Genomic DNA, 57,671 nt, shown 5'->3' on the forward strand with positions numbered 1-57,671 from the left:
CGCATTACTGAATTCAAACGCATAATCTTTGTCAAGTCCTGAATTTTTGGTTTCACCATCCTTGACGTATTCATTCTTACCTCGGGTGGAGTATTCGCTGTATTCCATTAGTGTCCACAATTGCCCGGTATTTGCGGCGACTCCCAATAGTGCTGCAAATAGGAGAACTGGAACTTTTTTGGTCAGGAAACTGAGGTCTTTTTCAATCGCTGCAATGGCCAGATAGCTCTTGCCCATGATCCATACGATCAACGCCAGATAGTAGGTGATCTGTAGGTGGTTTACCCTGATTTCGAGGGCTAATCCAATGGCCGTCAATAAAAAGCCCCATTTCAGTTTTCCATCCATGACCAGCTTGAGCCCTGCAATGACCAGCGGCATCATCGCTATTGCGGCCACTTTCGCGGTATGACCCGCACTTAGACCGATGATGATGAAAGAGGTGGACCCAAAAAACAAAGCCCCCAATGCTGCCACCAGTGGTTTAACCCGGTAGGTCAACAACAGGATATACATGCTTAGAAAGCCTAGAAAGACCAGGCTGAAAGGACGTCCGAGCCCAGGACTCAAGAACTTGGTCAGAAAAATGGTCAGATCCCAATCATATCTTACAGAGATAAGGTAGGCTGGCATCCCGCCAAACAAAGAGTTCGTCCATAAGGCTTCTTCACCGGTTTTCTCACGATAATCTATCGCTTCTTCGGCTGTACCTCGCCACTGAGAAATATCGTGTTGACTCAATACCTCTCCATTAATGATGCCCGGATAAAACAGGATCAGGATCACGACATAGAAAAATGCAATGATCGCAACGTGAGTGAGGGCTTCTTTTCGCAGTTGTGGCGTATTTATATTCATGCTTGCGCTTTTTTGAACAAATCGTATGCAGATTTGCTGCTCGAAGATATTTATTGAACCCAATCTTCAAGTATTTTTCGAGATAATATTATTCACTCCCTTTAAAACTTATGTCTGGTAAGCAAAATATGAGGTTATGAGGATAGGAATGATTCTGGATGCGTCTTTTCCACCTGACCCTCGAGTAGAAAACGAGGCAGTAACCCTGATCCAGGCTGGGCATGAGGTTTTTCTATTTTGTTTCGATTTTACCGGTGATTGGCCTCAAAAAGAAGAGATCAATGGCATTCATGTCAGGAGAATTCAGCCTGGAAAATTGACCTATAAGTTATCGGCACTCGCCTATACCGTTCCTTTTTATCATTGGACACTCGCCAGCTCACTACGCGCCTTCATCGAAACCAACGCAGTGGAAGCCTTGCACATTCACGACATGCAGGTGGCTCAGGGCGTTTTTGAAGTCAATAAGCAATTCAAGCTTCCTGTAACCATTGACCTGCACGAGAACCGACCAGAGATCATGAGGTACTACAAGCATGTCAGTTCTGGCATGGGCAAATGGCTGATCAGTCCCAAGGCCTGGAAGCGAAATGAATACCGGTTCATTCAAGAAGCAGATAAAGTCGTGGTAGTCACGGATGAAGCGAGAGACTATTATGTTGAAGAAATACCGGTAGCCCCTGAGAAGTTCTATGTGGTTCCAAACACGATTCGCGAGGATTTTTACACGAAATTCCACCGTGATGAAACGATTATTTCGCAGTACAAGGATCATTTCACTTTGCTCTACGTCGGTGACACTGGATACCGCAGAGGATTGAAAACCGTCATCGAGGCGCTTGATCTTTTGGTTCCCTCCATCAAAAATCTCAAGGTAGTGATCGTTGGTGATAGTACTTATGATGATACCTGGAAGCAACTGGTGGCTGAATCAGGCCATGAAGCGCATGTAGACCTCAAAGGCTGGCAAAGTTTTGAACTGTTCCAGTCTTACATTCTTGCCGCCGACATTGGCATTTGTCCCATTCATCGCAACATACATCACGATACCACATTTGCCAATAAGCTGTTTCAATACATGGCATTTGGCAAACCGATAGTGGTCAGCGACTGCCCGTCTCAAGCCAACCTGGTTCGGAAATTCAACACGGGACTGGTGCACAAAGCACAGGACAGCAAAGGATTTGCAGCACAAGTCCTGAAGTTGTATCAGGATAAAGCGTTGTACGAACAGCTCTCAGAAAACGCATCGCAGGCCACCAAAAACGAATTGAACTGGAAAGTGCTCTCCAAACAGATTGTTAAAGCATACGAAGCAGATTAAATGACCACTTTATTTAGAAAACAGTCGCTTCAACCTGAATAAGAAAGAGTTCAGGTTAAATCTGATTGTGGCAAATTTCTGATCTCCGTGTGCATTGTGGATTTTAGAAAATTCTGCCACCGCGAGATCATAATCTCCTTCCGCCCCGATCAACTCCCAAAATGTTCGAAAATCAGTCTCAAATTGCTCAATATGGAAATCCATTTTTCTGGATTTATCACGGAGGAATAGCTCAATATTATCAGTAATAGTATCGACGTAATCCACTGCCATTTGTAGCTTTTCTTCAGCGGACAGCTCTGATACCCTATGGATCTTGATCCCTTCAGAAAACGCATCAATGATGCTACGTGGAAAGCCAAACCTTTTGGTAAAACTGGTGGCTGTTTTTTGTTTATCCCGATGTAAATGAACATAGATCGCTTCATCGCCAAAGCATTTGTCCAGGGTTCCCAGGAACCAACTCAGGCGATTGTCTATTTCTATGTGTTGATCCTCAAAAGCAAAACGGTCAGCGCCAAACGCTTTCATAAGCGTTTCATGCCCGCATCTGTAATTGGTCATATGCCGGCAAGCATTGTATAGAGATAAAGAGCCGTTCCTTCCAGTACACAAAACAAAAACCCTCATGCTGTTAATTTAACCCGACCTTCTTTAAAACTATCTTTACCACACCTTCTGCTTCAGCCGATGCCCCAAAAAACAATACTGCTCCACCAAAAACCAACGTAGTAGCCAAGGATCGGACCACAATGTTCCAAAAGGCGTTGAAAGGAATGGGTATCCAATAAAACAGGGCAAATGTGATTAATCCAATGATCAGTGCTTTAAGGTGGTTGATCGACCAGGGAGAAAGCCCCATAGTCTTCAAAATAATGATGTATCTGGAAACCACGCTCAGCAAAACTACCAGCAACATTGCCATAGCAGCCCCACTAATACCCATCGTTGGTATGAGCGTAACATTCAAAATGATCATGATCAGGCCACTCACCCACAAGATATGCAGGTTGTAATTTCGATATCCTGAAAAGACCAGCACTTCACCTGCAGTCCCTCCTACCATCAACAACACTTTCGCCGCTCCTATCCAGACAACCACTTCAAATCCTTGTCGAAAGATGTCCCCTTTTGGGATCAGCATAAACAGGTCTTCCAGATTGGTCATGATCCCGATGAAGATCAAAAAACTGAGCAGAGACAGGTTCAGGGATGAACGCACATACATGTCCTTCACTCCGGCCATGTCATTTTCACTAAAAAGCTTAGCGTAAATCGGTGAGGTGATCTGAGAAGTAGCGCGTTTGGGCATTTCAATGATCGTCGCCAGGTAAAGACAGGTCACAAAAATACCATTGGCTTCCAGGCCGAGATACGTAGAAGTCAATACCGATCCCAAATTGAGAATAAGGGAGGTGCCTATCCCCATGAACAACACGTATGCTCCAAAATCTCTGGTTTCCTTCAACCATTCCCTGGTCAGTAAACCGGGCTTAAAAACCAGCCTGAATGGGTATTTGATGTAACCCAATAGGGCCACAAAAAGGGTCGTAGAAAGGTAATTGATCGATATGCCTGCAATCAGCCACTCAAAATCGATGTATCCCATGCCGTAGCCGATGATCAGGAAAACGATCACCATACGCAGGTGTACTTCTTTGAAGTAATTTGGAATGGTAATATTATAGTGCGCCCGGTAAAACGCAGCAAAATACTCGTATAGGCTTTGTGAAAACAAGATAAAGAAAGAGACGTAGATGTAAGACAGATAAGCTTCGGACTTCTCTGCAAATGCAGCCTCCACATAAGGCAGAAAGGCCATGAGCAATCCTAACAAGATGAGGTTTCCTAATATGACCAGAGTCGTCTGAAAAATATAATAAGTACTCTTCAACTCCTGATCTTCCCCAAATTGTGGGTGATATTTAACCAGGGTACGAGGCATCCCTAAGGAAGCGATTGGAACCAGGAACATGCCATTGGTCTGGATCAATCGGATCAGACCGATCTGATCAATGCTCAGAAAAGTAGGGAACAAAACAAAGGTATTGATGTACCCAAGGGCTACTCCGAAATAGGTTAAAAACGAAACCCAAAAAGCCTGTCTGATGACAATCCCCATGCTACTAATTCAAAGCCGCGATCAAGCGATCAATATCAGCTTCATTGTTATAGAAATGTGGCGAAAGACGCAATTTACCTCTTTGTTTAGAGGTCTGAACTTTGGCAGCAGCTAATTCCTCGTATTTCCCATCAGGCACTTCTACACGAAAAATGGTAGAACGCGTCCCTTCGGCCAGGTCCACCGTATGTCCAGCATTCTGAAGGGCATTGATCAAAGAAGTCCGATACGTCGTATTTTTCTTATAGATGACCTCCATACCCACTTCGTTGATGAGTGAAAGCCCTTCGTACAACGACAGAACGTTGAAAAACATGGCATTTCCTACTTCCAGCGAAGCAGCACCTGTTTTCGCATGTCCTGTCCCAAAATCAATGCTGTTCCAACCCTGAAAAGCCTTGAAATGTGGCATTAGGTCTTCAGAAACGTAGCCCAAAGCCACGCCATATCCGGCAAGTAGCCATTTGAAAGCACTGGTCAGAAATACCATCGACAGGTCCGGGTCAACCTTGAAAGGAATGGCGCCGAATCCCTGCGTACCATCCAACACCAAAATAGCATCATGTCTTTTGCACAAGTCATAAATACGATCCAGGTCAATTTCAAACCCGTCCGCCGACTGGACCCAACTCATGCACAATATTTTGTTTCCCTGAGAAAGTATAGCCTCCAGTTCTTCATACAGGTTGGCCGCCTTGTAGTCACAGCTTTCTATTTCAAACCCATGTGAGCGCCAAGGCAACACGACTGAAGGAAAGTCCTTATCCAACAACACGACCTTACGACCCTTGGGTAAATACAAACTAGAAAGGTTGATCCCGGTTGACACATTGGGAATAAAGAATACCTGATCAGCAGTCGAACCCATCATGTCCGCAGACAATTGACGTGTAAGCTCATATTTTTCAGACCATTCGCTGAACTCCCAGGAACCGTGGAGGGAAAGGCTCTGCAAATACCTTTGCTGAAGCGTTGCTACGGTAGTGGGTACCGCACAAAATCTGGCTGTGTTGAAATAGGTGTAATCCTTCAAAATCGGGAACATCGCCCGGGATTCCTCAATGGTCATATAAAGCAGTTATTCTAAAAGAACCAAAGTTTGATCGCCAAAGCTACAACGGTAATGATTAGGAACATTCGGATCCATTTATCGTCTTTTCCAACAGACCAGCGACTGGCCACCCAACCTCCCGTAGCATTGCCTATGGCCAGGATCAGTCCATATTCCCAACGGATCTTACCTTCCAAATAAAAGACGATGATGGCAAAAACAGAATAGATCAAAATCACAAATACTTTAATACTGTTCGTTTTGGCCATGCCCAACCCATGGACATTGGTGAGTACCGCTATGACTAAAAAGCCTACTCCAGCCTGGATGAAACCGCCATAAATACCTACAAAAAAGAAAAGGAAAACAGATAAGGCTACTCTACCTTTAGAAAAGTCTTCTATGTCAAATTTCTTAGTTAAATAGGGCTTAAGAAGGGTCAATACCATCACCATCACCATGACAACCGCCAAAATCCTTCTAAACAGCTCACCACTAATATCGACGGCAATTTTTGCACCGAGTATTGCTCCTATTGCTGCAGAGATAGCTACCCAGAGTGAGTAAGGAAACAGAAAAACGCCTTTGCTGCGAAAACCCTGTACTGCAAATATGTTTTGAACAAAAAGTGCTATCCTATTTGAAGCATTGGCCTCAACGGGAGGCAATCCCATAAAGATCAATAATGGCATAGTAATCAAAGATCCACCACCAGCAAGGGTATTAATGACACCAGCAAAAAGACCGGCAGCGATCAGCATGAGAATTTCCTGCCATTCCATCAGCCCAAAGTAAGCTTGGTTTTCTTTACTTCCAAAGGGTCTTCACAAGCCCCTAGCAAGGCCATGTGACTCTGATTCAATACAGGATGGTTGACAAAAGCCGCCAATTCGACCAAAGGAAGCAGGGTGAATTTTCGGTTTTGGATCTCAGGATGTGGAATCGTCAACTTTCGGGTGTTTACAACCTGATCAAAATAATAGAGAATATCTACGTCGATGGTCCTTTCGCCCCATTTTTCAAATCGTGTTCTTCCTAACTCCTCCTCTACGTCCTGACACTTGAGTAATAGGACTTCAGGCGTAAAAGAGGTTCGTACTTCCAGTAACACATTGAGAAACCAAGGCTGATCTTCTTTACCCCAGGGTTGTGTCTCATAAATGGAAGAACTGGCAAGAACGTCAATTCCAGCTTCCAGTAAAAGCTGTTTGGCTCTTATCAAGTTTTTGTGTCGGTCACCCAGATTCGTTCCAAGTAGTAAAAAAATGCCAGTCATTATTTGTCCACGTTAGCTTGCGATATGAATGAATTATTGGTTGATATCATAGCCAGAACGAATGAATCGGTCAATATTGAGTTGGAGACGACCATCCGTTCGTAAAATTACATTTGAAAGCCAAGTGCCAATAGGATGTCCGCATTAGTTTTGCGAAAATTAACAACGAGAAGTATTCGTACTTCTGAGATTTAGTAGCATGCTTTCATTCTTTCGAAGTTTATTGGCCACCATCATCGGCTTATTCCTATTTACATTCATTGGTTTCTTTCTATTGATTTTCATCATTGGCGCAGCATCGGAAGATCCTGTCCCTGAAGTGAAGGACCAATCGGTGCTTGCTTTGAAACTTAGCGGCGTATTATTGGAACGTGCTTATGAAGATCCATTTGAAGACCTTTTGCCTGGCAATACAGTCAGTAGTCATGGATTATTAGAGATCATACAATCCATAGCAAGTGCTAAGGATGATCCAAAAATTGAAGGTATCTATTTGCAACCTTCTTTCTTATCCGGAGGATATGCCTCCATGCAGGAGATCAGAGATGCCTTGATTGACTTCAAGAGCTCCGGTAAGTTCATCATGGCCTATGGCGAGTTCATGACCGAAGGCGATTACTACATCGCATCTGTCGCAGATCAATTGTTTCTGAACTCTCAGGGCAGCATAGAATTCAATGGCCTGAGTGCGAATGTTACGTTCTATCAGGGCATGTTTGAGAAACTGGATATCGAACCTGAGATATTCCGGGTTGGAGAATATAAGAGTGCCATTGAACCTTATATCCGCAAAGACCTGAGCAAGGAAAACGAATACCAGCTTTCAGAACTTTTGAACAACATCAACGACTTCTACCTGAATGGTGTAGCCGAATCAACTGATCAAACATTCGAAAAAGTCAAAGAAGTCCAGGACCAGATGATGGTTCAGGTTCCTGAAGATGCGGAAGCATACGGATTGGTTTCAAAAATTGCCTACAAGGATGAATTACTCAACCTTATTGTTGACGAATTGGGGGTAGATGAGATCGATGACATCAACTTCATTTCCTACAAAACCTACCATAAGACAGTCAGTTCCGAATACTCCAGAAACAAAGTGGCGGTAATCATGACCGAAGGCAATATCGTGATGGCCGGAGACCCCAACACAAGCATTGTCGGTGATAAAATCGCCAGAGAGATCAGAAAAGCACGTGACAATGACGCCATCAAAGCGATTGTGCTGCGTGTAAATTCTCCTGGAGGAAGCATTACGGCATCGGACATCATCTGGCATGAAGTAATGGAAGCCAAAAAAGTAAAGCCCGTGATCGCTTCTATGGGAACCTATGCGGCATCCGGAGGATATTACATCTCCATGCCTTGCGATACCATCGTAGCACAGCCAAATACCATTACCGGATCTATTGGTATATTCAGCATGCTCTTCAATTTTGGAGATTTTCTGGAGAATAAGCTTGGTATCACCCACGATGTTGTATCCACAGGCGAATACTCCGATCTGATCACTGTGACCCGATCGATGACACCACAGGAAAGAGCGATCATTCAAAGAGGTGTAGATCGCGGGTATGAAACATTCATAAGCAAGGCTGCGGAAGGTCGAGGATTGACCAAAGAAAGAATTGACGAATTAGGTGGCGGTCGCGTGTGGACTGGTGAACAGGCACTGGCACATGATCTGGTAGACGTACTGGGTAGCTTTAACGATGCCATTGAAATTGCTGCATCAGCCGCGGGTATTTCCGATGATTACAGCGTCCGGTACTACCCGGAACAAAAACCTTACTTTGAAGAATTGATCGAAAAACTAGGCTCTGATGTTCGTCTGAAGATATTCCAACCTGATTATGGCATGTTGCAGCCGTACATGAAAGAGATCGAAACCTTACAAGAACTTCAAGGGATTCAGGCCAGGATGCCTATGAACCTGGAAATTCACTAAGACCTATGGCGATTAGATTGAACAAAAAGAGTCTAATCCGCTGGAAAGTATACGTGGACCGGGCCAGGATGTACATTGGCTATGCACAATTCCTGATGATCGGACTGGTCTTTCTGGACCGGTTCAAAGGAACACCTACCGGTGATCTCATCTTTGAGTACAGTCTTATTTCCATTCCCATCCTGTTTTTCCTGTTCATTATTTTTTCATTGATATTGGGATTCTTCGATTCTAAGTTAGGTTTGCGCGAAGAAGAGATCAGGAATCATGCTTCGTCCAATCCGGTGCTGAGAGAGATCCTGGAAGATATTCGGGAAATCAAGCAAAAACTAGTCGAATTGGAAACCCAAGAAAAACCCAAGAACTAACATGCAAATAAGACACGACTGGACCAAAGAAGAAATTCAAGCCATCTACGATCGTCCTTTGATGGACCTGATCTATGACGCTGCTACTGTTCATCGCGCGAACAATGACCCTAGCGAAGTACAAGTCTGCACGCTGTTGTCTGTAAAAACCGGTGGTTGTCCAGAAGATTGTGCCTATTGCCCGCAAGCGGCAAGGTACCATACTGATGTAAAGGTCCACAAGCTACTGGATGTAGATGTGGTGTTAGAAAAAGCCCAGAATGCCAAAGACAATGGATCTACCCGCTTCTGTATGGGTGCTGCCTGGAGAGAGGTGAGAGACAACCGGGATTTCGACAAGGTGATCGATATGGTGAAAGGCGTGAATGACATGGGCATGGAAGTATGCTGTACTTTAGGCATGCTCACTGAAGATCAGGCGCAAAAGCTGAAAGATGCTGGTTTGTATGCCTATAATCACAATCTGGACACCAGTGAGGAGCACTATGAAGAAATCATCACGACCCGAACCTATGATAATCGCCTGGACACGTTGACAAACGTAAGAAAAGCGAATATCTCTGTTTGTTCCGGTGGGATCATTGGCATGGGAGAAACAGTAATGGACCGTGTGGGCATGCTGCAAACGCTTGCTAATCTTCCTGAGCACCCGGAATCCGTACCGGTAAATGCGTTGGTACCCGTACCTGGTACACCACTGGAAGAGCAACCTAAAGTTTCCGTTTGGGACATGGTCAGAATGATCGCCACAGCTCGTATCATCATGCCTAAAGCGCAAGTGAGACTTTCTGCTGGGCGGGTTCGAATGAATGTGGAAGAGCAAGCATTATGCTTCCTGGCTGGTGCCAACTCAATCTTCGCAGGAGACGAACTGTTAACAACTCCTAATCCTGAAGTCAATCAGGACAAGGAAATGTTCCAGACCCTTAATCTCAAGCCTCGGGAATCCTTCAAAGGAGCTGCCGCTGAGAAGTTTGAGATGAGCGAAGCATGATCGAAGATCACTACCGAAAGCTGGAGCGCATGTACCTGCAGAGCAACATTCAGCAGGAAATGTATGAAACCACTGCCATTGAGATCAGTAATAAGCAAGCGGTGGTTTCGCTTAACATTCAGGAAAAGTATTTCCACGCTTTGGGTGCCATCCATGGGTCAGTCTATTTCAAATTATTAGATGATTCGGCCTTTTTCGCAGTGAACTCGGTAGTGACGGATCGATTTGTACTCACGACCAATTTCAATACCAATTTGATGCGTCCGGTTACCGGCGGTAAACTTACTGCCACTGGTAAATTGCAATTCCAGTCTCGCAACTTGTTCATCGCACATGCGTCTCTGGCAGATGAAAGAGGCAAAGAAGTGGCATTTGGTACCGGACATTTCATGAAGAGCCAAATTGAACTTACCAAAGAAATAGGTTATCACTAATGTCCAGGTGGTTTTATGTCAATGGTGAATTTGTACAGGAAGAACAGGCCGTTTTGCCCCTGACACAAACTGGTTTTCAACGTGCTTACGGTATTTTTGATCATTTCCGTGCGGACCAGGGACGGCCAAGGTTCATGCGAGATTACCTGGATCGTTTCGATCAATCTCAAAAATTCCTTAACCTTACTCATGAGATCAGTATCACAGAGATTGAAGCGGCAGTTACCGAATTGCAAGTCAGAAACCAGTTCGAGTTCAGCACCTATAAACTGGTATTGATGGGTGATGGCCCGGATACTTCCGACACCTTGTTTGAGCCATTCTTTTACATCATTAACAAACCCATTAACCCCGACCAACTTCCTACTGAAACCGGAATGATCACGCATGAGTATTTGCGCGAGCTTCCTAAGGTGAAATCATTGAATTACCTGAATTCCTATGCACTGCATCGCAAGAGGGTCGCAGCAAAAGCAGGAGAAGTCCTGTATCATCTGAATGGTCAGGTTTCTGAAGCCTCCAGAAGTAATGTCTATGTGATCAGAGATGGCCAACTCATCACTGCCGCAGATAATATCTTGCATGGCGTAACCAGGAAGCACGTTCTCAAAATTGCCGAAGACATCTTACCTGTAGAAGTTGGCACACTTCGCATTAACGACTTATTGGATGCCGATGAAATTTTCCTAACCAGTACGCTCAAAGAAGTGATGCCCGTCACATTCGTTGATGACCAAAAGTTTTCGAAAACTGGACATTTTACAAATAAGATCAAGACAGCTTTCAAGGAGTACACTATCGGGCAATTACAAGCCTAAAGCCGCTCTAGAATAGCCGCAAGATCTTTCGCCTGCTGATCACGGGAGTTATCTTTTAATAGCTGTTCGAAATGAGCTTCATTAATCACATAATCACCAGCATAAACCGATTGAATGAATTGGCCCATTTCCTTTGGGCTTTCACTCGAATGAACCTCCCCAATCTCATGGCCCAGAATGATCTCAGCTAGTTCTCCCTTATCCGGCGCTATACACAGAATGGGATGTTTCGCAGAAAGGTATTCAAAGAATTTCACAGGCAATACCCACTGCGCATTGTCACTTTTATTTTGGAGTAAAAGCAGCAAATCACATTTATTGTATTCCTGAAAAACCTCCTCATGCTTCAAATAACCCAGAAAAGTCGTCCTTTTTCCAAGGTATTCATCTTCCAACAACCGGGTTTTGACGGTCTCACTCACTATGCCTCCTATCCTGAGTCGTAATTTTTCCGCAAAACTTTCATCTTCGCTGCAAAACTTGCTCAACATGTCCCATAAGAAATCAGGGTCTCGCAATTCATTGAGTAAGCCGAAATATCCGATGGTGAAATGATCAAGATCAGGTGAAGTATTCGTTTCTGGATGACGCGCTGGCATACCATTCCTGATCACTTCGATGGTGACAGGTTGCTTTGTCTTAGATTGAAATTCTGCCGCATATCCCTTACCCACAGTTAACACGCGATCACAGCCTTCTAATACTTTTCTTTCCAGCCGTTTATGAACAGATAAGACCGGTGCCGACACATACAATTTGGGCAGAATATCCCATCCTGACCAGGCGTCTCGCAGGTCTGGCATCCACTTCAAAGCAGGGAAGATCTTTTTAAGCCTGAGACCAATCAAATGCATACTATGAGGTGGGCTGGTCGTGATGCAATGAGTAATGTTTTCTTCCCTGATCAGTTGTTTCAAAAATTTCACTGAAGGACGGACCCAAAACACACGCGGATCGGGCACAAACAAATTCCCTCTGATCCATACGAATAAGTGATCAAGCCAACTTTTACTGGACTTTTCCAACACCAGTCCCTGTTGTACTTTGTCTTTGTTCTTTTTCCCCGTCAATCGATGGAAGACGGAAAATGGCTCCCAAATCGGCTGCTTGATCACCCGAATGTCTGCTATCAGATCCAACAACGCATCATCCTTTATGTCGAATTGTGGATTGGATGGTGTGTATATAATCGGTTCCCAGCCTAATTGCTTAAGGTTAGAAGAAAAATGCATCCAGCGTTGCACCCCTACCCCGCCACTTGGAGGCCAATAGTAGGTAATGATCAGTACTTTTTTATGGTTGGTCTGCAAGTATATACTTCCTGTTAGTGCCCTGTAAAATTAAGTGTATTTTGAAGTGATTTATGCATGGTTCTGAAAAATGCCGGATTCGAATTATTGACAGCAAGACATTTCTGTAAAAACTCACAAAGTATTAGATTCGTATTTTCCTGAAGCATCTTCAATCAGAACATTTATTGAATTATTGGAGGCATAAAACACAACAACATGATTAATCTTCTGCGCGGTTTTAAATTTCAAAATATGCTATTCGTGGTAATGGCATTTGTGGTTTCATCATGTTTTATCCAGGAAACTGATGCACCTACCGGAACACTTACCATTTCTTTCAACAACGTTAGCCCTTCTTCCGGACGCGTTGCCAATGATGCAAATCCAGCTTTTATCCTCTTTTCAGCGAGTGATTCTGACGGTAATTTGATTTTTAACAACCAAAAGATAGAAATTTATAGCTTAGGTGATGGATACCTCTCTGAAAATATCCAAATGGAAATTGGATCCTATCAATTAGAAGAATTTTCGGTATTGGACGATGAGAACAATGTCATCTATTTGACGCCAAAAGAGGGATCAGAACTTGCAGCGTTTGTGAACGATCCACTCCCCATTAGTTTCGACATTACTTTCTCAAATGAAACAACAATATCACCTGAAGTACTCTCTTCCTCCTTCGGTGATGCCTTAGACTTTGGCTATGCTGTTTTTACTTTTAATATTCTTGACCCACTGACCAATAATCTGATCGCTTTCTTCGATTTTAAAGGAGATGCGAATGACAGAATTGGCACCATCAGCGGGACTGTAAATGGCGCTGCTCTGACTGATGACCGGTCTTTGGTTGCGAACGCCGCTTATTTTTTTGACGGACTCGACGACAACATTGATATGGGGGATGTCCTTGATGTAGGAAGCGATGACTTTTCGATTGTCGTGCATGCCAAGGTTGGTGAGTTCTTCGGATTAAAGTCAGGCACAAATACGCGAGGTGCTCAAATAATCAGTAAAGGAAATACCATTTTCGGTACTCCTGCCAGGGCGGGGTATTCATTATTTGCTCAGGAAGAAGACAATGGAGATAACGTGTTTCGATTTGTAATTGGATCCGAATCAGAGGGATACTTTACCTTGAAATCATCCGGCGTTCAGACCAACAGATGGTATACAATCGCCTGTGTTAAATCTGACAATGAAATGAAATTATATGTGGACAGTGAACTGGAAGCCTCTATGACAATTCCACAGGGCATGGATCTAGATAATAATATTCCTTTCGTAGTGGGATCAATAAATAAGCTAGGAAATGATGCGGCTGGCACGACCTTCTATTCAGGAGATATCGATGATATTCGTATTTACAACAAAGCATTATCGGCAAGATTGGTCGAGTTATTGAGATAATGCGGGCCTTCCATTGATGATACAGTAATTCGATTTTTTTGATTAAAAAACTCATCAAGCATCAAAGCATGGATCAATTCTTCGTATTCTGTCGATAAGGAGTTATTCACTATCCCTAAATACATGCAAAAAAATTGGCATATCGCCTATTGTCTAATTAAATCGTTTGCGTACTTTATTTAATGCATAAATGAACATCAATCCTGCCCATCTAATCAAATTTTATTTAATATTGGCGCCGGTTTGAGAAAGGTCCTTTTAGAAACCATTCATTTGGGGCATTTTCAAGCCGATTCACCCCGTCAATAAAAGGTCTATATGAAAAGCATTGGAGTATTTACTTCTGGAGGGGACGCGCCTGGGATGAATGCATGCATTCGATCTGTAGTTCGGACTTCCTTGTTTTTGGGAATAGATGTCTACGGTATCAAATACGGATACAATGGCATGATAGAAGGAGACATCTACAAGATGAAATCCTATTCGGTGAGCAACATCCTTCAAAGAGGCGGTACCATCCTGAAATCTGCACGAAGCAAAGAATTCATGACGCCAGAAGGTCGTAAAAAGGCTTACGATCAGTTGAAAAAAAGAGGAATCGAAGGATTGGTTGCCATTGGCGGAGATGGAACATTTACAGGAGCTAATATTTTCCACGAGGAATTTGGCATTCCGACTGTCGGAGCACCAGGAACGATCGATAATGACCTTTATGGATCAGACTTTACCATTGGTTTCGATACGGCAGTAAACACCGCATTGGACTCCATTGATAAAATTCGAGATACTGCAAATTCTCACGACCGGGTCTTCTTTGTGGAAGTGATGGGTCGCCATTCCGGATACATTGCTATCCAATGCGCCATTGGTGGTGGAGCTGAAATGGTAATGGTACCAGAAACTTCAACTACGATCAATGACGTGATCCAAACGTTGAAGGAAGGTCGAGATCGTCAAAAAACCTCTTCTATTGTCATCTGTGCAGAAGGTGGTCAGCAAGGCAGCGCGCTGGAAGTGGCTGCCAAAGTAGCTACTGAATTACCCGGACTTGACATTCGAGTATCAACATTAGGGCACATGCAGCGTGGTGGATCTCCAACTTCTATGGATCGTATCCTTGCTTCGAGGCTAGGTATGGCTGCTGTCGAAGGTCTGCTCAACGGAGAAACTAACGTCATGGCGGGGATCATCGACAAAAAAGTGCGTTACACCAGTTTTAAACTTGCGATATCCAAAGCCAAACCGATCAACGAAGACTTGATGCGTTTGGTGCAGGTATTAAGTATTTAAGGCAGTCAAAATATCATCCTTGATCATTTCAATCTGGTCGGGATGATACCACTTAATTTCAGGATCTCTTTTGAACCAGGTGAATTGCCTTTTTGCGAATCGACGGGTATTGCGTTTCAATAACCTGACCGCTTCTTCACGATCATATTCACCATCGAAATGTCGGAAAATTTCGGTGTATCCCACCGTTTGTAGTGCATTGTATTGCCGATAAGGTAACATTTCCCTGGCCTCATCAAATAGACCTGCTTCAATCATGAGGTCCATTCTGTGTTCGATGCGGGCATAAAGTACATCACGAGGCATTTCTATCCCCACTTTGATGTTCTTAAAATTTCGAGGGATTTTGGGTGCTTTCTGTGCTCTGAAAGACGTGAAAGTCTGTTGCGTTGCCCGGATCACTTCCAAAGCCCTTATAATACGTTGTGGGTTTTGCCGGTCCACCAATTCATAATATTCCGGATCAGCTTTTTCCAATTCGGATAACAAAGGTGTTAATCCGTGCCAATTAAGCTCATTTTTTAAGGCCTCCCTATAGGAGAGATCAATCTCAGGAAATTCATCTAATCCTTCCCAAACAGCTTTGCAATAAAGCCCGGAACCACCTACCATGATCACTACCTTATGCACTCGGTATAGCTCCTCAAGCTTCTCCAGTACCTCACGTTCAAACTGTCCTACATCGTATCGTTGATCGATCTGACAGTGATTCACAAAATGATGTGGAGCTTGCGCCAACTCTTCAGGTGTAGGTTTCGCCGTACCAATTTCCAATTCCTTAAAAAACTGACGTGAATCTGCCGAAATGATCTCCGTATCAAGCCATTTGGCTAGCTCAATGGCCATTGAAGTTTTTCCACTTGCGGTAGGTCCTACGATTGATAACAAATATTTTTCTGGCGCTGCACTCATATGGACTAAAACTAGGAATAATTAGGTAATTTTAAGATCATGGGTGAGATTATTGATGCTTCCTTAGCAAGTCTCCAGAGACAAGTGATCGGTTTGCAAAAGAAGCTGACCATCATTCAGAAGGAGCATTCACGCACCCTTGAGAAAACTAATCATCATTTCAAGGAGCTTTTCAACAGTTCCAGCGATCTCATCCAGATCTTTCAACCGCGCGGTGAGATCATTTTCGTGAACGACGCATGGAAAAACAAGTTGGGATATTCCGAGAATGAATTGAAGGACTTAAGATTCGTTGATGCGATACATCCGGACCACCGACGATCTACCTTAGAAAAGTTACTAAAGATCACAGCAGGGGTCAAAAGTGAAAAGCTGGATACCGTATTGATCTCAAAATACGGAAAAAATATTTTCGTAAAAGGGACAATGACCTGTGTCTTCGAGGATGAGATCCCCATCGAATACCATTGTATTTTCTTTGATATTACGGAACGTGTTCGAGCAGAAAAGGCCCAGAGTCTCTATTATAAAATCGCATCGCTAACCATTCAGCAAAGGAACATCGACGAATTCTATAACCGGGTGTACGAGGAACTAAAAAACTTCCTCAAAGTTCGGAACTTCGCCATCGCTCTGAAAAACCCGAACAAAAAAGGATTTCACTTTCCTTATGTGACCAACGAGTCCACCAACCCCGAGGCCACTGCGCAGCTGGACCACCTGCTCGCTAATTACACCTTCGATTATGGGAAGCCCCTGATCATGTATGCCGAGGGGATCGAAAAGGTCCTGGAACGAAAAGGCCTCAAAACCATTCAGCCTGTTCCAAGGATATGGCTTGGAGTTGTTATGCGGTATTCTAACAAAGCTGTTGGAGTAATGTCCGTCTACTCCTACCGTCATGAAACCGGCTACAATGACAAAGACCTGGAACTACTGGACTTCATTGGCGGTCAGGTAAGTCTGGCGCTGCAGCGGAGAAGTGACGAACGAAAAATCGAAGATCAGGCCGCTCGATTGAGTGCCATTTTCGAAAGCACCACGCACCAGATCTGGAGTGTGGACCGTAATTATAGTTTCACTTCCTTCAACGAGAATTTTTCAGAGTCTTTTCAAGGCAACTATGGGTTCCAACCTGAGTTGGGCATGAGCCTGACAGGTAAGCGGCTGCAGAAAGTAGAAAAGATTGATAAGAAATTATGGCTAGGGCAATACCGTAAAGCATTCGATGGAGAGATCATCAATTTCCAACAAATGCTCGTCAGCGGTAATGGAAAAGAGATTTGGAGAGACATCTTCCTTAATCCAATTTACATGCCTGATGGGAGTATCGATGAAGTATCCGTACTGGCCAATGATATTACAGAAAAAAAGGACAGTGAACGTTCGTTGATGGAAAGTGAGGAGAAGTTTCGGAATATCTTCGAATCGTTTCAGGATATCTATTTCCGATGTGATGTGCAAGGCATCATTTCTATGGTAAGTCCTTCGGTACAGGAAGTACTTGGCTTTACCTCGAAAGAATTGATCGGTAGAAACATAGGTGACTATTTCCTCTCAAAAATTGGTTTCACTGAGCTTATCAAAGAACTGTTCAGTAAAAAGCGGATCAGAAACATTGAAGGGAATGCGCTCACCAAATCGGGAGAGGAAATCAACTTCCTCTGCAACGTGAGAATTGTTTCAAAGATCAGTCGCAGAATAGAGATTGAAGGGGTTGCTCGAGACATTACCCGACTCAAAAACACCAACGTCGAACTTCGAAAAGCCAAGGAACTGGCGGAGCACTCCCTGCAAATAAAGGAGCGTTTCCTCGCTAATATGAGTCATGAGATCCGTACGCCAATGAATGGGATCATCGGCATGATCGATTTGTTAGGATCTACCTCGTTGGATGGAGAGCAATCTGAATATGTGCGTACAATCAAACACTCTTCGGACACCCTGCTTCATATTCTCAATGATATTCTTGACCTGTCTAAGATCGAAGCAGGTAAAATGGAGTTGCGAAAGAAGCCCGTACGGTTAGTAGAAACCTTCGAACGGGTTTACGAACTTTTCTCGCAGCAGGCGTACCTTAATAACACCCAGCTCTACTACCATCTGGACAACAAGATGCCCGAATGGGTCTTGGCGGACGAGACCCGGTTACTTCAGGTCATTTCGAACCTGACTTCAAATGCAATCAAATTCTCGCATACAAAAGGCAACATCAATATTTCTATCCGAATCCGTGAGGAAGAGAGAGATCAAATTACCTTCCAGGTCTCAGTGAAAGATTCGGGCATTGGGATTTCCGAAGAAGATCAGGAAAAGCTATTCCAAAGTTTCAGTCAGGTAGACAATTCCAGTTCGAAGATCTACGGCGGAACCGGTTTGGGACTGGTGATCTCCAAAGAACTCGTCAAATCGATGAATGGTGACATAGGTGTGGTTTCCACTCCAGGACTAGGGAGTACCTTTTGGTTTACCTTTCATGCTACTCGAATCACTGAGCCATCAGAGTTTGAGGAACCGCAAGAGGAACCCTTCATTGTCAAAGAGTTTACCAGTACCGAACCTCGGGTATTGCTAGTGGACGATAATGATATTAACCGAAGAGTCGCCAGCCAAATCCTGAAAAAGTCCGGTTGCCAGGTCGAGGAGGCCAAAGATGGCTTTTTAGCCATAGAAATGGTAGACAAGGAGGTTTTCGATTTGATCTTCATGGACATTCAGATGCCTAAAATGGATGGCGTTGAGGCCACAGCAAAGATCAAGACCCTGGGCAAGGAAACGCTTCCTCCTATCGTAGCCATGACCGCCTACTCCATGGAAGAAGATCGGGCAAAATTCCTGAGTCAGGGAATGGATGATTATCTGGCCAAGCCCATCAAAGCAAGCTCACTCATTGAAAAAGTGAAAAACTGGGTCAATTTTGAACCGAAGACCACAGTTGATAGTGAAGTCTTTTCGAAAGACGCAGAATTACTGGTCATCAATCAGAATACGCTCAACCACTTACACAAATACGGTGGGACAGAACTGATCCAAAGTGTATTGGAAGAATTTGATGAGGAGGCAGGTGAACAAGTGACCAATGCGCCCATATGGCTCGCTTCAAAAGATATTGAGTCTCTTCGCACCGCATTACACACGTTAAAAGGGAATGCAGGAACCCTCGGCATTGAAAAACTATCACGAATCGCGGAATACATTGAAAAAAAGATAAAAGAAAATAACTTTGATCATCTGGAAAAAGATTTGGACGACCTCAACCAATCGTTCCTTGAATTCCAGGATAGCTATAGAAACCTTTTAATAGATTAATACCTGGCAAATGGGCAAAAAAATACTTGTGGCGGAAGATAGTTCAGTGATCCAGAACCTAACCAAGCGGATACTGACTATTCAAAATTATGAAATCACTTCGGTAAAAAACGGAGCGCAGGTACTGGACAAACTCGGAGCAAGTCCGTATGATCTGGTACTTTTGGACATTCACATGCCCATTATGGATGGCATGACTTGTGCAAAAGAGATTCGTTCAAATGATCCAGGCGGCAATAAGGACATTCCGATCATTGCCATTACGGGGAATGCGAAGAATTATTCCATGGAGGACTTCAAGGAAGTAGGAATCAATGACTATTTACCCAAACCTCTGAACTATGATAACATGGTAGAGCTGGTAAAGTCTTATGTAGAGAAATAAATGACCGTTAAGTTTACCAATCATTTTCTCAATAAACTAGAAGATCTTTTTTCTGAAACGGATTACATCCTCCGGTACGAAAAAGGCAGGTTTCAGTCTGGCTATTGCATCATCAAAGACAAAAAAGTAGCAGTAGTCAATAAGTATTTCTCAACGGAAGGAAAGATCAACAGCCTGATTGAAATTTTAAAATCCATTGAAGTAGACATTTCCGGGCTAAGCGAGAAAAACAGGAAACTTTACAACGAAATCTCACAAACAGAACTTCAGCTTTGAGGATTACATTTCTTGGTACTGGCACTTCACAGGGTGTTCCTGTGATCACTTGCACGTGCGATGTGTGCACGTCATTGGACTTTCATGACAAGCGATTGCGAAGTTCAATCCATGTACAGGTTGGTGAAACGAGCATTGTGGTAGATACCGGACCTGATTTTCGGCAGCAAATGCTCCGGGAAAGGATCAGGAAGCTCAATGCAGTCATATTCACACATGAACATAAAGATCACACAGCTGGCCTGGATGATGTCAGAAGCTTCAATTTTGCCCAGAAAACGGACATGCCGATCTATGGCAGGAAAACTGTATTAGAGCAGATCAAGAAAGAATTCGCTTATGCTTTTGCAGAGATCAAATACCCAGGCGTACCGATCATTACTCCAATAGAAATTGAAAACAGGCCCTTTGAAGTAGCTGGAATTGACATCATTCCAATAGAGGTCATGCACCACAAACTCCCTGTTTTTGGTTATCGCTTTGGCGATTTCTCATACATCACAGATACGAATTATATAAGCCCCGAGGAGATTGATAAAGTCCGTGGCAGTAAAGTGCTCGTTCTAAATGCCCTGCAAAAAACCGAGCATATCAGTCACTACACTTTGCAAGAAGCGGTAGATGTTGCAAGAGAAATCGGAGCAGAAAAAACCTACTTCACACACATCAGTCACAAACTGGGGTTACACCAGGAGGTTAATGCAGAACTTCCCGAAGGCATGGAGTTGGCCTGGGATGGACTCAAAGTAGACCTGTAATTCTCGCGCCATTAATATCTCATGTTCCACAGTTATTACTTCATACGTAAGCTGTCAAAAGCTTTAGGACAGAAACTCACCGGCTGGGAGTTTGTTGCGTGCTTCAGCCAAAACAAAGATGAAATCGTTTTTGGACTAGCCCATGATCAGGAAGAATGCTACATCAAATGTAATTTTGATCCGCAAGTAAGCTTGATTGACTTTCCTTCCGATTTCAAACGAGCTCGAAAAAACAGCATTGACCTTTTCCCCGAGATTCTTGGAAAGAAAATAGAGACGGTTCACCAGGTTGATTGGGACAGAAGCTTCTATTTCCAATTATCTGATGGTGCTCAGCTACTTTTCAAACTCCATGGTCGTCGAAGTAATGTCCTGCTGTTCAAAGACAAAGAGGAATCGAAAGTGTTCCGACATGTTCTTGCCTCGGATCAACAGACGGACCTCAATTCTCTTGCTCGAACAATATCCATTGATCATCCACAGGCAGAGGACCTTCGTCAATTACGTATGCTGCTGGGAAAAACCATCTCTGCTTCTGCAACAGATGATGAGGTCTTGAAAATGAGTCTTAATCTGCTTGTAGCAAATAAAATCTATCTGCATAAAAACCAGCAGGGCAAACCTGAAGTGAGCCTGCTCGAGCCAACACAGTTTGATTTCGAAAGTGATGATCCAATTAAGATCTGTCAAGAGTTGCACCTCTCCTTCGTGCGGGACTATCTCTTCCTTCACAAGAAACAGAGCATCGTCAATCTGTTAAAAAAACGACAGTCCAAAACGGAAAAGGCCCTCGAAAGCTATCAATTGCACCTGAAGAAAATCAATACCCGACGTAGTTACGAAGAAGTGGCCAACATTGTCATGGCCAATCTACACCAATTCAAGCCGGGTCAGGAAAAAATTGTATTGGAGGATTTTTACACCAACCGGCCCATCGAAATCAAAATCAAACGAGGTGTCAAACCACAACACCATGCCGAGAACCTGTATCGAAAAGGGAAAAATGAAAAGATCGAGCGCCAGAAGACGGAAGAAAGCATTGCCGCGAAAGAAGAAGAGCTTTTTGCCTTGATGGCACAACTAGAAGATTTAGAACCAGTAGACAATTTCCGAACACTCAATCAATTTGTTAAAGAAAAGAAGCTGGATCCATCTAAGGGAGCTACATCGGAGACTATCCTTCCATATAAAGAGGTGATTTACATGGGCTTTCAAATATGGATCGGCAAGCATTCTAAAGCTAACGATGAACTGACCTTAAAATATGCCCGAAAGGATGACACCTGGCTCCACGCCAAAGATGTTTCGGGCTCACATGTCGTGATCAAAAACGCTGGTAACAAGACCATTCCTACACCTGTATTGGAAAAAGCCGCTGCCCTCGCCGCACATCATTCCAAACGCAAAAGTGATTCCTTATGCCCAGTGATTTATACGCCGAAGAAGTTTGTCAGAAAGCGCAAAGGTGATCCACCGGGGGCTGTGGTGGTGGAACGTGAGCAGGTGATCATGATAGCCCCTTCTCCTGAAATTTAGGCTATTTCAGCCCGTTTTTCTCCCATTCAATCAAAACCATTCCTCCACCTTTCTTTTTGAAATGATCTTTGGGTCCAACCATAGCTATTTTCATGAAGGTCAAATTACTCATTGCGTTTTTACTGTTTTCTTTTGTCAGCAAAGCTCAGGATGGTTTGGGTACTCCGGAAGCCACTCAATTCTACCAGACGGGCTCCAAATTACTGAAGGAAGAGAAATACGCGGAAGCCAAAATAGAATTCAACAAAGCCCTGGCGATCAATCGTCAAAATCCGGAATATCACTACGCTAGAGGCCTGACTCATTACCATATGGGGAAAAGACACTCAGCCATCAATGACCTGAATAGGGCCATCAATCTTGATAATACGCAATCCAACTACTTCTATTATCTGGGAATCATTTACCACGACCTGGAAGATTTTGCCAAGTCCAACGAATTCATGGCCTTGACATTAGAGAATAACGCTACCTCTTTTTTAAAGGTCTCAGAAGCCAACGTGCAGTTCCACATAGGTGTCAACCACATCAAACTGGAAGATTATTCACGAGCCCACGAAGTATTTGCAGACATTCTGCAGACAAACCCCAAACATACCAGTGCATTGATCAATCGAGGAATTGCTCTTGGGTTCATGGAGCGATACGAAGAAGCCTGTTCCGACTTTACGCAAGCTTCATCTCTCGGGAGTAGCAATGCCTCTGCCTACATGAAAAAGTATTGCAATGGCGATAAGAAGGTAGTCGCTAATCCATAAGGAAATAAAGTCGGGTGTGACCGATTATTCGGAAACACCCATTGGTTAGCTGATCGAGTGATATGGTAACCCGAATCGCCGGATCTCTGACCAGACATCAGAGATCAATCAACCTCCCATATCATTCTCAATGTTGCTCATAGTCCATGAGGCATCAAAAAAGTAGGATCTCAATTGCTGATCGTCCGTCCGGCGAAATATCAGGTTTACTTAACAGCTAAAGCTCTCGGCACAGGTAGTTCCCAGACTTTTTAATCTCTCCGCAACTAGGGTTAAATCCATGCATCAACAGGAAGTTTTGAAGTTCTGGTTCACCTGGAAGCACTTGAATCATGCATGTATTAAAGTTCATCGACCGTGCCTTATCAAGTGCATAGTTCAGCAACTTATTGGCATGATCTGGTGAAGTAAACTCAGGACATAAGTGAAACTTCTTCAGCTTACACACCTCATGATCTTCCATTGGTTTGAATCCTATGGTTCCAACAACTTCTTTGTCATTGATCATGACGCCAAAAAAGGCATTCTTTTCCTTATACGATCGGTAGATATCACTTAGCTCCTGATCCTGTTGCAACGCCTCAGAAGCCAGGTGGCCTTTGTATAAAAAAATGTGATTCAAAAACCTGGCAATGGAGGTGTTATCCTTCGCGGTAATTCCCCGTATGACCAATCCGGGTTTCAATGTAGACAGCTTACTTGCTAAATGATTGGCGACATTTTCGCAAGCGTCTAAAGCAGTGCGGAATCGCTGCATCCTCGCAGCAGAGACTCCTAGTGTGAATGATTTGTTCATAAGCGGTGTTCAGTTCTTTTTGCGGCTGCAAAACTATTTTTGACCTGAGCACTCTTACGGAAACAGCAGGTTAACCAGACGTAAACATCGCCAAATTATCAGGTAAACAAAAGGTGTACAAGAAGGCTTAACTATCTGATTATCTGAATATTAATTATAATGAAGTGTTTCTAACGTTTTAGAACGATTATCGAAACTGATGAGGAAATCAACCAGATTTTCTTCGGTTTTCAGGCCTAACTTTTTACGTAAACGACTTCTGGCGGTCTTCACACTGTCTGCACTAATCCCCAAAATCCGGGAAGATTCCTTCAGGTTCATGTTCAATCGTAGCAAAGCACAAAGCTTGAGGTCTGCATTTCCCAAATCCATGTGTTCCTCCTTCAATCGCATCAGAAAACCACTGTGAACTTCCTCAAACATCAGCCGGAAAGTTTCCCAATCCTGATCAATGCGCATACTCCCTCCGATGATGTTATTCAACTGATTAAGTCCACGATGCATCTTGTCATTGGAGATGTCTTTGAGTTCATTCACCTTGTCAGATAATTCTCCCAGCAATTCGTTCTTTTGAATGAAGTTCAACGCATAGGAAGCCAGCTCTTTACTCTTTTGATCCAATCGCTCTTGTAGTAATACGGATTGCTTTTTCGCTACCCGTTCGCGGTTCCTCAAAGTGAGAACAATAAAAATCGCCAAAGAGAGTAAAAGAACACTCGTTAGCACGATAGCGATGAAGAAAAGTCGCTGTTGCGCTTTCTCCGTTTCTAGTTCCGCCAGTTGCTTCGCTTTTTTCTCATCTTCAAATTTCAGCGTCAAGACCTCCACTTGCTCCTGTACTTTTTCTCCACGGATCTGATCATCCAGTTCATATTCCTGTTCCAGGTATTCGTAGGCCTTTTCAAACTCATTTTGGCGCAGGTAATGTTCTTTGAAGTAAGAAACTGCCACTTGCTGCATATAAGCTTGTTCCGTTTCCACAGCCATGTTCAAACCGGAATCCAGGTACTTTAGTCCTGCCACATCTCGCCCCGTCAGTAAATAAGCATTGCCCAGTCCTAAATAGATATTCGCCCGAAGCAGGTCTTCAGGCTTGACCATATTCAACGCTTTTAGATAATAATCGGCTGCGGTGGTTATGTCCTTCTTGAATTCATAGACATTGGCAATGTTCAGATTAAGCAGAGCAATACCTGCAGTATCCTGCCCCTGTATCCGAAATTTCATGACTTCTTCGAAATAGAAAAGGGACGAATCGTAGGCTTCCTGATAAAAGAAGATCACGCCAAGATTCAATTGTGCCTGCGAAAGTCGTTTTTGATCGTCCAGTTCGGTGAGGATATCGATGGCCTCTTGCACGTATTCCATGGCTTTATCCGTTTGCCCAAGCTCATCATAAGTATTGCCAATATTGACTAATACCCTGGCTGAACGGGCCTGGTCACCAATTTCCCGAAAAAGTCTAAGTGCCTCCAGATACTGCTCCATCGCCTCCTGATGTCGATCCCTTCCCCAATAAGATATACCCAGGTAACCAAGTGCCTGCGCTTCTCCTTGCTTATACTCAAGTTGTCGCGCCAATTCAATCGAATATTTGGCATAGTATTCCAAGGCCGCAAGGTCTGCCCTTGGGAATACTTTCAACGTATCATTCAACCAGTCGACCGTCTCAACCTTATCGCCCATTTGGTTCAATGAATCATCAATGGCGGGTATTTGAGCAGATAGCAAAATAGGAATAAAGAAAAGGCAGGCAAAAAGTGTCCTCATCACAACAGGTTTCAACCATCAATTTACGTGCTTTATTCAAAAAGGTGACAATTGGTACCCTATGCACCCCAATTGCTTCCTATAAGCCCGTTTCTTTATGAAATAGTTCGGATATTTGTAGCCAGTTATAGCCAAGTTAGAATACTTTTTTAGACATGAAGAGCCAGGAAAAGAGAGAGCAGGTCAATATTTTTTCATTGAAGGGCCTATGGAGACAAGTGATCGAAGATCTTAAGAATCAACCGTTTATTCATTGGTCGGGACTCGATTTCAGAAGTAAAAACAGGAAGTTCATCGAACGATCCTTTTGATCATTGTTAACGAACATGCGATAGTCAATCTTTGCATTTTGGTCAAACATTAACAGGTAGATTCCCGGATGCATGTTTTCCGGTAAATCGATCGTGAATGAACCCAAATCTTCGGATGGATCAAGAACAGATTGTAAAACTGTCCTGCCAAATAGGTCAACGATAGAGAAACTAACAGGAATTTGTTGGAAACTTTCAAATTGGACGGTCAGATGATCATTGGTCGGATTTGGAAATATTTCAAATTGTCGAAAAGAGAAGAAGTTGGTATTCACATCGATGATCGGACTAAAATCGAATTGACCATCAAAATCCACCTGCTTGATTCGATGGTAGTTGATTCCGCGGGTTGGAGTTGTATCCCGGAATAAGTAATCTGTGCGCTCATTACTTGTTCCCTGCCCCTCCAGTCTACCAATCACTTCGAAAGCTAATCCATCTACCGCTCGTTCTACTTCAAAATAGTCATTATTGATCTCGCTGGCGGTGGACCAACTTAACCGTACCAGTCCATTTTCAGGTTTTCCTAAAAATTGTAACCATTCCACCGGCAAGGTCGGGTCATTGGTAGAGCCATTGCCGCCCGTAAGTTCTGAGAAAGAAGTCAATCCATTGAAGGATAAAGTATTGGTACCTGCATCTGTGCCTAGTCCACTTTGAAAAAGCGAGAACTTCATGGCAATTAAGTTGGCTTCAGGCCTGTGATATCTGGAGAACTACAGCCGTTCCCCCTCCTGCTACTTCCGATCCTACCGTATAGAAGCTGGTAGGATCATATTGATTGTTGTATTCTGTGGTGATCCAATCAGCGCTCAAAGCCACAGAAGCAAACCTTGCTTCATCAATTCGACCAACAAAGAATCTCGTGGGACCGCAACAAGTCTGGTTGCAAATTCTGAGCGTGGAAGCAAAACCCGCAGCAAATGTGCTGTTATTGTCATAGCTCTGCAGGGTGCCACCATTCCCGACATAAAGCGTGGTTTCATTATTTGCATTTCCATTCATGGAAAGTGCCACGTAGGACCAACCATTTTCCTGCACGGCCAGCCCTGTCTGAACCTGCCAAAATGAATTGGCGGCCAATCTCACCTCATTGTCAACGCCTCTATTGTGCGCATTATCAAAATTGATCCCGCCATAATCATAAAAAAGACCTGCGTAATCCGGAGAACCAGTCTCTAGCCGTACCCAGGCACTCCAGGTAATCGTATTGTCTGCTTTCTCATAGGCACTGGCAGTGATTTGGTCTTGCTCTGTGTTCCCATCAAACTGCCAAGAACCGCCAATTTGCGCAGCCACACTATCGGCGGAATCCCAGGACCCAACCAGAGACCCCTGTCTCTGATTTAAGGTGGATTCCGTGGCGAGTCTTGTGGCTGGTTCGTGGGTCATGTGATATACATTTTCGTAATTAATGCCCCAGACACCCACCGATGAAGGACTTGTTTCCACCGAGCCATTACCATAATACATTCGAATGGGGGTTTTGAAGAAGGGTTTAAATTGGGAATTTTTACCCAAGCGATGAAAGTGCCTGAAGTTCCATCATAACTTTCAATTTCATGCTCAAGGATCGTGTAGCAATCATCCTGTGTAAACACAATATCATACCCTTCGGTATGCTGTACTCTCCCACCCTGGGAGGTGTGTCTCAGGTCATTGTCATTAGTCACTGAAAACAGCATCGGAAAATTGACCAGGTCCGTACTTCCTGAATCCTGGGCTGACTGAATTTCAATGGACTTGTGATAGGCAAAACCTGTAGGCTGTGCAAGAAGACTTAGGGTCATTCCTGAAAAACAAAGGAAAAAAATGAGTCTGAACGAATTCAACTTCATAACTTGAGTATTGGCGATGAATAGAATAGGAAGGTGCCTGAATCCAGGTCCTTCATTCAATGCTAAGACTCATGAGTGCTACGATTTTCCCTGAAAGAAAACGAAAAATCATTTTGACACACTTTTTCCGAAAAAGTGCTCTAATTGCCGGGAAAAGCAGGCAAATCACCTATCTTAAAGAGAGTGATAATACCCTGACCGTGCTTAAGTATACTGTAATATGTGTGATTTACTTCCTGTCTCTAAAGCTCCAATCTCAACCTGCAGAAGGTTGCGATTTGCCGAAAGTCAAAGCATTAATTTTTGATGGTAAATACCAGGAAGCAGAGCATTGTGCCCTGGCACTGCTTGATCAAGAAATCAATGATGATTTAAGAGCAAAAGTTTTAACAGCTTTGGGAGAAGCCATGATGAACCAAAGCCGTGATGGTCAGCAATTCCTGGAAGAAGCACTTCAACTGGAAATTTCGCAAGGCCTGGACAGTCTGATTATGGCTGAAACCTTACTCATATTGAGTAAAAATGCAGCAAATCTGGGCCGTTTTGATGATGGCCTTGCCTACAACGATCAATCCATTGCCATCCGAGAGAAGTTAGTGGGTCCGGATCATTGGACACTTGCCGATAATCACAACATGCTCGGCTATTGTCATCGATTCACTTCTAAGTATGACCGGGCGCTTGAAAACTATGAGGAAGCGGCAAGAATCTGGGAACTATTTGACGGTGAATTAAAGACTTCTATGGGACCAACTTACGATGGTCTTGGTATCCTAAGTTATGTCCTTAGTAGACCCACCACATCACTGGAATACCTCAACCACTCACTGGAATTAAAAAAGGAACTCCTCAAAACGGAGATGCATCCTTCCATTTCAAATACATTACAATACATAGCCAGAAACTACTACGATTTACATCAATACCACGAAGCCCTGAAAATCTATTCAAGGGTGCTCGAGATTCGACAACAAACGTTGGGTGAATCACATGTAAACGTAGGTGTCGCGTACGGGTTATTGGCTGATTGCCATTCAGAATTAGGTAATTATGATCTGGCCATTGAATTCTATCGCAGACAAATCCCCATTTACCAACAATTTCTTCCTTCCGATTACTTGTTGTCACCTTACACAAATCTGGCGGAGGCCTACAAAAACAATGGACAATCCAAATTTTTCCTTGAGAACCTGGCAAAGTCAGAAGCAGTTATCAATGTTTCCAGTCGATTTGGCGGTCAATATTTAGTCAATAATTACCTGCTTCGGGCTTCTTATTACCAATCCATTGGAGATGAATCCCAACGATTAAAGATACTTCAACAATGCAGCAATTTAGTGGATGCAGAACTTTCCGAGATCGCCGGTCAACGATCTAAGGTAGATTTCTCTCTGGGCCAATATCATTTAGATCATGAGGCCTTTGAAACGGCTGGACAATTCTTTGATCGGGCACTTAAAAGAAAAGCGGGATTCTACGGACCAGAAAGTCCGGTCTTACATGAAAATTATCTGGCGCTAGGAGATTTGAACTTTCAAAGGAATCGTTTCTCTTTGGCCAGGGACTACTACCAAAAAAGTCTGGATCTTCAACGAATCGATAAATCTGTTGCAGCACCTATCCCTGAAGTTAATAACCTGCTAGTACCCCTTGAAGGGTTAGTCAGTATTTCAAAAATCGCTTCTTCATTGTACGCTCTTTACCTACAGGACACAACACAGAGAGTCATTGCGCAGCAATCGACAACATACTACGAAGCCGCATTAAAGTACCTGCACTTTCTTCGAAACTCTTTTCAATCAGATGAGGCCAAGATTCGGATCAGTCAATTATTTGAAGAGGTGAGTGCAGAGGCCCTGGACCTGACCTACGAATTGTATCGAAAAACGCAAGATCTAGAATGGTTGGAAAAGGCATTCTGGATATCTGAAATGAGACGATCCCAGGTGCTGGTACAAGCCATCAATGAAGGAAATCTTAAATCCCTGGCAAAAGTTCCTGATACGCTACTAAGGAAAGAATTGAACCTCTATGGGGAACTGGCCTATTTGCGGCAAAAACTGATTAACACGAACCCTTCGGATCCAACACAACAAGACCTGGAAGAGCGACTTTTTCAAAAAGCCAGGGAATTGGATTCCCTTAAATTGAACATTCGTAAGTATTTCCCGGAATACCACCACCTTAAATATGAAATCACATTAACCCTACCAGATATTCAACAAGAATTAGAGGAATCCGAAGTGATGCTGGCCTATTCCATGACTGGTCACTACATCTATAGGTTCACCCTCAGCAAAGACCAAAGTACATTCGATCAGGTTATCAAACCGGTTCACTGGCAATCCTTGTTGCAGGACCATCAACGGTCAACAGCCAATTATCATTTCATTGTGAATCAGGCCCAGGTGGCAGATCAAATGTATCGAAATAGCTCCAGAGATCTGTATCGTTTACTGATTCCAGACCTTTCTGAAACCACACGCACCAATCAGGTACTAACCATCGTTCCGCATGGTGCCCTTTATAGCATTAATTTTGCCATTCTACTGACTCAGGATGTCCAAAAGCAGCTGGACTTCAGAAACTATCCATATCTGATCAAAGATCATGATATCCGTTACTCCTCTTCTGCATCCTCACTGATCGCCAACAATCAATGGCAACGAAAAGGCATCAATGGATACATCGGCTTTGCTGCACCTCAAACAGAATTGGCTTCGGCTTCTAATGGTCCCCATATGGCAATCCCAGGAGTACACGAAGAAATAACGGCTGTGGGAAGTCTGTTCAATGGAAAAATGCTATTGGGGTCCATGGCAACAGAGACGAATTTCCGTTATGAAGCAGCAAATTACGATCTGATCCATCTTGCGATGCATGGTACAGTAGATCAAGAATCTCCATTGAATTCAAAGTTATACTTCTCAGGTAAGGAGGACAGCCTGAATGATGGAACACTCTATCTGGACGAAGTGTACAGTATCCCTCTGAATGCCGATTTGGCCGTTCTCAGTGCTTGCGAAACTGGCGATGGCAAGCTTCACAAAAGTGAAGGACTGATGAGCATGGCCCATGCCTTCAATTATGCGGGTTGTAGAAGTGTCCTGTTGAGCCAGTGGAAAATAGCCGATCAGGAAAGTACTCATCTGATCATCGATTTTTTTCGACAATTAAAAAGGGGTCAGTCAAAATCGGCCTCCTTACGAACAGCTCAACTTAATTACCTTGAACGAATAGATGGCAATATGCGAACGCATCCCTTCTTTTGGGCAGGTTTTCGTATGATGGGGGGAAATGAAGCCATCGTAGGTCGACATGAATCATTGAAAGAATGGCTTGCCATTCTGGCTATTGTTGGACTGGTCTTCATTGTCCTATTCAGAAAGAAGAAGAAAACAAGCTAATATCTGGTACATTTTCGGGAAAGATGTCGTCTTAATCGGTCTTCCTATTAAACGTACATTGCTATGGTCAAAAAGAACCAGGAATCAATTAATCAAACGGAGTTGCTCTCACTAAATGGTCTGATGAAAAGATTAATGGATTTCCTAAAGTCTGAATCCGCTCTTTCCTGGATGGGGCTTTCTTTTCGTAGCAAAAACCGCATTTACTTCAAGTAGTCAATTATCCAATAGCTCCAGCAAGGCCGCAGCTTCGCGCCTGTTAGCATGGTGTTCCTGAGCCAGGATATTGTTTAGCAATTCTTTGCTTTGGATCGTATCACCAAGTTTTATGTGGGCGATGGCAGCATAGAACCTGGCACTTTCCATGTACAAACTCTGAAGTACCAGATCACTATTAAATAAATGTAAGGCACTATCTGGTCGGGGTTCTTCCTGATAGAGATAAGTGAGTCCGATATAAAATTGATTTTCTCCGCTTGTAGCTTCTTTCTTTAGTTCTTTTCGTGCCTCTTTGTATTGACCCTGCTGATAATATTCTCCAAAAGTACCCGAAATACCAAGGTCATTACTACGGAAAGCCGGTGCCGGATACGGTGCCTCCCAATCTACCATACCATCGGACGACTTCACAGAAAATACAGCCCAAACTCCAACAATTAAAACGAGGGCACCGGCCATTGCACCATACCACACCTTCTTGTTTGACCTTTGAGTTGGAAGCTGTTCATCTATCAGGTTCCATGTGCGCACCATTGAGGAATTGAGCATCTGGTCCAATGATTGATCCTTTTCTCGATGCTGATTCAGCAACTCCAGTCCCTCTACCATGGACCTACAACGCTCACATGAATCAATGTGCTTTTCAACCCATTCCAAATCAGCCCGTGATTTCAGTTGATCTATGTTAGGATGTTTATCGACTTCCATCTATTTATTAAGACTGTTCAATGACTTATTCTTCCCGATTTATTTTTAAATACATATCTCTTATCACCTTCCGTATTTCTGTCTTGCGGTTAGCAACGGTCTTTTCACTAATTCCTGTTCGACTGGCTATCTCCTGATTATTGAAACCCTGGGTATCCATTTTCCAGATTTCCTGATTGATCTCACTCAAGGCATGCTGAATCTGATGATGCAGGATTTCCTTATCTATCAAATGATCTGCCTGAGCGTCCTGAACATGAGAAGCATTGCTAAACAATTGGTCATTAATCTGTTTCCTGTTGTTTTCTTTGCTCACATATCCCAGACAGTAATTACGAGCGATAGTAAACATCCAGTTTTCTGGTTGTTCTACCTCGTCTAAGCGGTCATAAGTGTAGAGTTTAATAAATATCTCAGCTACTGCATTTTCTGCAAGGTCCATCTGCTTGAGTTTACTGATGGCATAAGAAAGGAGTGCATCATAATATTTTTCATACAATGCCCTGAATCCTTTTCTGCGATTTTTCAGAAAGGAGCGCCATACCAGATCCGTCTTTGCAGCACACATCAGCATCACTAACTTACAGACATCAGGCGTAGTACATCATTACTACAACCAAAAATGTCAGAAAATTAACAGACTTACTCGATTAGGTCAAACTTGAAATAAGCGAAATGATTGACTTCTAGTTTATTCACGGCGGGTTATTTTGACGGTTCGACGTTCGTCGGTTTGACGGTAATCCTGGTGGTAAATGTTCCACGAGTAGAGGCTCCCTTAAGGACATAAATGCCAGCAGACAATTGTCCCAATGTCAGCTGATGTTTTCCTGCTGCCAGCTCTCCGGATAGGACAACTGTTCCAGTCATGCTGATCAGTTGATACACTCCCTCAACCGGCATTTCAATATTGAGTATACTCGAACTGGGGTTTGGATATGTATTAATCACATAGGCATCATGCACTGCCAGAATGGGTGTTGACTCACAATTCATCACGCCTTCCCATTTTGGGGCTGTAGCGGTGACTTGCCACTGACTTTGCAATAGCCCAAAAGAGCCAAATGCATCCGCCTTTTCGGCAAGGTTAAATACATTGAACAAACCCCCATCATAGCTATCATGCCACTGCTCCAACAAGTCGCAAAAAAATGATGTCATCCCTGGTAATTCATTCATTTCTGCTACCAGGCTTTCGGCGCAGGGTTCCATCGATTGAAAGTTGAGTTCAGTAACGTGTTGCCCACCTTCGTATGCAACCACCTCGATCGCCGATGAACCAAATAATTCCTGATATCTGGAAACCATTTCATTAAGCTCAGGATTGATTCGATTCACCAACGTATCGAGTAATTGTTGTGGTGTATGCGCACAAATGTCGATGTTTTGGCTCCTCAAATCATCGAAAAGTGTGACCCCTATATAAGCTGCGATAGCTACCATATCCGGCTGTGTTCCTTCGGGGTTAACTCGGTCTGACTGATAAGCATCCCAAACCAGATCCGCAGTAAACGGATCTGACTGGGAGCCATGCACCTTGACTAGCTGTGCAGTTTCTATCAATGTTTCTTCGAAGATTTTCCAAATCTCTAGCGATCGTAGTGCATGAAAGCGATGAATGGCTTCAAATTCGGCTACCTCAGCTATTTCACTGGTGACTAATTCTCTACCGCTTTCTAGCATATAAGCCCGTGTTTCCGGATAAGCAGGATTCCACGTTTCGTTGCTGTATTCCACATGCACCTTCCTATCTCTTTCCAACAGATTGAACAACTCGGCGGTGGCCCTTACATAATCATCCGAGGCCAGATAAGGAATGGTGATCCATGGATCTGTTTGCGTTATGTTACTGATTTCTACTACATCTTCATATGGCATACCCGGCAAGATGTCATTTTCGACATCCAGGAAATAACTGAAATTTTCGGAAGTCGATCGGTCCTCGAATTCAATAATCGTGTTGTTTTCCGATTTGAGGGGCTTCATGTACCTCAACACTTCAAATTGCTCTGACAATCTCAAAAAGTCATCCTGATACTTTGGAATCTCTGCCTGCTCGTGATAGCCTGGGAAAACAAGCGACACATTCCTGATCGGATCATCGATATCACTGCTAAGTATGAATATCTGAAGGCCGACAGAAGAAGGGCGAGAGATGGGTACAGGATAAACGTCCGCCAAGTCAAATTCCATGTACGCACCATCTACATCACCCTGGATTGCTATAACACCTGTTCCTTCGAAGCTCAATTGATAGGTACCTGCAGGATACAAATAGGGCTCCGGTTGGCCATTGAGGACAAGACTGCTTGTGATCAGGGACTTCCCAGCCAACTCAGGATGATCATCTACTTCAAATGGGACCTGAAGCGGATACCCATTGACATCAAAATACTGTGACCTTAATTCGGCGGTAAGTTCACTGGAAAGGTTGATCGCATCACCTTCATCGTTCGCATCATATACCAGCCAACCCGATGATTGCTTCAGTGCATTGGTATAGTACCAAAGTGTACCAAAAGGTGAAACATCTGTAAGATTTACACCAAGCGGTCGATCCTGTGCCCCTGATATATAAACACTAAAACAGAGCCATATGGAGACGAAGGTCCTACAAGCCCCTGACTCAACAACTCCTACAAAACATCTTTTTATGAGGCTGCAACCTTCCCTTAGGCGATATTTGGTTTCCATTTATCTTCAAGACTGCCAGGTTCCCCACTTTTCCCGAATTGACCCGAAATTTTATTGATCTTTGATCATCGCAAGCGTTTCCACAACAAAATCAGTCTTACCAAGTACATAAGCGCCACGGTCATTCTTGTGCTTTGCAGCTAAATCTGTTTTTAATGATTCATAGGCTTGTGCTCGTTCAGGATGAGCAATCAGATAGTCCCGAAAAGCAATTTGTTTCCACATGAAATTATTCGCCGGGCACATGTGAATATGAAAGATCTGGGCTGTCGTGCCATCATTGTAGTAGCCTTTCCCAAAAGACATGTAGGCAGCTATTCCATCCCGCTCGGGCACTTTCCAATGTTGGTAACCAATAGGCTTGAACTGATCAATTAACCCTTCATTGAAAAGCATCGATTCATCAATCTCAATAAGGATGTCAATGTAGGGCTTGGCTTTGATGCCTGGGATCGAAGTACTTCCGAAGTGTTCGATCCTTCCTAATAAATTGGAATCAACCGCAGACAAGATCATCGCTTTCTCCGCATCAAATAATCGGACCCAATTTGGATTATAATCCACCAATTCTACTGGATACAGCGTGTTAAATTGCTCTTTGGTCAGTTGGGAAAGGTCGGTATTGCTCATCAGCATGTATGTTTTGTGAAATGGGTGGCGAAGATAACAAATCCCACTTATCAAGGGGGTGGTCGAAGACAAGGGGATTTTTAACAAGTCGCCCAACCGCACACTCCTTTCGCCTTAGCCCGGCACCAGCGGGGCAGGCGAGTACCTGCTCCTTTTATCCGGCACGCGCTTGTTAATCTTCAAATCCGGTAATATCCTTGTATCCACAGAAAACCCAACACATATGAACTTAGGACAAGGCAGCAGAGTGGAGCATGAAGAATTAGGTGTAGGCGTCGTTTTGAATCAAAAGATCGGCAAAACGGTCATTTCATTCGTGCGGCATGGCATCATGGATATGACCGATGAAGAGCTTGCCGAACTGAACATACTGGAGACTGTCGCTCCGGCCGATGATCTGGTCAGCCTGGCAGATGTCCAACGAATGCTATCCGATATGCTGGAACCTATCCTTCCGGAAGTCGACGAAACTGAACTAGGCACAAAATGGGAAGGTGGCACCCTCACCTTTCAACCAGGTAATCCTGACCTGAAGCCCTACGAACTACCTGTAGAAACATTCTTTCACAAAATCGTAATGGTCCGGGATCGCCTGAGGGTCATGGAACAACGCGTCAACGCTTCCAATCTTACCGACGAAGAAAAGGTGAACCTTCAGCAATACATCACCAAGATTTACGGCAGCCTAACCTCCTTCAACATCCTTTTTGATCAGAGAGAAGATGGGTTTGTGGGGAGTGGGAAGTACACAAATTAACCTGATTACATAGAGTAATCAGGTTAATTTGTGGAAGCTACTTCTTCTTAAACTGCTGTATGAACTGCTTGGTGAAATCTGAAGTCACCAGATTTCCACTGATTTGAGCGCGTTCCGCTAAGAGATTGTCCCAATCTTCGGTTCCCCGCCAGAATATTTTCTTCATCTCCGCCATGGCTTCAGGGTTCGACTTTACCAGCTTATCTGCCAGCGTATTGACAGCTTCGTCCATCTCAGCGGCATCATCCAAAACCTGTGAATAAAGTCCTTTGTCAGATGCCCATTTCGCATCATGGAATTCCGAAGCATTGATACCCATTTGAGAGACTGCCGAAACACCCATTTTTCGTTCAATCGCAGGACTCACAACAAATGGTCCGATGCCTACGGCTAGCTCGCTGAGCTTGATCGCAGCAAACCTGGTCGCGAAGCAATAATCAGTGGCCGAAGCTAATCCGATACCCCCTCCTACTGCTTTTCCCTGTACCCTGCCGATGATGAACTTGGGTGCCTTTCGCATTGCATTGATCACATTGGCAAATCCCATGAAAAAATCCTTGCCATTCGCCGGATCTTCAATCGCTAGCAATTCATCAAAACTTGCTCCCGCGCAAAAGGCACGTTCTCCCCCACTTTTCAGGATGATCACTTTGATCTCGGGGTTATTACCAGCCTCTGTGACCATCTGGGCCAGTTTGGCTAAGATGGTTCCTGGCAAAGAATTACTCTGAGGTGTGAAAAATTCGATGGTTCCGATTCCTTCAGAAACAGTCAGATTAACATAAGCTTCCTGGCTCATTATAAAAGGTTGAATTGTTCGAAATGGTGATTCAAATGTTTACGCTCCAATAAGTAATTTTCATACTTATTGAGCCAGCCGAATACCGCTTGCTTGGTTTGCCCTTCTGGATTTTCCTTAAAGTGGTCTAAATAGGATTGACGTGCCTCTAAAAACTTGGCTTTGGCGTCTTCAAAAGTGGCATGTTTCGTATTCCCTATATCGGACTTTTCTGCCAAAGGAAACATGTGATTTTTCGGCATCTTTCGATAGTTGTATAACGAAGCGTGTACTTTCTCCAGTACTCGCTCAGGCGTATCCACTTCAAAATCCTGAATTTCACCAGACATGGTTCGATAAGAAAATTCCATGTGTTCCAGCATATGCTGTGACGTCATGCTACCCCAGACTGGTTGGGTGTCCGCTGTAAGTTTATTCAGACACTCATGGATTTTGGCTTCCGTCATTTCCACGAAAGTGGTCTGCTTTTTCTGGACCATCGTAAGAATCGTAGCTACTGCCACCAGCTCGTCTTCCGTATCAAATACTTCTACAAACCACTTCACGATACCACTAGGATGTTCGGCAGAGTTTACATCCCTCTCCATCTTTTGCTTGCAAGTCAAGCGAACGTAGATCGTATCGTTGTGATAAAGCGGTCGGATAAATCGACATTCTTCCAGTCCGTAATTCGCTGCAACTGGGCCTTTGTTTGGGTAAACGAACAATCCTGCCGCTGCAGAAAGGATAAAGTATCCGTGCGCCGTACGTTTCTCGAAGATGCTTCCATCCAAAGAGGTTGTATCCACGTGGGCATAGAAATGATCCCAGGTCAGATTCGCAAAATTGATGATATCCGAATCTGTTAAGGTTCTACGGTGGGTTTTTAGCGACATCCCGGGTTGAATGTCTTCCCAATGGTATTTGAAAGGGTGATGTTCGGCCTCAGTATACCTGGCATTGGGCTGGTACACGCCGGTAATAGCAGTAAGTGTGGTCGGCGAACCCTGGATCGCTGTTCGTTGCAGGTAGTGTAAAACGCCTCGCTTACCACCCATTTCTTCTCCGCCACCGGCACGCCCGGGACCTCCGTGAACCAACAATGGTAATGGTGATCCGTGACCCGTATTCTCCTTTGCACAATCCCTGTTGAGTACCAGCACCCGGCCATGATGCGAAGCAGCACCTACCACATATTCCGTTGCCAATTTGTCGTCAGCAGTGGTGATGGATGTGCACAACGAGCCTTTCCCTTTTTTGGACAATTCGATGGCCTCATCCATATTTTTGTAGGGCACGATGGTACTCACCGGACCAAAAGCCTCAATGCTGTGGGTCGCTTCATTCTTGAATGGATTCTGATCCAGAAATACAACCGGAGACATGAAAGCTCCCTTGTCCCATTCAGCCCCCATGGCTTCTCCGGCATCCTGTCCGCCATACACCATTTCAGAGGTCTTGGCCAATTCAGCCACTCGCCTGGTTACTTCTTCCAATTGCTCTCTGCCAGCCAGGGCACCCATTCTTACACCCTTTACATCAGGATCACCAATGGTTGTTTTTTGCAAAGCTTTACCCAATGCAATTTGTACATCTTCAACTAACTTCTCCGGAACAATGATTCTTCTTACGGCCGTACATTTCTGACCGCACTTCACTGTAATCTCCTTACGGACTTCCTTAATGAACAAATCAAACTCAGGGGTGCCTGGGACAGCATCTTCACCCAATACGGCGCAATTCAGGGAATCCGCCTCCAGATTGAATGGAACTGCATTTTCAATGATCGGATCCAATGTCTTTAGTTTCTTCCCCGTCTCAAACGAACCCGTAAATGTGACCACATCCTGAGAATCGACATGATCCAGAATGCCATTTCCATAGCCAGCGACCAATTGTAAAGCACCTTCAGGTAAGATGCCAGAATTGATGATTTCTTTCACCATCACTTCAGTTAGGTAACAGGTCTGTTCAGCTGGTTTTACAATACATGGGACTCCTGCCAACCAGTTAACGGCTGCCTTCTCCAACATTCCCCAGATAGGGAAATTGAAAGCATTGATATGGACAGCTACCCCTTCTTTAGGCACCATGATATGATGTCCGATAAAAGTTCCTTCCTTGGAAAGTCCAATGGTATCACCATCTACATGATAGGGCGCATTTGGAAATTGTCTTCTAAGGCTGGCATTCGAAAATAAGTTTCCGATACCGCCTTCGATATCAATCCAGCTATCGGCACGAGTTGCTCCGGTGGCTTTACTGGATTCATAGAAAATTTCTTTTTTCTTGATCAAGTACGTCGCAAGCTTCTTCAGCATCAAACCTCGATCATGAAAGGTCATCTTCCTCAGCGCGGGATTCCCTACATTTCGGGCATGATCATAGGCCATCTTGAAATCTATTCCCTCTATGGTGTGGGCTGCCACCGGCTTTCCAGTGATGGCATGATGCAAAATCGCTCCATCTCCTGCTCCTTCTACCCACTGGTTCGCGATATAGTGCTGTATCTTTCTCATTTATGTCTGAGTTATTGGGTTAATGTGTTATTGAGGAATTGAACCTATCGGTCCCATCTCAATGATCTATATCTTCTCGATAAAAAAATTATTCTTCTACTACTCCCATGTCTCGCTTCTGCGATACACAACGCCTTTAAAAAGTCCGACCAACTCCTCTCCTCGTTTCACACGGACCAGGTAAAAACCTACGCTCTTCGATAAGCTTTCTTTCTCTGCAGTGGCAATCAGTTCATCTCCTGAAAAAACTGCTTTGGTATGATTGATGGACGTTTCTATGGAAACCGCTTTCTGTCCATGAGAGTTACTAGCAAATGCAAACGCACTATCAGCCAAAGAAAATGAAATACCACCATGCATCACACCATGGCCATTCAACATTTCATCACGGACTGTCATTTTCATTTGGGCATAACCTTCACGAACTTCAACAATTTCAATGCCCAGCCATTGACTAAAGGCATCTCCTGCCATCATTTGTTGGGCGATATGTGCTGCTTTCGACTCAACCATAAAAGGCCTGATCATTTTTTAGCATGCGACGAAGTAAAGGACTGCATCGATAACGGTCTTCTCGATACTCTTCGTAAAGTTGATCCAGTCCGTTGACAACCCAATCAATTCCTTTTTCATCGGCCCAGGCCAACAATCCTTTTGGATAATTGACTCCTTTGGTCATGGCCAGATCAATGTCTTCTCGGGAAGCAATGTTGAGGAAAAGAGCGTCTGCGGCCTCATTGATTAGCATCACCAAAACACGGTCCAGTAATTGCTGACCGACCTTGGCATCTTCATTAGGTGTAAGCTTATCAGCTCCTTCCGAATAATCATAATAGCCACGACCTGATTTTCTTCCTAAAAAGCCTGCTTCCGACATTCGCTTTTGCGTAAAGGAAGGTTTGTACCTTGGATCGTAAAAGAAAGACTGGAACACCGTTTCAGTAACCGTATAATTGATGTCATTCCCGATAAAGTCCATCAATTCGAAAGGCCCCATGCGAAAGCCACCCAACTCTTTCATGGACCAGTCTATGGTTGCGAAATCGGCAACTCCTTCTTCGTAGATTCTTAAAGACTCGCCATAAAAAGGCCGGGCGACTCTGTTCACGATGAATCCAGGAGTATCCTTGGCAAGGACCGTAAGCTTCTTCCACGAATCGATCCAGTTTTTGGCTTGATTCACCGTCTCACTGGACGTCTGAACTGCCGGAATAATCTCCACTAATGGCATCAATGGCGCTGGATTGAAAAAGTGGATCCCTATGAACCTTGAAGGGTCTTTCAATGACGAGCCAATAGAAGCCAACGACAGTGAAGAAGTATTAGAGGCGATAAGGGTCTCTGGCCTTACCACCTCCTCTACCTGGGAAAAGACTTTTTGTTTGATCTCGAGGTTCTCAACAATTGCCTCGATGATCAGATCGCTATTTTCAAAACTGTCAATCGTCGTAGAATAAGTTATTCTGCCTTGAATACTATCAGCTGTATTTTGGTCGAGTTTGCCTTTCTCTACCAACCGAGCCATGACATTAACCAATTTGGTTTTGGCTTTATCTAATGCTTCCTGCTGCTGATCGAGCAAGACTACTTCCCAACCTGCAGTAGCTGCCACTTGCGCAATACCTGCACCCATGGTTCCTGAACCTATGACGCCTAGCTTGCTCATTTACCGGTGAAATTGGGTTTTCTTTTTTCTAAAAAGGCATTGATCCCTTCTTGATAGTCTTCCGTGGAGGCGGATTTCGCCTGAAAAACCTTCTCTTGTTCTAATTGCTGATCAAAATCGTTGGAAAAAGATTGACTTAACAGGTGTTTGGTGTACGCCAGTCCTTTAGTGGGCATGTTGGAAAGTTTAGTGGCAATTTTCAAAGACTCAGCCTCGAACTCATCTGCGGACAATACTTTGTATATCATGCCCATTCGCTCGGCTTCTTCAGCAGAAACCTTATCTCCTAACATCATCAATGCAGATGCCTTTTGCCAGCCAATCAATCGTGGCAAGGTGAAGGTTCCTCCACTGTCCGGGATCAAACCAATCTTACTGAAAGCCTGCATGAAGGTAGCTGCTTCATGAGCTACGACTACATCACAAACGAAAGCAATGTTCGCTCCAGCTCCTGCAGCAACTCCATTTACTGCTGCTACTACCGGCTTGGTCAAATTACGGATGCCGTTGACAATTTCATTATAGTGTTCTGCTACGGTTCTTTCAATACCGATGAATTCATCAGATATCACCTCCTGCAAATCCTGACCCGCACAAAATGCCTTACCATGGGCGGTTAACATTACCGCACGAACACTATCATTTTCCTGCGCATCCTTGAGTGCCTTGATCAAGTCATGGGACATTTCCCGGTCCAGGCTATTGAATACATCTGGCCGATTCAGTTTGATAATCCTCAGGTTTTCTTGTTGCTCGGTTAGAATTTTCATGTTAGGGTTAATGGCATTTGAAATAATCAAAAGGTTCGAGGCAATCGTGGCACTTGAATAACGACTTACAGGCCGTTGATCCGAATTGACTAATCATCTCAGTGTTGCGGGAACCACAGTTGGGGCATTCAATGTCACTTTCATCAGTAGGATTTGGCGGGGCGATGCCGTATTCCTTCAACTTCTGTTTTCCAACTTCGGTCATGAAGTCTGTACTCCAGGCCGGGGAAAGTACGGTCGTGATTTTAAAGTCCTGAATTCCAGCAGTTTTTAATGTGTTGTTGATGTCTTTTTCTATCTCCAACATCGCAGGACAACCGGTATACGTTGGGGTGATCACAATTTCCAACTTACCACCATCTGTCTTGACTTCTCTCAAAATTCCCAGGTCCGCAATGGAAACTACTGGAATCTCAGGATCAGTAACGTTCTGAAGGATATCGGTGATTTGGGCCGCTTCTATCATTGATCAATAGATTACCACTCTAATCCTGGGTAAGCTCTCTGAAGGAATTGCAAGTCCGCCAAAATATATCCCAGATGCTCGCTATGTCTTCCTTCTTTGCCTCCAGCATAGCTATAAGTTCCTGCAGGAATTTCCAAAGTAGCCTCTGTAAGAATAGCCGTGATCATTTCATCACGTTGCTGGCGGATGCCATTAAGATCAATGCCCCACCATTCTTCGTGCGCTTTTTGATCAACCTCAGCTATGGTGACGATTTCGTCTTTGTAGTTCCAAAGGTTATTTAATGCATCTTGCATCCGTTGATGGCTCTCTTCAGTTCCGTCTCCCAACCTCAATACCCAGTCTCCGCTCCACTTCACGTGGTAAAGGGATTCTTTGTGGGATTTGGCAGCAATGGAAGCCAGTCTTTCGTCACTGCTTTGCATCAGTGCCTCATAGAAAAGGCTACTATACGTATCGTAAAAGAATTGTCGTAAGATCGTGTGGGCAAAATCGCCATTAGGTTGCTCTACCAAAAGGACATTTTTAAAATCCCAGGCATCGCGTAAATAAGCCAAATCATCTTCAGACTTTCCTTCTCCTTGCAATTCCGCCGCATATTGATACAACAACCTCGCCTGACCAATCAAATCGAGCGAGATATTGGTCATGGCTATGTCCTGCTCCAGCACAGGTCCGTGACCACACCATTCAGCTAGCCGTTGACCCAGAATTAAGCTGTTGTCAGCCTGTTGCAGTACGTATTCGTATTTGGTTGAATCATTCATTGGCATCACATGTGCTTTACTTCGTCCGGCAATTCATAAAACGTAGGATGCCTATACACCTTATCCTTTGCAGGTTCGTACATCGGATCTGAGTCATCAGGATCTGAAGCCACAATGTGCTTCGATTCTACCACCCAAATACTAACACCTTCATTTCTTCGGGTATACACGTCTCTGGCATTCTGAACGGCCATTTCCGCGTCTGCGGCATGCAAGCTTCCAACGTGCTTGTGGTTCAAGCCGGCTTTGCTACGAATGAAAATTTCCCATAAGGGCCAGTTACTACTCATGCTGCTGTCGATTTCTTATAATGTTTCTTTTCTGCGTGTGCCTTTGCGGCCTCACGAACCCACTCGCCCTCTTCCCAGGCATTTCTTCGGGCATCAATTCTTTGTTTATTGCAAGGGCCATTACCCTTAATCACCTGGAAAAACTCCTCCCAGTTGATGGCTCCAAAATCATAGTGGCCGCGCTCTTCATTCCACTTCAGATCTTTATCAGGAATAGAAATACCTAGCAGGTCCGCTTGTGGCTTGGTAACATCCACGAACTTCTGACGAAGCTCATCATTGGTGAAACGCTTGATTCCCCATCGCATGGACTGCTCCGTGTGGGTAGACTCACTATCTGTCGGACCAAACATCATCAAGGCAGGCCACCACCATCGATTCAACGCATCCTGTGCCATTTTCTTCTGTGCTTCAGAGCCTTTGCATAGGGTCAACATGATCTCGAATCCCTGTCGCTGGTGAAAGGACTCCTCCTTGCATACCCTGATCATGGCTCTCGCGTATGGACCATAAGATGCTCGGCACAAAGGCACCTGGTTCATGATCGCAGCACCATCAACCAACCAACCGATTGCTCCCATATCCGCCCAGGTCAAGGTGGGATAATTGAAAATACTTGAATATTTGGCTTTTCCTGAATGCAGATCATTCAACAGATCATCTCGTTCCACACCCAAAGTTTCACAGGCGCTGTAGAGATAGAGACCATGACCCGCTTCGTCTTGTACTTTGGCCAGAGCTGCAGCTTTTCGTCGCAAGGATGGTGCTCTTGTGATCCAATTGGCTTCTGGTAGCATACCAACAATCTCAGAATGTGCATGCTGAGAGATCTGTCGGATCAAGGTCTTTCGGTAATTGTCAGGCATCCAGTCTTTCGGTTCGATCCGAACATCCTGATCAATCTTGTCATTAAAATGCTTTTCTAATTCCTCTCTACTCATGATCTATACATCAAATGTCAATTTCACTTTATCAGTCACTGGTACGCTTTGACAGCTCAATACCAGGCCTCTTTCTAATTCATCAGGCTCCAGCGCGTAGTTGACTTTCATGTCCACTTCTCCGGACTCCACCTTACAAACACAAGTACTGCATACGCCCCCTTTACAAGCAAACGGAAGGTCCAATCCGTTTTGATAAGCCACATCAAGAATGGATTCATTGGAATCATAAGCAATCTCATGGCTATGTCCATCCAACACAATCGTAAGGTCGCTTTTGGCCTTTTTTGCAGGTGCCGCGGACTTGGTTTCATTACCCAATTTACCCAAAGGCGAGGTAAATAACTCAAGATGTATCTTGTTTGAAGGAACACCAAATGCTTGTAAGGTATCCCGTATGTTCAACATCATGGGTTCCGGGCCACACGTAAAGAAGTCGTCTACCTGATCGGGCTGAAAGAACAACTTAGCGAAAGCAGTTAGCTTCTCCGCATCAATTCTTCCGTGATACAGTTCCGGATCGATACGTTCTTCACTCAACACGTGATAGAGACTGAACCTACCCATGTATTTATTTTTTAGTGCTTCCAGGCGCTCGTGAAAAATAATAGAACTGGTTCTACGGTTAGCGTAGAATAGTTGAAACTTGCTGTTAGGCTCCGTTCGAAGGGTCGTTTCAATGATCGAAATGATCGGCGTGATTCCACTTCCGCCAGCAAAGGCTACGTAATCTTTCTGTTGCTTAGCATCAAGGGGCGTATTGAATTTTCCTGCTGGCGGTAAAATCTCTAGTTCATCCCCTACTTTCAAATGATCGTTAGCGAAGTTGGAAAACTTACCTCCTTCTACGCGCTTGATCGCCACCGTCAATTCATCATCTAACGGGCAAGAACAGATGGAATAAGACCGCCTAACATCCTCGCCTTCAATTTCCTTCCTTAAGGTCAAATGTTGACCCTGAAGAAAACGAAACTCCTCTTTTAATGCCTGTGGAACTTCAAAAGACACAGCGACTGCTTCCTCTGTTGGGCGCTCCAAATTGGACACACGAAGCGAATGAAATTTCATATACTAACGAATTGTAGTTCAAAACTAATGATCATTAGTTAAATGGTCAAAAAATAAACCAGTCAAAGGGATGAATGGTTATCAAATTGAGGTTAGGAAATTGATTATTTCATCTTCTAACAACCCACCTCAGGTTCACCTGGGCACACGGATTATTAGATTTCTGTAATCATTACCCGGTGAAATCTCTTCACAGGGAATAGCTCCACAATCCAATCCATCTTCAGGCCCTATTACGTCAAAAAAAACGGTATCGCTAACTTCAATGTTGAAACTCACAATGTCTTCATTCGCATCGAATATAATCTCAAAGGCTCCATTCTTCGCTTCTAAAGGAAGCTCCCTAAAGTCAGCTAATTTCCCACTTGCACCATCACTTCCGGCAGTAAACTCAATGTAACCATTCAAGAATGGTTCATTATCATCCGCGAAGACTACCTGCCCTTGAAACATGGTTGGTTCAGCCTCTTCTTTACAAGCAATAACTGCAGTAAGTAAAAGAAGAGACCACCCTAATATTCTTATTATTTTTCCTCGATTGATCACGAGAAAAGCAACCATCCAAAACTTAGGATAGTTCTGCCATGAGGAAATCTTGCCAGGAATTGTCTGGTATACTACCAGAACAGATACAAGACAATCAGAATACAGGCAATGAGAACAGTCAGCTGGTAGCGATAATCTTTGAACCAGGGAAGTCCTTCGGTCTCTTCTGCAATCAATTCCTTTTTGAATGTAAGCGCGATGGCTTCTTCTGATGGAGGTGCTGTTGCATTACTGATTAGGATAAAGATGACTGCAGATAGGGCCACCATGATCCCAATGTTGTAAACGAAATGCAGGTTCCACAATTCCATTTGCGCCAAAGCAAATAGAATTACTCCACCTAGCGTACCTAAGATCAGCGTCCAGAAAGCACCTGGTCCGTTTCCTCTTTTGAAGAAAACACCTACCAGGAAAATCACAGCAATTGGTGGAACAATGATACTGAACATCTGCTGGAGGTACGCCCAGATTCCGCCGAAGTTGCCAATAAATGGGGCCCATAAGGCTGCTACAACCATGAGGATGACCGTCGTGATCCGCCCATAATTGACCGTTTCTTTATCAGATAGATCAGGCTTCTTGGCTTTAACAAAATCTACCACGACCAGTGTGGAGGCCGAATTCAGCGTGGAATCCACGCTACTTAAGATCGCAGATATCAAACCAGCCAGCACGATACCCACCATTCCCACCGGGAGAATATTGATTACCGCTGTAGGAAAAACCTGATCTGCATTGGCCAGATCCGGAAATAGACTGATGGCCATGGCTCCAGGGATCACCATGATAAATAGTGGGATCAGCTTCAAAAAGCCAGCAAGGATCACTCCCCAACGCGCATTGTTGAGGTCTTTAGATCCAAGTACTCTTTGCACAATGTATTGATTGGTAGTCCAGTACCAGAATCCTAGCATGGGAACCGCCATGATCAGCCCCGGCCAGGGCAGTGTTTCATGATCAGCGGGCTGAACCATAGACAAATGACCATCAGGCACACTTGCCAGAACAGTAGCCCAGGAAAAATCTAATTTTTCAAACATCATGAAGGTCAATACCGCACATCCAAGAATCAGAATGATCGCCTGAATGGCGTCCGTGTAAACAACCGCCTTCAATCCTCCAACAGCTGTATAAAGACCTGCCACCAAAGCCAGTACCAGGGTCGTATGCCACAAGACCAGATCGGGGAAGAAGATCTTCAACACCAACGCACCTGCATACAACCCACCGGCCGTATCAACGAGGATACTGATGAATATCGTGATGAATGAAAAGAAATTTCTAGACCTCTTATCGAAACGTAATTCGAGAAATTCCGGAATGGTTGTGATTCTGGACTTTAAGTAAAGGGGGATAAAAATGAGCGCCGCAATAGCTAGCGGAATACCCGTCATCCACTCATAGACCGACCCTACTACACCTGTATCATAAGCCGCACCTGACAATCCGATGATCGTTGTGGTGGAAATATTTGACGCAAAAAGCGACAAACCAACAAGTCCCCATCCAAAGGATCGACCTCCTAGAAACAGGTCTTCACCACTTTGTGTGCCTCTGGCTACCCATAATCCGATCGCTACTACAACGACAAAATAAACTCCAACGACTATTAGATCGATCGTACTGATTCCAGCTCCCATATACTCATTTTTTAGGTTTGGTTTCGTGCAATTCTTTTGTAATAAGGGGAGAGAATCACACTAACTTTCTTCATTGACTTTGGAATATAATAAACTTGTTCTTTCCTAACACAAGGTTATGGCGCGTGCCAAAAATGAAAACGATTGGATAGTAAAAGCCTTCAAAATTCTTTCCGAATCCACCAGCAATTGAGGCAAAATCAACATCAATCCTGGTCTGGGTCGGCTTTGAAAATGATCATGCCTCCTGCAGGCACAATCCAACTGTTCCCACCTTCCTTGATTTCTGTCATTCCTGAAGACAAATACTTACCTGTACAATCTAGAATTGCATATTGAAAGTAGCCGTGATCCCGATCCGCGTTCAGCATCACCTGGTTGGTCATCTTAGCGTTCAACAAATCCAGTTCCTGAAAGTCCTGATCAATGGATACAACGAAATCTTCATACAGGCCAATAATTGAGACCTGATCCAAATGGCATTGCATCACCGGGTAATTGGACAGTGGTCGAATGGCTTGAAATTGGCCATTGCAAAATACCTCTGATCTACGATTCCAATAGCGGGTGTAGAAACCGATCATCTCCAAATGGTCTTTGGGTGTTTCTGACAACAATACGGAAAGCTGGGGAACCCCAAATAAAGTCCCTAGCATGTGTAAGCTGGCATCTTGTACGCTGGTATTGAAATTCCAGGTGATCATGTCCGAATGCACTGCAGTATTTCCTGCCAATTGCCTGATGTCCGCAATTCGTACCCGGTTCATGGTGGCATCTCCGGGACAATCAAAAGCCCTCAGCATGTTTCCAAATTTTCGAATGGCCGGACCAATGTATCGTTGACGAAACTCAATGAAAATATCAGGTCGAACAGTTGTAACCGCTTCACGGACTTCCGTCAATAATGTATGTACCGCATCGTTAATTGATTCATGGTCTCGATTTGGATCATCTCCAAAGGTCGTCTCGGGATATGCCTGGAAATCATCAATGAAATCCAACTTCAATCCATCTAAACCCCAGGCTTCAACAGCATGTCGGTAGATATTCACCAAATGTTCCCTGACTTTAGGATACCGCGGGTCAAAAACCGGTGCCCAACGATGGTTTTCGGTCAGGAATTTTCCTTTGAACTTTTGATAGGCTTTGGACTTGACCCCACAAAAAGGAACAGAAAACCAAAGACCGACCTTCACTCCTACATTTTGAATATTCCTAACCAGACCGGCCATGTCCGGTATTCTGTCTGGTTCCCAATCTCCGGTATAGTCATATCCACGGTTACTGTCTTTGGTTTGCCAGCCATCGTCAATGATGATTGCCTCATATCCCAGTTCTTTGGCCAGCTTGCACTCTGCAACCAGTGTAAGCGGATCTAAATTCTGATGAAATTGGTACCAGGTGGAATACAGAGGTTTTCTGGCAATCTCCGGAACTGGCATAGGTTCCATATCAAAACCTTCCCACCACTGGGAAACTTCTCCCAAAATATTGGTCAAGTGTTCCTGTCTTTGATCAATCCGTATCTGTACTTCAAAGTTGGTGATGGGATACTTGCATTCCGAAAAGAAGGTCATGTGACAATAGTAAAAGTCATCCTCCTCGCGGTACTTGGCTCCCAGGGTTATCAGGTTAATGGCGTTGGAACAAGCAAAGGTTAAAACGTTATTGTCCTGAGGATCGAAAAGTGCCAAAACGGGTGAATCAATAGAAATTCGGGAACGCTGATCTTCCAATTCCCAATCTGCCTGTATTCGCTTATTGAAGTCAGTTGTATTTCTCCAAACTCCTTTGATTCCAAAGGCCGGAAACTTCCATCGGACCGTCACCGGACTTGGTACGGATGCCTCTTCTGATTGATAGGAAAACAAATAGTGGGTTAAACCAAATTCTTCCTTCAGATTGACTAACGAAACCGGAGCGTCTGTGCTATTGTCCAACTCCAATTCGATGGGTGTGCCTGTTACCACCTCGTTCATTGATCTCGTAATATATTAAATGTCACTAAGTCTTTATCATTAACCCCTACCATGAGCTTATCCCCTGTCAGGATCATTTCACTTGCCTGCCCCGCGAGGACAAAGCCACTTTCGGCTGGATCCAGCCATTCTAAATTTCCTTTCCCATCTCCAAGCAAGCAAACGCCTAGAGAAGCGTCATATCTTCCAAAATGCGTTTCAGCGGCATAATCATTGCCCACGGCGAGCATATCCAGGTTCCCATCAACATTGACGTCTTGTAGTAAAATGTCATTGATTGGAGCAATTTGAGACATGGTTGGTAAAGCTCTCGTGACAAATTGGTTTTGTTCGTTAATCAACACCAAATGAGCGGATGTTGTGATCGAAAGTGTTTTCTCTTCCAATCGATCAAGATTTAGCAATTGCTGAAAATCTGTTTGAGCAAAAGATTCATAATTTGGGTATTCCGACTTCAAACTTACCAATTGCTTGAGAATATCGTCGCGGGTATGCATCGGCATCAATTGCTGTTCCGTGCCAACATCATAGAAGGCCGCCTGCACCGGATCAGGGCTGCCATTCGCATCAAAATCTCCATGATAAACATATACCGGATGCTCTTGCGATGGATTTATGAAGTTATTCAGCCCCTGATTGCCGAGTACTAAATCCTTGTCACCATCCCCATCCAGATCACCTGCCTCGATGGCATTCCACCAACCTGACGTATTTTGTTGAATTCCCGATTCATCCACAACAGGTAATTCCCAGGGCTTTAGCCCTCCTTGCTGATTTTGATAAAAGCGGACTTCCATCCAATGACCTACAACAATTAAATCGTCCCAGCCATCACCATCCAGATCAGACCAAATGGCATCACGAACCATCCCTAGATGATTGAACGATTCGGCTGCTATCGGAGTAAGTACTCCCTCATCGTTCCTCAACAATCGGCTTTGTGGTACTTCAGGAAACCGCCCGGGGACAATTCCAGCACCAATGAAAAGGTCCTCGTCACCATCCTGATCAAAATCATTGCTAACTAAACAGGAAGTACTACTCCGAAATAAATCAATGCCATTCAACCTGTCAAACCCTCCATTTTCATTGACATAAATGCGATCCTGATATAATGACGATCCTACCTTTTGTTCACTACCTCCACTGCCCACATACAGATCCAGGTCTCCATCACCTTCCAGATCAAAAAACGACGCATCTGCATCCTCAAATTCAGGTTCCAGAGATTGTATCAACTTCCAGCTTCCTGATTGATCTCTCCAAATAGAACCTGCTGTTCCGTGGCTTCCTCCAATAAACAGCAAGTCACCTTTTGATGCCATACAGGGTCCATTTTGCGACATCTGGGTCGTCAATAAGCGTTGATCAGCAAAATCACTGGATAAGTTTTCTCGATGTGTGAAATCCAATCCTTTTCCACTGCGAACCATTAATGTGGGCTCCACGCCTTCTGATCGATTTGGTAAATCCGTGCCTGGTGGCTCTTGAATGTTCAACTTTCGATTGGCCTGAACATCCTTGAGCATGGTTCTTCCTCCTTGGGGCCAAACCACTTCAATCGAGTCAATTTCATTGGAATTTAAACTAAAATAGACGCCACTTTCCATGGTTGACAAGTAGCCACGTACCAATGAGTGATAACCTCTCTGGGCCTTATCTCCTTCCCAAATCGTGACGCGAGCACCAATGGCTTTGGTATTTTTATCTAACCCTTTGAAATCAAGTTTGATCCAATGTTTATCTCCTGCATCGTTGCTTGTATTTTCCAGAACATGGGCCTTTTCATTGATGTTGTTGATGACCATATCCAGATCGCCATCTAAATCCAGGTCAGCAAATGCCGCTCCGTTAGATAAGGTTGGAGCGTTGTTCATCCATTGATTAGAAAGGTCTTCGAATGATAGATCCGTCTGATTTTCAAAGAAGAAATTGGGTAAAGGAACTGCCGGTAGCTCACCGATCAATTGCTTGATATTGGCATCCTGTGCTTCAGCTGAACCAAACATATTCGACTGTTGTGCATAGTTCACAAAATCAAGATCTGTGATGTCTTTGCCATAGCCATTGGTAATGAAAATGTCTTTGTCCCCATCCATATCCGCATCAAACATCAAAGGCGCCCAGCTCCAATCGGTTTTTGCGATGCCAGACAAAAAAGCTACTTCACTGAATGGATTCAAGGATCCATTGTTAGAGCCATTATGAATCTGCAGGGTATTTCTGACATATTGAGGGATATATCCATTGTCAAGCGCCAATAGGTATTTTTCATAGTTCATGGACCCCATTATTTTCTTTTGTCGCTCGTATTCGAACGGCAGCATATCCAATACAAGAATATCTGGGCGAAGGTCATTGTTCACATCAGCAATATCCACGCCCATGGCGTTGTAGGTCTGATGCTTTGTTAATCTTTTTGAAGATTCAATTAATTGAATCGCAGTATGATCCGATCCTTCATTGAGGAAGAGTCGATCATTGGAAATGAAGTCATTCGCTGTATATAAGTCTGGCCAGCCATTGTCATCGAAATCTTCGATGGCCACACCCAAGCCAAAACCCTTTGCTCCTTTTCTATCAAAATTGGGTTCTGGAATAAAAACCGGATGTCCTTTCTCTGCATCCCATTCATTTTTAAGCAAATAATCTCCCAGGTGATCTGGGAAGTAACGATTGGGTACAGGAGAATTCTTATCAAATTTTAGGTTGCCATTTTGAAGCAGATATGCGTCCAGGTCACCATCCCTGTCTGCATCGAAAAATACTGTTTGTTGGGTATAGTAACCATTATTAAGACCAAATTCGCCAGCCTTTTCTAAGAAAGTTGGAATTCCTTCCGAATTGTTGCCTTGATTGATGTACAAGAGATTTTCACATTGACCACTGCAATTAGCGCCTCCGACCCCAAAATAAATATCGTCCCAGCCATCACCATTTACATCGGCGATAGAAACGCCGGTCAACCAGGAGGTTGTGGCTACACCAGAAGGTTGGGTAATGTCCTGAAAACTAAGTTCGCCTTTGTTCAAATAGAGAGCGGTGGATACTTGATTTCCAGAAAAAACTACATCAGGCAACCCATCTTGATTAAAGTCACCAATTCCTACTCCACCTCCATTGTAACAATATTGGAAATCAATGACGTTTACCTCTTCGTTTTCAGTAATGTCATTGGAAAAATGAATACCCGTATTTGACGCGGTTCGTAATTGAAAAAGGTGATCCTCACCGGGCATCGAGCTACACCCGACGAATAGGATCACCACTATAATTAATATGTGAAAATTATGTGTCAAATGGTCAAGCTATGAAAACAAGAGGCGGGCAGGTGCCCGACCCCTATCACTTATTAGATGTGTATTTACGAAGAAGTTCAATATCAATAGCCAGAATTTTGGCTCAAATTAGGATTGGCATCCAGCTCCGAGTTGGGAATCCAAACCAATTCATGCTTCCCAGATTGGAATACGCCCCCACTGATGGATTTTGGGTGATCGCCATGCAAGGAAGTCCCGCCCATATAATCATCCGCAAGATCCCATCGTACCAAATCAAAGAAACGATGACCTTCACCCGCCAACTCCATGGCTCTTTCATCGATGATCGCCTGACGCATGCCTGCCTGATCGGAAATCACACCTGTAATTGGCGTAATGCCCGCACGATCCCTCACCATGTCCACATACATCGCTGCATCGCCTGTGTTTCCGCTTTCGTTCAAAGCTTCCGCCAACATGAGCAGCACATCTGAGTATCGGATGATTCTCCAGTTGTTACCCACATTAGTTCCCAGGAAATCTACCTCAGCACGTACCCCCAAATCAAGGCCTGCATACTTGCGAGAAAAGATCGGTTCCACTCCGGCATCATTCGCTACCTGAATGTCTCCGGCGAAATCCGTCATGTAATCTGTCCCACCGTAACCAGTAGAACCAGGATAGTTGTAAGCCAGGGTCTCATTTCTGCGAGTTTCATCGCCATTTGCTTCGAAGAGATCTCTCAACCAGGGATTTACCACGTGGCTGTTATCTGGAGATTTCGTTGGAGGTGCATAATCGATATGGTAGTTCCCCATGTTTCCCGTACCGGAAATGTCTACGCCCCAGACAAAAGTTTGCTGTCCCAGGTACTGCAATTCAAATACAGACTCCTGATTATTTTCATTGGTTGTAGAGAAGTTATCGCCGTACTGAGCACCAGGAAGTAAGCTGTACTGTCCACCACTTACAACTTCCATCAATGCAGTAGCCGCTTGTGTCCATTGTCCTCGATAGAGGTAAGACTTCCCTTTCAAAGCTGTTGCCGCTCCAGAAGTAGGCCTGCCCAGGTTATCACCTGACCAGCTCTCTGGAAGCATGTCCTCCGCCATTTCCAAATCTGCAATGATCTGATCCCAGACCGCCAATGGATCCGCCTGATTTACCAATAGGTTGTCCAAATCCTGAGGCGCCGTGATCAAAGGCACGTTACCAAACAAGTTGACCAAATACCAGTAATCAAACGCACGTAAGAAATAAGCCTGACCTACCAGACTATTCCTGGTTGTGGCATCAGGAATACCTTCCTCGTTCACACTGGCAATGATGTTGTTACATCTGGCAATGGACTTGTACAATTCCTGCCAGGGCTCAGTCGCCCACCGATCTCCGGGATTACCCAGAAATGTGGACATGGCCGTATTTGAACCAAATGGGAAAATGTTGAATTCATCCGAACGCAACAGTGCACCCGTGTGAATGATCCGGCCCCAGAAGAAGGTATTGGTGACCGGGTGAAATGCTCCATTGATGGCCGCTTCTACTTGCTCAGCAGAAGTACCAAAGTTGGACGTTGAAGTCGCATTGTTGTTGGATACATCCAGCTGATCCGAACAACCCAGGAGAATGACGATGAATACCGGCAACACCCTCCATAATTTATTGATCTTCATATTGATGATATTTTTAATTGAGTTGATTATCAAAATGTTGCCTGAATTCCGAACATGAACGTTCTGGCGTTAGGATACGCTCTCGCGTCAAGTCCGCGACCCAAAAGCGGATTCACGGCAGGTCTCAAGCCAGGCACACCCGAGTTTCTGTTGGCTCGACCACCATTGGTAGAAGCGACATCAGGATCATATCCGCTGTAACCAGTGATCACAAAGACATTCTGAATGTTCAAGGACAATCTCAGATCCTGAATCCAATCGATTCCAGATAAACCATCTTTGAAGGTATAAGCAATGTCCAGGTTCTTCAATCGGAAGTATGATCCATCTTCCACGAAAAACGAAGAAGGCGCTTTGTTTCCTGCAGGGTCGGCGATAGATGCTCTTGGAATACTCGTATCCGTATTACTTGGCGTCCACGCATCAAGTACATCTGTCAGCTTACCGCCATCTTGCCACAAGATGCTATAGTAGCGTGCCAGGTTGTAGATTTCGCTACCCTGAACACCGTTGAAGTTCAAACCAAAATCCCAGTTTTTATATTTCGCACCGAAGTTGATACCATACGTGAAATCAGGATTAGGATCTCCAATGATGGTTTGATCCGCATCGGTAATTTCACCGTCACCGTTGACATCTACTCTTACAAAATCACCCGTTGCAGGGTTCACCTTGTCCTCCACGATATAGCCATAGTAGAATCCAATTGGCTGATCTGTGGCTGTTCTATTTACAATTCGAAGGTCTTCATCGATACCAGGACCTAAAATGGTGTTAGGAATTTCACCAGCCTTACTTACCAGATTGAAAGCGATGTTTCCGTTGATGGTATACTGGAAATCACCTTCTTGCTTACGGTAGCTTGCGTCTATTTCAAGTCCTTTGTTCTCTAAAGAACCTGCATTTCTAGTTACAGGTAAGCTTACTCCACTAGTCGATGGTACGTTGATGTCTACCAATACATCCTGTATATCTTTTGAGAAGTAATCAATGGTCAACTGCACTCTGTTGTCCAGAAACGCCATGTCTACTCCGATATCTACCGTTTGAGTAGTCTCCCAGATCAGGCTAGGATCAGCCAAAGTCGTTTGTGCCAATCCTGTTGCGCTAGACCCACCAAAAGAAGTGTTGGACTGATTCGCTAAGAATACTGCCTCCGTAGGATAGAATGTCTCAGGATAAGAACCCAACTCTCCGTAAGATGCTCGGACCTTGAAATAATTGATGCTTGAAAAACTCCAGAAAGCTTCATCACTGATGTTCCAGCCTGCAGAGAACGATGGGAAGACCCCTGTTTGATTATCATCTGCAAAACGAGAAGAAGCATCTCGTCGTACGGTAGCGGAAAACAAGTATTTACCTCCGTAGCTGTAGTTGAATCGACCGAAGTAAGATTCCAAAGCGGCTTCATTGTTCTGGCCGATCAAAATCAATTGATCACTAGGTGTTAACGAAGAAACTGATCGAATGCGGTTAGAAGGTGTCCCCTGTCCGAAAATTCCGTGATTGCGCTGGTTCTCTCTAAAGAACGTATAACCTGCCAATGCACCGATTTTGTGCTCGCCAAATTCTTCCTCTACATTGATAGTCGCTTCAAACAAGGTATTCAACTCATTTTGCGAGAATTCCGTTAGGTCACTTTGTTGATTCACATTCAACACCGCATCCACATTACTCATGAAGTAAGTTGGGGTGAATGAAGAAACCGAGGTGTTCACATAATCGATACCAAAGTTGATAGAAGCGGTCAACCAATCGGTTGCAGCATAATCAATTTTTGAAGTACCGAAGATCGTTCGGTTAATGGTCTCATTGTCCTCAAGAGACGCCAATCCTAAATGGTTGATACCACCCGGACCGTGAATCGGATCATTCGGCGCTTCAAAACCTCCATCGTTGGCACTGTTTCTTCTGGCCAAGGTTGGTGCTGCTGTACCATCCCAGCCAAACCAGTTATTTTCCTGAAGGGTACCCTCAGCAATACCGATCGACTCTGTAATGGTGAACTTACCTAGCTCAGAACGCGTGTTCGCTCTGAAGTTGATCCGCTCAAATCCAGAACCAACAAGAATACCATCCTGATAGAAGTGATTAGCTGAGATATAATAAGTTGTGTTCTCTCCTCCTCCTGAAATAGAAAGACCCAGGTCACTGACCATGCCTGTCTGGAAGTTTTCTTCCTGCCAATCCGTATTGACCCCATTCCAGGTCAGTCGAGTGGACTCACCATCATTTTCGAATCGTTGATTCAAATAGTCCGTGAATTGCTGACCATTGATGTAATCCAATTTTTTACTCGGCGTATCGACACCTATTCGGGATGTCAAGGTAATGCGAGGCTTATTCGATGCTTTTCCGTGGTTGGTACTGATCAAGATCACACCGTTGGCCGCTCGTGCTCCATAAATGGCAGATGCAGCCGCATCCTTAAGCACCGAAATATTTTCAATGTCATTCGGATTGACCCAATTCATGTTATCGACAAACAATCCATCTACTACATAAAGCGGACTGGCGTTACTCAATGAGTTTACTCCTCGAATAAATACGTTCGCCGTACCGCCAGGCTGTCCACCAAAACTTTCAACCTGCACACCCACAAGTCTACCTTGTAGTGAAGTCGTCGGATTACTGGCTAGTACGTTCACAATGTCATCCTTCTTGATGGTCGCAACCGAACCAGTGAATTCAGGTCGTTTCGTCGTTCCGTATCCAACCACTACAATTTCCTGCAATGCCTGAATGTCTTCCAGCAGTTGGACATCAATGATTGATCGAGCACCCACAGATACTTCCTGTGACATGTAGCCCACATAACTAAAGATGAGCGTCGCACCTTCACTGACTTCCAATGCATATCGTCCATCCAAATCGGTAGTAACACCGTTTGTCGTTCCTTTTTCCACAATGGTCACACCGACAAGTTCTTCTGAAGCATCCGTAACTGTTCCGGACACCCTCACCTGTGCTAATGCTCCACTCGTAAATACCATGGCCACCCAGAAAAGGAGGTGCCTCGTTAGGTAGTATTTCTTCATAAGAGAGAGGTTTTAAAGTTCATA

The 57,671-nt window shown here is 44.1% G+C and carries 49 protein-coding genes (1 of these 49 running past the window's edge); 16 read left to right on the forward strand and 33 right to left on the reverse strand.

The features are described from left to right. Positions 1-858: the 5' portion of a YfhO family protein gene (locus R8G66_18650; protein ID MDW3194403.1), read on the reverse strand. The gene continues 1,602 nt to the left of window position 1, outside the view; the window shows 858 of its 2,460 coding nt (coding positions 1-858); its start codon is at positions 856-858; its stop codon lies beyond the left edge, outside the window. A 136-nt stretch (positions 859-994) separates the two neighbouring features. Between R8G66_18650 and R8G66_18655 the strand changes: the two genes are divergently transcribed. Next, positions 995-2,182, forward strand: coding sequence for a glycosyltransferase family 4 protein (locus tag R8G66_18655; GenBank protein ID MDW3194404.1), 1,188 nt, complete (start codon positions 995-997; stop codon positions 2,180-2,182). 9 nt (positions 2,183-2,191) lie between these two features. Here the strand turns inward: R8G66_18655 and R8G66_18660 are convergent, their stop codons facing one another. The 5 genes from R8G66_18660 to folK form a co-directional block, all read right to left on the reverse strand. Continuing rightward, positions 2,192-2,746: a hypothetical protein gene (locus R8G66_18660; GenBank protein ID MDW3194405.1), complete on the reverse strand. Its 555-nt coding sequence runs from the start codon at positions 2,744-2,746 to the stop codon at positions 2,192-2,194. A 70-nt stretch (positions 2,747-2,816) separates the two neighbouring features. Then, entirely contained in the window at positions 2,817-4,304 is a 1,488-nt protein-coding gene (locus R8G66_18665; GenBank protein ID MDW3194406.1) for an oligosaccharide flippase family protein, read from the reverse strand. A 4-nt stretch (positions 4,305-4,308) separates the two neighbouring features. Continuing rightward, a complete protein-coding gene (locus tag R8G66_18670; GenBank protein ID MDW3194407.1) occupies positions 4,309-5,373 on the reverse strand; it encodes an aminotransferase class V-fold PLP-dependent enzyme in 1,065 nt (354 codons plus the stop codon). 14 nt (positions 5,374-5,387) lie between these two features. Continuing rightward, the gene (locus tag R8G66_18675; GenBank protein ID MDW3194408.1) at positions 5,388-6,137 is read right to left on the reverse strand and encodes a sulfite exporter TauE/SafE family protein; all 750 of its coding nucleotides are present in this window, start codon (positions 6,135-6,137) and stop codon (positions 5,388-5,390) included. After that, positions 6,137-6,631 carry a 2-amino-4-hydroxy-6-hydroxymethyldihydropteridine diphosphokinase gene (gene folK, locus R8G66_18680; protein ID MDW3194409.1) on the reverse strand — a complete coding sequence of 165 codons (495 nt, stop codon included), beginning with the start codon at positions 6,629-6,631 and terminating at the stop codon, positions 6,137-6,139. The genes R8G66_18675 and folK overlap by 1 nt, the downstream gene beginning before the upstream one ends. A 199-nt stretch (positions 6,632-6,830) precedes the next feature. On the opposite strand from folK, the gene sppA reads away from it, so the two are divergent. The 5 genes from sppA to R8G66_18705 are packed head-to-tail and all read left to right on the forward strand — an operon-like array spanning position 6,831 to position 11,193. Further along, positions 6,831-8,579: a signal peptide peptidase SppA gene (gene sppA, locus R8G66_18685; protein ID MDW3194410.1), complete on the forward strand. Its 1,749-nt coding sequence runs from the start codon at positions 6,831-6,833 to the stop codon at positions 8,577-8,579. A 5-nt stretch (positions 8,580-8,584) separates the two neighbouring features. Then, the gene (locus tag R8G66_18690; GenBank protein MDW3194411.1) at positions 8,585-8,947 is read left to right on the forward strand and encodes a hypothetical protein; all 363 of its coding nucleotides are present in this window, start codon (positions 8,585-8,587) and stop codon (positions 8,945-8,947) included. Position 8,948: 1 nt separating this feature from the next. Continuing rightward, a complete protein-coding gene (gene bioB, locus R8G66_18695; protein ID MDW3194412.1) occupies positions 8,949-9,941 on the forward strand; it encodes a biotin synthase BioB in 993 nt (330 codons plus the stop codon). Further along, positions 9,938-10,375: a PaaI family thioesterase gene (locus R8G66_18700; protein ID MDW3194413.1), complete on the forward strand. Its 438-nt coding sequence runs from the start codon at positions 9,938-9,940 to the stop codon at positions 10,373-10,375. Before bioB ends, R8G66_18700 begins: the two co-directional genes overlap by 4 nt. Then, positions 10,375-11,193 (forward strand): aminotransferase class IV, encoded by an 819-nt coding sequence (locus tag R8G66_18705; GenBank protein ID MDW3194414.1) that lies wholly within the window; start codon positions 10,375-10,377, stop codon positions 11,191-11,193. The genes R8G66_18700 and R8G66_18705 overlap by 1 nt, the downstream gene beginning before the upstream one ends. Here the strand turns inward: R8G66_18705 and R8G66_18710 are convergent. After that, a complete protein-coding gene (locus tag R8G66_18710; GenBank protein MDW3194415.1) occupies positions 11,190-12,503 on the reverse strand; it encodes a glycosyl transferase in 1,314 nt (437 codons plus the stop codon). The two genes, R8G66_18705 and R8G66_18710, sit on opposite strands and share 4 nt — an antisense overlap. A 198-nt stretch (positions 12,504-12,701) precedes the next feature. Between R8G66_18710 and R8G66_18715 the strand changes: the two genes are divergently transcribed. Beyond that, on the forward strand, positions 12,702-13,892 hold the full coding sequence (locus tag R8G66_18715; GenBank protein ID MDW3194416.1) for a LamG domain-containing protein: 1,191 nt from the start codon (positions 12,702-12,704) through the stop codon (positions 13,890-13,892). A 318-nt stretch (positions 13,893-14,210) separates the two neighbouring features. Beyond that, positions 14,211-15,182, forward strand: coding sequence for a 6-phosphofructokinase (pfkA, locus tag R8G66_18720; protein MDW3194417.1), 972 nt, complete (start codon positions 14,211-14,213; stop codon positions 15,180-15,182). Here pfkA and miaA read toward each other — a convergent pair. Continuing rightward, positions 15,171-16,094 (reverse strand): tRNA (adenosine(37)-N6)-dimethylallyltransferase MiaA, encoded by a 924-nt coding sequence (gene miaA, locus R8G66_18725; GenBank protein MDW3194418.1) that lies wholly within the window; start codon positions 16,092-16,094, stop codon positions 15,171-15,173. The genes pfkA and miaA overlap by 12 nt on opposite strands. Positions 16,095-16,133: 39 nt before the next feature. Here miaA and R8G66_18730 point away from each other — a divergent pair, with 39 nt between their 5' ends. The 6 genes from R8G66_18730 to R8G66_18755 all read left to right on the forward strand — a co-directional run bounded on the left by R8G66_18730 (position 16,134) and on the right by R8G66_18755 (position 23,116). After that, a complete protein-coding gene (locus tag R8G66_18730) occupies positions 16,134-19,403 on the forward strand; it encodes a PAS domain S-box protein (protein MDW3194419.1) in 3,270 nt (1,089 codons plus the stop codon). A gap of 10 nt (positions 19,404-19,413) precedes the next feature. Then, on the forward strand, positions 19,414-19,788 hold the full coding sequence (locus R8G66_18735) for a response regulator (protein MDW3194420.1): 375 nt from the start codon (positions 19,414-19,416) through the stop codon (positions 19,786-19,788). Further along, positions 19,789-20,064, forward strand: a complete 276-nt coding sequence (locus tag R8G66_18740; GenBank protein MDW3194421.1) for a hypothetical protein — start codon at positions 19,789-19,791, stop codon at positions 20,062-20,064. After that, on the forward strand, positions 20,061-20,822 hold the full coding sequence (locus R8G66_18745) for an MBL fold metallo-hydrolase (protein ID MDW3194422.1): 762 nt from the start codon (positions 20,061-20,063) through the stop codon (positions 20,820-20,822). The genes R8G66_18740 and R8G66_18745 overlap by 4 nt, the downstream gene beginning before the upstream one ends. A gap of 21 nt (positions 20,823-20,843) precedes the next feature. Continuing rightward, positions 20,844-22,358, forward strand: coding sequence for an NFACT RNA binding domain-containing protein (locus R8G66_18750; protein ID MDW3194423.1), 1,515 nt, complete (start codon positions 20,844-20,846; stop codon positions 22,356-22,358). 92 nt (positions 22,359-22,450) lie between these two features. Further along, complete coding sequence (locus tag R8G66_18755; protein ID MDW3194424.1) at positions 22,451-23,116, forward strand: tetratricopeptide repeat protein; 666 nt, start codon at positions 22,451-22,453, stop codon at positions 23,114-23,116. A gap of 217 nt (positions 23,117-23,333) precedes the next feature. On the opposite strand, the gene R8G66_18760 is transcribed toward R8G66_18755, so the two are convergent. The 5 genes from R8G66_18760 to R8G66_18780 all read right to left on the reverse strand — a co-directional run bounded on the left by R8G66_18760 (position 23,334) and on the right by R8G66_18780 (position 27,783). Next, positions 23,334-23,912: a GNAT family N-acetyltransferase gene (locus tag R8G66_18760; protein MDW3194425.1), complete on the reverse strand. Its 579-nt coding sequence runs from the start codon at positions 23,910-23,912 to the stop codon at positions 23,334-23,336. A gap of 150 nt (positions 23,913-24,062) precedes the next feature. Continuing rightward, positions 24,063-25,682 (reverse strand): tetratricopeptide repeat protein, encoded by a 1,620-nt coding sequence (locus R8G66_18765; GenBank protein ID MDW3194426.1) that lies wholly within the window; start codon positions 25,680-25,682, stop codon positions 24,063-24,065. Between the two features lie 250 nt (positions 25,683-25,932). Continuing rightward, positions 25,933-26,670, reverse strand: a complete 738-nt coding sequence (locus tag R8G66_18770; GenBank protein ID MDW3194427.1) for a T9SS type A sorting domain-containing protein — start codon at positions 26,668-26,670, stop codon at positions 25,933-25,935. 16 nt (positions 26,671-26,686) lie between these two features. Beyond that, positions 26,687-27,385, reverse strand: a complete 699-nt coding sequence (locus R8G66_18775) for a LamG-like jellyroll fold domain-containing protein (protein MDW3194428.1) — start codon at positions 27,383-27,385, stop codon at positions 26,687-26,689. Beyond that, positions 27,382-27,783, reverse strand: a complete 402-nt coding sequence (locus R8G66_18780; GenBank protein ID MDW3194429.1) for a hypothetical protein — start codon at positions 27,781-27,783, stop codon at positions 27,382-27,384. Before R8G66_18780 ends, R8G66_18775 begins: the two co-directional genes overlap by 4 nt. 119 nt (positions 27,784-27,902) lie before the next feature. On the opposite strand from R8G66_18780, the gene R8G66_18785 reads away from it, so the two are divergent. Next, positions 27,903-31,238, forward strand: coding sequence for a CHAT domain-containing tetratricopeptide repeat protein (locus R8G66_18785; GenBank protein MDW3194430.1), 3,336 nt, complete (start codon positions 27,903-27,905; stop codon positions 31,236-31,238). Positions 31,239-31,454: 216 nt separating this feature from the next. Here the strand turns inward: R8G66_18785 and R8G66_18790 are convergent, their stop codons facing one another. The 4 genes from R8G66_18790 to R8G66_18805 all read right to left on the reverse strand — a co-directional run bounded on the left by R8G66_18790 (position 31,455) and on the right by R8G66_18805 (position 35,489). Continuing rightward, positions 31,455-32,165 carry a hypothetical protein gene (locus R8G66_18790; protein MDW3194431.1) on the reverse strand — a complete coding sequence of 237 codons (711 nt, stop codon included), beginning with the start codon at positions 32,163-32,165 and terminating at the stop codon, positions 31,455-31,457. Between the two features lie 25 nt (positions 32,166-32,190). Further along, complete coding sequence (locus R8G66_18795) at positions 32,191-32,733, reverse strand: sigma-70 family RNA polymerase sigma factor (GenBank protein MDW3194432.1); 543 nt, start codon at positions 32,731-32,733, stop codon at positions 32,191-32,193. A gap of 137 nt (positions 32,734-32,870) precedes the next feature. Next, complete coding sequence (locus R8G66_18800; protein ID MDW3194433.1) at positions 32,871-34,859, reverse strand: T9SS type A sorting domain-containing protein; 1,989 nt, start codon at positions 34,857-34,859, stop codon at positions 32,871-32,873. Between the two features lie 51 nt (positions 34,860-34,910). Then, positions 34,911-35,489, reverse strand: a complete 579-nt coding sequence (locus tag R8G66_18805; protein MDW3194434.1) for a GrpB family protein — start codon at positions 35,487-35,489, stop codon at positions 34,911-34,913. Between the two features lie 223 nt (positions 35,490-35,712). Between R8G66_18805 and R8G66_18810 the strand changes: the two genes are divergently transcribed. Beyond that, a complete protein-coding gene (locus tag R8G66_18810) occupies positions 35,713-36,246 on the forward strand; it encodes a hypothetical protein (GenBank protein ID MDW3194435.1) in 534 nt (177 codons plus the stop codon). A gap of 37 nt (positions 36,247-36,283) precedes the next feature. Here R8G66_18810 and R8G66_18815 read toward each other — a convergent pair whose 3' ends face one another. From R8G66_18815 to R8G66_18890, 16 genes are all read right to left on the reverse strand, one after another. Next, positions 36,284-37,045: an enoyl-CoA hydratase/isomerase family protein gene (locus R8G66_18815; GenBank protein ID MDW3194436.1), complete on the reverse strand. Its 762-nt coding sequence runs from the start codon at positions 37,043-37,045 to the stop codon at positions 36,284-36,286. After that, positions 37,045-39,543 carry a phenylacetic acid degradation bifunctional protein PaaZ gene (gene paaZ, locus R8G66_18820; protein ID MDW3194437.1) on the reverse strand — a complete coding sequence of 833 codons (2,499 nt, stop codon included), beginning with the start codon at positions 39,541-39,543 and terminating at the stop codon, positions 37,045-37,047. The genes R8G66_18815 and paaZ overlap by 1 nt, the downstream gene beginning before the upstream one ends. A gap of 99 nt (positions 39,544-39,642) precedes the next feature. Beyond that, the gene (locus R8G66_18825; protein ID MDW3194438.1) at positions 39,643-40,056 is read right to left on the reverse strand and encodes a hotdog fold thioesterase; all 414 of its coding nucleotides are present in this window, start codon (positions 40,054-40,056) and stop codon (positions 39,643-39,645) included. Beyond that, positions 40,049-41,209 (reverse strand): 3-hydroxyacyl-CoA dehydrogenase NAD-binding domain-containing protein, encoded by a 1,161-nt coding sequence (locus R8G66_18830; GenBank protein MDW3194439.1) that lies wholly within the window; start codon positions 41,207-41,209, stop codon positions 40,049-40,051. The genes R8G66_18825 and R8G66_18830 overlap by 8 nt, the downstream gene beginning before the upstream one ends. Beyond that, on the reverse strand, positions 41,206-41,979 hold the full coding sequence (locus R8G66_18835; protein MDW3194440.1) for an enoyl-CoA hydratase-related protein: 774 nt from the start codon (positions 41,977-41,979) through the stop codon (positions 41,206-41,208). Before R8G66_18835 ends, R8G66_18830 begins: the two co-directional genes overlap by 4 nt. 7 nt (positions 41,980-41,986) lie before the next feature. Next, positions 41,987-42,445: a 1,2-phenylacetyl-CoA epoxidase subunit PaaD gene (paaD, locus tag R8G66_18840; protein MDW3194441.1), complete on the reverse strand. Its 459-nt coding sequence runs from the start codon at positions 42,443-42,445 to the stop codon at positions 41,987-41,989. Positions 42,446-42,456: 11 nt separating this feature from the next. Further along, positions 42,457-43,212, reverse strand: a complete 756-nt coding sequence (paaC, locus tag R8G66_18845; protein MDW3194442.1) for a 1,2-phenylacetyl-CoA epoxidase subunit PaaC — start codon at positions 43,210-43,212, stop codon at positions 42,457-42,459. A gap of 5 nt (positions 43,213-43,217) precedes the next feature. Continuing rightward, complete coding sequence (gene paaB / locus R8G66_18850; protein MDW3194443.1) at positions 43,218-43,502, reverse strand: 1,2-phenylacetyl-CoA epoxidase subunit PaaB; 285 nt, start codon at positions 43,500-43,502, stop codon at positions 43,218-43,220. Then, entirely contained in the window at positions 43,499-44,443 is a 945-nt protein-coding gene (gene paaA / locus R8G66_18855) for a 1,2-phenylacetyl-CoA epoxidase subunit PaaA (protein ID MDW3194444.1), read from the reverse strand. Before paaA ends, paaB begins: the two co-directional genes overlap by 4 nt. Positions 44,444-44,446: 3 nt before the next feature. Beyond that, positions 44,447-45,511 (reverse strand): 1,2-phenylacetyl-CoA epoxidase subunit PaaE, encoded by a 1,065-nt coding sequence (gene paaE / locus R8G66_18860; GenBank protein MDW3194445.1) that lies wholly within the window; start codon positions 45,509-45,511, stop codon positions 44,447-44,449. A 135-nt stretch (positions 45,512-45,646) separates the two neighbouring features. Then, positions 45,647-46,057 (reverse strand): hypothetical protein, encoded by a 411-nt coding sequence (locus R8G66_18865; protein ID MDW3194446.1) that lies wholly within the window; start codon positions 46,055-46,057, stop codon positions 45,647-45,649. 71 nt (positions 46,058-46,128) lie between these two features. Then, on the reverse strand, positions 46,129-47,697 hold the full coding sequence (locus tag R8G66_18870) for a sodium:solute symporter (protein ID MDW3194447.1): 1,569 nt from the start codon (positions 47,695-47,697) through the stop codon (positions 46,129-46,131). Between the two features lie 206 nt (positions 47,698-47,903). After that, a complete protein-coding gene (locus R8G66_18875; protein ID MDW3194448.1) occupies positions 47,904-49,676 on the reverse strand; it encodes an alpha-galactosidase in 1,773 nt (590 codons plus the stop codon). Continuing rightward, positions 49,673-52,942, reverse strand: coding sequence for a CRTAC1 family protein (locus R8G66_18880; GenBank protein ID MDW3194449.1), 3,270 nt, complete (start codon positions 52,940-52,942; stop codon positions 49,673-49,675). The genes R8G66_18875 and R8G66_18880 overlap by 4 nt, the downstream gene beginning before the upstream one ends. A 116-nt stretch (positions 52,943-53,058) precedes the next feature. Then, the gene (locus R8G66_18885) at positions 53,059-54,609 is read right to left on the reverse strand and encodes a RagB/SusD family nutrient uptake outer membrane protein (protein MDW3194450.1); all 1,551 of its coding nucleotides are present in this window, start codon (positions 54,607-54,609) and stop codon (positions 53,059-53,061) included. A 29-nt stretch (positions 54,610-54,638) separates the two neighbouring features. Beyond that, positions 54,639-57,647 (reverse strand): TonB-dependent receptor, encoded by a 3,009-nt coding sequence (locus R8G66_18890; GenBank protein MDW3194451.1) that lies wholly within the window; start codon positions 57,645-57,647, stop codon positions 54,639-54,641. Between the last annotated feature and the right edge of the window lie 24 nt (positions 57,648-57,671).

It is taken from the genome of Cytophagales bacterium, assembly GCA_033344775.1.
Lineage (GTDB): Bacteria > Bacteroidota > Bacteroidia > Cytophagales > Cyclobacteriaceae > JAWPMT01.

Coding starts and splice junctions, on each gene's coding strand:
- R8G66_18655 (MDW3194404.1), top strand. CDS start 995: ATGAGGATAGGAATGATTCTGGATGCGTCTTTTCCACCTGACCCTCGA.
- R8G66_18660 (MDW3194405.1), bottom strand. CDS start 2,746: ATGACCAATTACAGATGCGGGCATGAAACGCTTATGAAAGCGTTTGGC.
- R8G66_18665 (MDW3194406.1), bottom strand. CDS start 4,304: ATGGGGATTGTCATCAGACAGGCTTTTTGGGTTTCGTTTTTAACCTAT.
- R8G66_18670 (MDW3194407.1), bottom strand. CDS start 5,373: ATGACCATTGAGGAATCCCGGGCGATGTTCCCGATTTTGAAGGATTAC.
- R8G66_18675 (MDW3194408.1), bottom strand. CDS start 6,137: ATGGAATGGCAGGAAATTCTCATGCTGATCGCTGCCGGTCTTTTTGCT.
- folK (MDW3194409.1), bottom strand. CDS start 6,631: ATGACTGGCATTTTTTTACTACTTGGAACGAATCTGGGTGACCGACAC.
- sppA (MDW3194410.1), top strand. CDS start 6,831: ATGCTTTCATTCTTTCGAAGTTTATTGGCCACCATCATCGGCTTATTC.
- R8G66_18690 (MDW3194411.1), top strand. CDS start 8,585: ATGGCGATTAGATTGAACAAAAAGAGTCTAATCCGCTGGAAAGTATAC.
- bioB (MDW3194412.1), top strand. CDS start 8,949: ATGCAAATAAGACACGACTGGACCAAAGAAGAAATTCAAGCCATCTAC.
- R8G66_18700 (MDW3194413.1), top strand. CDS start 9,938: ATGATCGAAGATCACTACCGAAAGCTGGAGCGCATGTACCTGCAGAGC.
- R8G66_18705 (MDW3194414.1), top strand. CDS start 10,375: ATGTCCAGGTGGTTTTATGTCAATGGTGAATTTGTACAGGAAGAACAG.
- R8G66_18715 (MDW3194416.1), top strand. CDS start 12,702: ATGATTAATCTTCTGCGCGGTTTTAAATTTCAAAATATGCTATTCGTG.
- pfkA (MDW3194417.1), top strand. CDS start 14,211: ATGAAAAGCATTGGAGTATTTACTTCTGGAGGGGACGCGCCTGGGATG.
- miaA (MDW3194418.1), bottom strand. CDS start 16,094: ATGAGTGCAGCGCCAGAAAAATATTTGTTATCAATCGTAGGACCTACC.
- R8G66_18730 (MDW3194419.1), top strand. CDS start 16,134: ATGGGTGAGATTATTGATGCTTCCTTAGCAAGTCTCCAGAGACAAGTG.
- R8G66_18735 (MDW3194420.1), top strand. CDS start 19,414: ATGGGCAAAAAAATACTTGTGGCGGAAGATAGTTCAGTGATCCAGAAC.
- R8G66_18740 (MDW3194421.1), top strand. CDS start 19,789: ATGACCGTTAAGTTTACCAATCATTTTCTCAATAAACTAGAAGATCTT.
- R8G66_18750 (MDW3194423.1), top strand. CDS start 20,844: ATGTTCCACAGTTATTACTTCATACGTAAGCTGTCAAAAGCTTTAGGA.
- R8G66_18755 (MDW3194424.1), top strand. CDS start 22,451: ATGAAGGTCAAATTACTCATTGCGTTTTTACTGTTTTCTTTTGTCAGC.
- R8G66_18760 (MDW3194425.1), bottom strand. CDS start 23,912: ATGAACAAATCATTCACACTAGGAGTCTCTGCTGCGAGGATGCAGCGA.
- R8G66_18765 (MDW3194426.1), bottom strand. CDS start 25,682: ATGAGGACACTTTTTGCCTGCCTTTTCTTTATTCCTATTTTGCTATCT.
- R8G66_18770 (MDW3194427.1), bottom strand. CDS start 26,670: ATGAAGTTCTCGCTTTTTCAAAGTGGACTAGGCACAGATGCAGGTACC.
- R8G66_18775 (MDW3194428.1), bottom strand. CDS start 27,385: ATGACCCACGAACCAGCCACAAGACTCGCCACGGAATCCACCTTAAAT.
- R8G66_18780 (MDW3194429.1), bottom strand. CDS start 27,783: ATGACCCTAAGTCTTCTTGCACAGCCTACAGGTTTTGCCTATCACAAG.
- R8G66_18785 (MDW3194430.1), top strand. CDS start 27,903: ATGAGTGCTACGATTTTCCCTGAAAGAAAACGAAAAATCATTTTGACA.
- R8G66_18790 (MDW3194431.1), bottom strand. CDS start 32,165: ATGGAAGTCGATAAACATCCTAACATAGATCAACTGAAATCACGGGCT.
- R8G66_18795 (MDW3194432.1), bottom strand. CDS start 32,733: ATGTGTGCTGCAAAGACGGATCTGGTATGGCGCTCCTTTCTGAAAAAT.
- R8G66_18800 (MDW3194433.1), bottom strand. CDS start 34,859: ATGGAAACCAAATATCGCCTAAGGGAAGGTTGCAGCCTCATAAAAAGA.
- R8G66_18805 (MDW3194434.1), bottom strand. CDS start 35,489: ATGAGCAATACCGACCTTTCCCAACTGACCAAAGAGCAATTTAACACG.
- R8G66_18810 (MDW3194435.1), top strand. CDS start 35,713: ATGAACTTAGGACAAGGCAGCAGAGTGGAGCATGAAGAATTAGGTGTA.
- R8G66_18815 (MDW3194436.1), bottom strand. CDS start 37,045: ATGAGCCAGGAAGCTTATGTTAATCTGACTGTTTCTGAAGGAATCGGA.
- paaZ (MDW3194437.1), bottom strand. CDS start 39,543: ATGAGAAAGATACAGCACTATATCGCGAACCAGTGGGTAGAAGGAGCA.
- R8G66_18825 (MDW3194438.1), bottom strand. CDS start 40,056: ATGGTTGAGTCGAAAGCAGCACATATCGCCCAACAAATGATGGCAGGA.
- R8G66_18830 (MDW3194439.1), bottom strand. CDS start 41,209: ATGAGCAAGCTAGGCGTCATAGGTTCAGGAACCATGGGTGCAGGTATT.
- R8G66_18835 (MDW3194440.1), bottom strand. CDS start 41,979: ATGAAAATTCTAACCGAGCAACAAGAAAACCTGAGGATTATCAAACTG.
- paaD (MDW3194441.1), bottom strand. CDS start 42,445: ATGATAGAAGCGGCCCAAATCACCGATATCCTTCAGAACGTTACTGAT.
- paaC (MDW3194442.1), bottom strand. CDS start 43,212: ATGAATGATTCAACCAAATACGAATACGTACTGCAACAGGCTGACAAC.
- paaB (MDW3194443.1), bottom strand. CDS start 43,502: ATGAGTAGTAACTGGCCCTTATGGGAAATTTTCATTCGTAGCAAAGCC.
- paaA (MDW3194444.1), bottom strand. CDS start 44,443: ATGAGTAGAGAGGAATTAGAAAAGCATTTTAATGACAAGATTGATCAG.
- paaE (MDW3194445.1), bottom strand. CDS start 45,511: ATGAAATTTCATTCGCTTCGTGTGTCCAATTTGGAGCGCCCAACAGAG.
- R8G66_18870 (MDW3194447.1), bottom strand. CDS start 47,697: ATGGGAGCTGGAATCAGTACGATCGATCTAATAGTCGTTGGAGTTTAT.
- R8G66_18875 (MDW3194448.1), bottom strand. CDS start 49,676: ATGAACGAGGTGGTAACAGGCACACCCATCGAATTGGAGTTGGACAAT.
- R8G66_18885 (MDW3194450.1), bottom strand. CDS start 54,609: ATGAAGATCAATAAATTATGGAGGGTGTTGCCGGTATTCATCGTCATT.
- R8G66_18890 (MDW3194451.1), bottom strand. CDS start 57,647: ATGAAGAAATACTACCTAACGAGGCACCTCCTTTTCTGGGTGGCCATG.